General features: G+C 70.4%; 56 protein-coding genes and 1 tRNA gene (2 of these 57 cut by a window edge). 19 read left to right on the forward strand and 38 right to left on the reverse strand.

Features of this window, described 5'->3' with window-relative positions; translation table 11 throughout:
- Positions 1 to 453 carry the end of an excalibur calcium-binding domain-containing protein gene (locus AB0O28_RS02235; RefSeq protein ID WP_363635350.1) on the forward strand. The gene continues 546 nt to the left of window position 1, outside the view, so the window shows 453 of its 999 coding nt (coding positions 547-999); its start codon lies off the left edge, out of view; its stop codon occupies positions 451 to 453.
- A 9-nt stretch (positions 454 to 462) separates the two neighbouring features.
- Here AB0O28_RS02235 and AB0O28_RS02240 read toward each other — a convergent pair whose 3' ends face one another.
- Positions 463 to 963 (reverse strand): SigE family RNA polymerase sigma factor, encoded by a 501-nt coding sequence (locus AB0O28_RS02240; RefSeq protein WP_363636147.1) that lies wholly within the window; start codon positions 961 to 963, stop codon positions 463 to 465.
- A gap of 274 nt (positions 964 to 1,237) precedes the next feature.
- Here AB0O28_RS02240 and AB0O28_RS02245 point away from each other — a divergent pair, with 274 nt between their 5' ends.
- Both AB0O28_RS02245 and AB0O28_RS02250 read left to right on the forward strand, forming a co-directional pair.
- Entirely contained in the window at positions 1,238 to 2,206 is a 969-nt protein-coding gene (locus tag AB0O28_RS02245; protein WP_363635352.1) for a hypothetical protein, read from the forward strand.
- A gap of 3 nt (positions 2,207 to 2,209) precedes the next feature.
- Positions 2,210 to 3,040 carry a MauE/DoxX family redox-associated membrane protein gene (locus AB0O28_RS02250; protein WP_363635354.1) on the forward strand — a complete coding sequence of 277 codons (831 nt, stop codon included), beginning with the start codon at positions 2,210 to 2,212 and terminating at the stop codon, positions 3,038 to 3,040.
- A gap of 105 nt (positions 3,041 to 3,145) precedes the next feature.
- Here the strand turns inward: AB0O28_RS02250 and AB0O28_RS02255 are convergent, their stop codons facing one another.
- From AB0O28_RS02255 to AB0O28_RS02280, 6 genes are all read right to left on the reverse strand, one after another.
- The gene (locus AB0O28_RS02255) at positions 3,146 to 4,327 is read right to left on the reverse strand and encodes an ATP-binding protein (RefSeq protein ID WP_363635356.1); all 1,182 of its coding nucleotides are present in this window, start codon (positions 4,325 to 4,327) and stop codon (positions 3,146 to 3,148) included.
- 513 nt (positions 4,328 to 4,840) lie between these two features.
- Positions 4,841 to 5,809, reverse strand: coding sequence for an ankyrin repeat domain-containing protein (locus AB0O28_RS02260; RefSeq protein ID WP_363635358.1), 969 nt, complete (start codon positions 5,807 to 5,809; stop codon positions 4,841 to 4,843).
- A 73-nt stretch (positions 5,810 to 5,882) separates the two neighbouring features.
- A complete protein-coding gene (locus AB0O28_RS02265) occupies positions 5,883 to 6,218 on the reverse strand; it encodes a hypothetical protein (protein ID WP_363635360.1) in 336 nt (111 codons plus the stop codon).
- A complete protein-coding gene (locus tag AB0O28_RS02270; RefSeq protein WP_363635362.1) occupies positions 6,215 to 7,771 on the reverse strand; it encodes a radical SAM protein in 1,557 nt (518 codons plus the stop codon). Before AB0O28_RS02270 ends, AB0O28_RS02265 begins: the two co-directional genes overlap by 4 nt.
- Positions 7,772 to 7,779: 8 nt before the next feature.
- Positions 7,780 to 8,073 (reverse strand): hypothetical protein, encoded by a 294-nt coding sequence (locus AB0O28_RS02275; protein ID WP_363635364.1) that lies wholly within the window; start codon positions 8,071 to 8,073, stop codon positions 7,780 to 7,782.
- 419 nt (positions 8,074 to 8,492) lie between these two features.
- The gene (locus tag AB0O28_RS02280; protein WP_363635366.1) at positions 8,493 to 9,326 is read right to left on the reverse strand and encodes a prolipoprotein diacylglyceryl transferase family protein; all 834 of its coding nucleotides are present in this window, start codon (positions 9,324 to 9,326) and stop codon (positions 8,493 to 8,495) included.
- A gap of 175 nt (positions 9,327 to 9,501) precedes the next feature.
- Here AB0O28_RS02280 and AB0O28_RS02285 point away from each other — a divergent pair, with 175 nt between their 5' ends.
- Positions 9,502 to 10,344 (forward strand): M15 family metallopeptidase, encoded by an 843-nt coding sequence (locus AB0O28_RS02285; protein WP_363635368.1) that lies wholly within the window; start codon positions 9,502 to 9,504, stop codon positions 10,342 to 10,344.
- Between the two features lie 222 nt (positions 10,345 to 10,566).
- Here the strand turns inward: AB0O28_RS02285 and AB0O28_RS02290 are convergent, their stop codons facing one another.
- Complete coding sequence (locus AB0O28_RS02290) at positions 10,567 to 12,189, reverse strand: cellulose-binding domain-containing protein (RefSeq protein ID WP_363635370.1); 1,623 nt, start codon at positions 12,187 to 12,189, stop codon at positions 10,567 to 10,569.
- 872 nt (positions 12,190 to 13,061) lie between these two features.
- On the opposite strand from AB0O28_RS02290, the gene AB0O28_RS02295 reads away from it, so the two are divergent.
- The gene (locus AB0O28_RS02295; RefSeq protein ID WP_363635372.1) at positions 13,062 to 13,937 is read left to right on the forward strand and encodes an NUDIX domain-containing protein; all 876 of its coding nucleotides are present in this window, start codon (positions 13,062 to 13,064) and stop codon (positions 13,935 to 13,937) included.
- A gap of 118 nt (positions 13,938 to 14,055) precedes the next feature.
- Positions 14,056 to 15,156: a hypothetical protein gene (locus AB0O28_RS02300; protein WP_363635374.1), complete on the forward strand. Its 1,101-nt coding sequence runs from the start codon at positions 14,056 to 14,058 to the stop codon at positions 15,154 to 15,156.
- A 6-nt stretch (positions 15,157 to 15,162) separates the two neighbouring features.
- Here AB0O28_RS02300 and AB0O28_RS02305 read toward each other — a convergent pair whose 3' ends face one another.
- The 3 genes from AB0O28_RS02305 to AB0O28_RS02315 all read right to left on the reverse strand — a co-directional run bounded on the left by AB0O28_RS02305 (position 15,163) and on the right by AB0O28_RS02315 (position 19,221).
- Entirely contained in the window at positions 15,163 to 16,392 is a 1,230-nt protein-coding gene (locus AB0O28_RS02305; protein WP_363635376.1) for a family 16 glycosylhydrolase, read from the reverse strand.
- Between the two features lie 168 nt (positions 16,393 to 16,560).
- The gene (locus tag AB0O28_RS02310; RefSeq protein WP_363635378.1) at positions 16,561 to 17,406 is read right to left on the reverse strand and encodes an MBL fold metallo-hydrolase; all 846 of its coding nucleotides are present in this window, start codon (positions 17,404 to 17,406) and stop codon (positions 16,561 to 16,563) included.
- Positions 17,407 to 17,790: 384 nt separating this feature from the next.
- Entirely contained in the window at positions 17,791 to 19,221 is a 1,431-nt protein-coding gene (locus tag AB0O28_RS02315; protein ID WP_363635380.1) for an MFS transporter, read from the reverse strand.
- A gap of 128 nt (positions 19,222 to 19,349) precedes the next feature.
- Between AB0O28_RS02315 and AB0O28_RS02320 the strand changes: the two genes are divergently transcribed.
- Positions 19,350 to 20,300 carry a sigma-70 family RNA polymerase sigma factor gene (locus tag AB0O28_RS02320; RefSeq protein ID WP_363635382.1) on the forward strand — a complete coding sequence of 317 codons (951 nt, stop codon included), beginning with the start codon at positions 19,350 to 19,352 and terminating at the stop codon, positions 20,298 to 20,300.
- Here AB0O28_RS02320 and AB0O28_RS02325 read toward each other — a convergent pair.
- The gene (locus AB0O28_RS02325; protein ID WP_363636149.1) at positions 20,297 to 20,974 is read right to left on the reverse strand and encodes an alpha/beta hydrolase; all 678 of its coding nucleotides are present in this window, start codon (positions 20,972 to 20,974) and stop codon (positions 20,297 to 20,299) included. The genes AB0O28_RS02320 and AB0O28_RS02325 overlap by 4 nt on opposite strands.
- A gap of 150 nt (positions 20,975 to 21,124) precedes the next feature.
- On the opposite strand from AB0O28_RS02325, the gene AB0O28_RS02330 reads away from it, so the two are divergent.
- Both AB0O28_RS02330 and AB0O28_RS02335 read left to right on the forward strand, forming a co-directional pair.
- On the forward strand, positions 21,125 to 22,366 hold the full coding sequence (locus tag AB0O28_RS02330) for an MFS transporter (protein ID WP_363635384.1): 1,242 nt from the start codon (positions 21,125 to 21,127) through the stop codon (positions 22,364 to 22,366).
- A 10-nt stretch (positions 22,367 to 22,376) separates the two neighbouring features.
- Complete coding sequence (locus tag AB0O28_RS02335; protein WP_363635386.1) at positions 22,377 to 23,225, forward strand: PIG-L family deacetylase; 849 nt, start codon at positions 22,377 to 22,379, stop codon at positions 23,223 to 23,225.
- A 4-nt stretch (positions 23,226 to 23,229) separates the two neighbouring features.
- Here the strand turns inward: AB0O28_RS02335 and AB0O28_RS02340 are convergent, their stop codons facing one another.
- The 8 genes from AB0O28_RS02340 to AB0O28_RS02375 all read right to left on the reverse strand — a co-directional run bounded on the left by AB0O28_RS02340 (position 23,230) and on the right by AB0O28_RS02375 (position 30,302).
- Positions 23,230 to 24,099, reverse strand: a complete 870-nt coding sequence (locus AB0O28_RS02340; protein ID WP_363635388.1) for an ABC transporter ATP-binding protein — start codon at positions 24,097 to 24,099, stop codon at positions 23,230 to 23,232.
- Between the two features lie 20 nt (positions 24,100 to 24,119).
- Complete coding sequence (locus tag AB0O28_RS02345; RefSeq protein ID WP_363635390.1) at positions 24,120 to 24,911, reverse strand: hypothetical protein; 792 nt, start codon at positions 24,909 to 24,911, stop codon at positions 24,120 to 24,122.
- Complete coding sequence (locus tag AB0O28_RS02350) at positions 24,908 to 25,591, reverse strand: hypothetical protein (RefSeq protein WP_363635392.1); 684 nt, start codon at positions 25,589 to 25,591, stop codon at positions 24,908 to 24,910. Before AB0O28_RS02350 ends, AB0O28_RS02345 begins: the two co-directional genes overlap by 4 nt.
- A gap of 141 nt (positions 25,592 to 25,732) precedes the next feature.
- Positions 25,733 to 26,647 (reverse strand): hypothetical protein, encoded by a 915-nt coding sequence (locus AB0O28_RS02355; protein ID WP_363635394.1) that lies wholly within the window; start codon positions 26,645 to 26,647, stop codon positions 25,733 to 25,735.
- Positions 26,644 to 27,198, reverse strand: coding sequence for a sigma-70 family RNA polymerase sigma factor (locus AB0O28_RS02360; protein ID WP_363635396.1), 555 nt, complete (start codon positions 27,196 to 27,198; stop codon positions 26,644 to 26,646). Before AB0O28_RS02360 ends, AB0O28_RS02355 begins: the two co-directional genes overlap by 4 nt.
- A gap of 257 nt (positions 27,199 to 27,455) precedes the next feature.
- Entirely contained in the window at positions 27,456 to 28,883 is a 1,428-nt protein-coding gene (locus AB0O28_RS02365; RefSeq protein ID WP_363635398.1) for an aminobutyraldehyde dehydrogenase, read from the reverse strand.
- A gap of 128 nt (positions 28,884 to 29,011) precedes the next feature.
- Positions 29,012 to 29,947, reverse strand: coding sequence for an alpha/beta hydrolase (locus AB0O28_RS02370; RefSeq protein ID WP_363635400.1), 936 nt, complete (start codon positions 29,945 to 29,947; stop codon positions 29,012 to 29,014).
- Between the two features lie 13 nt (positions 29,948 to 29,960).
- Positions 29,961 to 30,302, reverse strand: a complete 342-nt coding sequence (locus AB0O28_RS02375; protein WP_363635402.1) for a hypothetical protein — start codon at positions 30,300 to 30,302, stop codon at positions 29,961 to 29,963.
- An 82-nt stretch (positions 30,303 to 30,384) separates the two neighbouring features.
- Between AB0O28_RS02375 and AB0O28_RS02380 the strand changes: the two genes are divergently transcribed.
- Positions 30,385 to 30,906, forward strand: a complete 522-nt coding sequence (locus tag AB0O28_RS02380) for a helix-turn-helix domain-containing protein (RefSeq protein WP_363635404.1) — start codon at positions 30,385 to 30,387, stop codon at positions 30,904 to 30,906.
- Between the two features lie 5 nt (positions 30,907 to 30,911).
- Here AB0O28_RS02380 and AB0O28_RS02385 read toward each other — a convergent pair whose 3' ends face one another.
- Positions 30,912 to 31,865: a WYL domain-containing protein gene (locus AB0O28_RS02385; protein WP_363635406.1), complete on the reverse strand. Its 954-nt coding sequence runs from the start codon at positions 31,863 to 31,865 to the stop codon at positions 30,912 to 30,914.
- 59 nt (positions 31,866 to 31,924) lie between these two features.
- Between AB0O28_RS02385 and AB0O28_RS02390 the strand changes: the two genes are divergently transcribed.
- Together AB0O28_RS02390 and AB0O28_RS02395 are read left to right on the forward strand one after the other, a co-directional pair.
- Positions 31,925 to 32,470 (forward strand): DinB family protein, encoded by a 546-nt coding sequence (locus tag AB0O28_RS02390; protein ID WP_363635408.1) that lies wholly within the window; start codon positions 31,925 to 31,927, stop codon positions 32,468 to 32,470.
- The gene (locus AB0O28_RS02395; protein ID WP_363635410.1) at positions 32,467 to 33,081 is read left to right on the forward strand and encodes a GNAT family N-acetyltransferase; all 615 of its coding nucleotides are present in this window, start codon (positions 32,467 to 32,469) and stop codon (positions 33,079 to 33,081) included. The genes AB0O28_RS02390 and AB0O28_RS02395 overlap by 4 nt, the downstream gene beginning before the upstream one ends.
- A 23-nt stretch (positions 33,082 to 33,104) precedes the next feature.
- Here AB0O28_RS02395 and AB0O28_RS02400 read toward each other — a convergent pair whose 3' ends face one another.
- The 3 genes from AB0O28_RS02400 to AB0O28_RS02410 form a co-directional block, all read right to left on the reverse strand.
- Positions 33,105 to 33,839: an alanyl-tRNA editing protein gene (locus AB0O28_RS02400; RefSeq protein ID WP_363635412.1), complete on the reverse strand. Its 735-nt coding sequence runs from the start codon at positions 33,837 to 33,839 to the stop codon at positions 33,105 to 33,107.
- Positions 33,840 to 33,849: 10 nt separating this feature from the next.
- Complete coding sequence (locus tag AB0O28_RS02405; RefSeq protein WP_363635414.1) at positions 33,850 to 35,313, reverse strand: hypothetical protein; 1,464 nt, start codon at positions 35,311 to 35,313, stop codon at positions 33,850 to 33,852.
- A gap of 124 nt (positions 35,314 to 35,437) precedes the next feature.
- A complete protein-coding gene (locus AB0O28_RS02410; protein WP_363635416.1) occupies positions 35,438 to 36,502 on the reverse strand; it encodes a serine hydrolase domain-containing protein in 1,065 nt (354 codons plus the stop codon).
- A 584-nt stretch (positions 36,503 to 37,086) separates the two neighbouring features.
- Here AB0O28_RS02410 and AB0O28_RS02415 point away from each other — a divergent pair.
- Positions 37,087 to 38,256, forward strand: coding sequence for an endo-1,4-beta-xylanase (locus tag AB0O28_RS02415; protein WP_363635418.1), 1,170 nt, complete (start codon positions 37,087 to 37,089; stop codon positions 38,254 to 38,256).
- 238 nt (positions 38,257 to 38,494) lie between these two features.
- On the opposite strand, the gene AB0O28_RS02420 is transcribed toward AB0O28_RS02415, so the two are convergent.
- The 4 genes from AB0O28_RS02420 to AB0O28_RS02435 all read right to left on the reverse strand — a co-directional run bounded on the left by AB0O28_RS02420 (position 38,495) and on the right by AB0O28_RS02435 (position 42,392).
- Positions 38,495 to 39,502, reverse strand: a complete 1,008-nt coding sequence (locus AB0O28_RS02420; protein ID WP_363635420.1) for a HEAT repeat domain-containing protein — start codon at positions 39,500 to 39,502, stop codon at positions 38,495 to 38,497.
- A gap of 6 nt (positions 39,503 to 39,508) precedes the next feature.
- Positions 39,509 to 40,177 carry a HEAT repeat domain-containing protein gene (locus AB0O28_RS02425; RefSeq protein WP_363635422.1) on the reverse strand — a complete coding sequence of 223 codons (669 nt, stop codon included), beginning with the start codon at positions 40,175 to 40,177 and terminating at the stop codon, positions 39,509 to 39,511.
- Between the two features lie 166 nt (positions 40,178 to 40,343).
- Entirely contained in the window at positions 40,344 to 41,765 is a 1,422-nt protein-coding gene (locus tag AB0O28_RS02430) for an MDR family MFS transporter (RefSeq protein WP_363635424.1), read from the reverse strand.
- 381 nt (positions 41,766 to 42,146) lie between these two features.
- Positions 42,147 to 42,392, reverse strand: a complete 246-nt coding sequence (locus tag AB0O28_RS02435) for a hypothetical protein (RefSeq protein WP_363635426.1) — start codon at positions 42,390 to 42,392, stop codon at positions 42,147 to 42,149.
- A 577-nt stretch (positions 42,393 to 42,969) separates the two neighbouring features.
- On the opposite strand from AB0O28_RS02435, the gene AB0O28_RS02440 reads away from it, so the two are divergent.
- Positions 42,970 to 43,173 carry a cold-shock protein gene (locus AB0O28_RS02440; RefSeq protein WP_139577431.1) on the forward strand — a complete coding sequence of 68 codons (204 nt, stop codon included), beginning with the start codon at positions 42,970 to 42,972 and terminating at the stop codon, positions 43,171 to 43,173.
- Between the two features lie 176 nt (positions 43,174 to 43,349).
- Here AB0O28_RS02440 and AB0O28_RS02445 read toward each other — a convergent pair whose 3' ends face one another.
- Together AB0O28_RS02445 and AB0O28_RS02450 are read right to left on the reverse strand one after the other, a co-directional pair.
- The gene (locus AB0O28_RS02445) at positions 43,350 to 43,961 is read right to left on the reverse strand and encodes a dihydrofolate reductase family protein (RefSeq protein ID WP_363635428.1); all 612 of its coding nucleotides are present in this window, start codon (positions 43,959 to 43,961) and stop codon (positions 43,350 to 43,352) included.
- A gap of 74 nt (positions 43,962 to 44,035) precedes the next feature.
- Complete coding sequence (locus AB0O28_RS02450) at positions 44,036 to 44,875, reverse strand: helix-turn-helix domain-containing protein (protein ID WP_363635430.1); 840 nt, start codon at positions 44,873 to 44,875, stop codon at positions 44,036 to 44,038.
- Positions 44,876 to 45,140: 265 nt separating this feature from the next.
- Here AB0O28_RS02450 and AB0O28_RS02455 point away from each other — a divergent pair, with 265 nt between their 5' ends.
- Complete coding sequence (locus tag AB0O28_RS02455; RefSeq protein WP_363635432.1) at positions 45,141 to 45,785, forward strand: hypothetical protein; 645 nt, start codon at positions 45,141 to 45,143, stop codon at positions 45,783 to 45,785.
- Positions 45,786 to 45,950: 165 nt separating this feature from the next.
- Here AB0O28_RS02455 and AB0O28_RS02460 read toward each other — a convergent pair whose 3' ends face one another.
- The 5 genes from AB0O28_RS02460 to AB0O28_RS02480 form a co-directional block, all read right to left on the reverse strand.
- The gene (locus AB0O28_RS02460) at positions 45,951 to 46,349 is read right to left on the reverse strand and encodes a hypothetical protein (RefSeq protein ID WP_363635434.1); all 399 of its coding nucleotides are present in this window, start codon (positions 46,347 to 46,349) and stop codon (positions 45,951 to 45,953) included.
- Positions 46,350 to 46,695: 346 nt separating this feature from the next.
- A complete protein-coding gene (locus AB0O28_RS02465; RefSeq protein WP_363635436.1) occupies positions 46,696 to 47,454 on the reverse strand; it encodes a response regulator transcription factor in 759 nt (252 codons plus the stop codon).
- Between the two features lie 6 nt (positions 47,455 to 47,460).
- Positions 47,461 to 48,561 (reverse strand): ATP-binding protein, encoded by a 1,101-nt coding sequence (locus AB0O28_RS02470; RefSeq protein WP_363635438.1) that lies wholly within the window; start codon positions 48,559 to 48,561, stop codon positions 47,461 to 47,463.
- A 374-nt stretch (positions 48,562 to 48,935) separates the two neighbouring features.
- Entirely contained in the window at positions 48,936 to 49,289 is a 354-nt protein-coding gene (locus AB0O28_RS02475) for a nitroreductase family protein (protein WP_363636151.1), read from the reverse strand.
- Entirely contained in the window at positions 49,175 to 49,507 is a 333-nt protein-coding gene (locus AB0O28_RS02480) for a hypothetical protein (protein WP_363636153.1), read from the reverse strand. The genes AB0O28_RS02475 and AB0O28_RS02480 overlap by 115 nt, the downstream gene beginning before the upstream one ends.
- Between AB0O28_RS02480 and AB0O28_RS02485 the strand changes: the two genes are divergently transcribed.
- Entirely contained in the window at positions 49,454 to 49,918 is a 465-nt protein-coding gene (locus AB0O28_RS02485; RefSeq protein WP_363636182.1) for a hypothetical protein, read from the forward strand. The two genes, AB0O28_RS02480 and AB0O28_RS02485, sit on opposite strands and share 54 nt — an antisense overlap.
- A 52-nt stretch (positions 49,919 to 49,970) precedes the next feature.
- Here AB0O28_RS02485 and AB0O28_RS02490 read toward each other — a convergent pair whose 3' ends face one another.
- Positions 49,971 to 50,537: a helix-turn-helix domain-containing protein gene (locus AB0O28_RS02490; RefSeq protein WP_363635440.1), complete on the reverse strand. Its 567-nt coding sequence runs from the start codon at positions 50,535 to 50,537 to the stop codon at positions 49,971 to 49,973.
- A 110-nt stretch (positions 50,538 to 50,647) separates the two neighbouring features.
- Here AB0O28_RS02490 and AB0O28_RS02495 point away from each other — a divergent pair, with 110 nt between their 5' ends.
- Both AB0O28_RS02495 and AB0O28_RS02500 read left to right on the forward strand, forming a co-directional pair.
- Entirely contained in the window at positions 50,648 to 51,595 is a 948-nt protein-coding gene (locus tag AB0O28_RS02495) for an NADP-dependent oxidoreductase (RefSeq protein ID WP_363635442.1), read from the forward strand.
- A 36-nt stretch (positions 51,596 to 51,631) separates the two neighbouring features.
- Entirely contained in the window at positions 51,632 to 51,898 is a 267-nt protein-coding gene (locus AB0O28_RS02500; RefSeq protein ID WP_363636155.1) for a hypothetical protein, read from the forward strand.
- 214 nt (positions 51,899 to 52,112) lie between these two features.
- Here AB0O28_RS02500 and AB0O28_RS02505 read toward each other — a convergent pair.
- Positions 52,113 to 52,201 (reverse strand) — tRNA-Ser (locus AB0O28_RS02505).
- 100 nt (positions 52,202 to 52,301) lie between these two features.
- Entirely contained in the window at positions 52,302 to 54,941 is a 2,640-nt protein-coding gene (locus AB0O28_RS02510) for an AAA family ATPase (RefSeq protein WP_363635444.1), read from the reverse strand.
- A gap of 114 nt (positions 54,942 to 55,055) precedes the next feature.
- Here AB0O28_RS02510 and AB0O28_RS02515 point away from each other — a divergent pair, with 114 nt between their 5' ends.
- Positions 55,056 to 55,551, forward strand: the 5' portion of a protein-coding gene (locus AB0O28_RS02515) for an NAD(P)H-quinone oxidoreductase (RefSeq protein WP_363635446.1). It continues 467 nt past the right edge of the window; only the first 496 of its 963 coding nucleotides appear in the window; the start codon lies at positions 55,056 to 55,058; its stop codon lies off the right edge, out of view.

Genomic DNA, 55,551 nt, shown 5'->3' on the forward strand with positions numbered 1-55,551 from the left:
TTCCCCGAGCACACCTACACCCTGTGGCAGTACAACGAGCAGGTTCGCGCGCAGATGGACAAGGTGGGCCTGTGGTCGGGGTGCTGGGCGGCCGACACCTACGACAGGCGTTCCGGCGTCCAGGTCCCTCCGGGCACCGGCGACGCCCTGACCCCGGCGCCGATCGAGCCGGCCGACGCGGCCCCCGCCCCGCCCGGCACGACGTACTCCCCTGAGCCGCTTCCGCAAGGAGGCACCACCGGATCGGTCGCCGCGGTCAGCCCCTCGCCGAGCCCCAGTCCGAGTCCGAGTCCCAGTCCGAGCCCGAGCCCGAGCGCCGGCGGCGCGACCGACACCAGGTACGGCACCTGCGAAGAGGCGATCGCCCACGGGTTGGGCCCGTACTATCGCGGATCCCTCGAGTACGAGTGGTACATCGACGCCGACAGCGACGGCGTGGTCTGCGAGAGGTGACGCGGGGCGTCAGTTGACCCTCTTGCGGGCGTCGGGCACGACCAGGTCGCCGCGCAGCTTGGCCATGCCTCGCGAGACCGAGCTCTTGACCGTGCCCACGCTGATCCCGAGGGTCCTGGCGATCTCGGGCTCGGTCATGTCCTCGTAGTAACGCAGCACGATCGCCGTACGCTGCCGCGCGGGGAGGCGGTCGAGCGCCTGCTCCAGTTCGTCGTACCGGTGCCGCGGGTCCTGCTGCACCGGTACGTCGGGGAGCTCCTCGGAGGGGTATTCCTCCAGTTTGCGCCGCCGCCACCAGGAGATGTTGATGTTCACCATCGCCCGCCGCACATAGCCGTCGAGCGACGAACGGTCGCGGATGCGGTCCCACGCGAGGTACGTGCGGGCGAGGGCGGTCTGCAGGAGGTCCTCGGCGTCGCTGGGGTTCCCGGTCAACTGGTTGGCCACGCGGAGCAGGGCCGCCCCGCGAGACTGCACGTACGTGCGGAACTCCTCATGGTTCACGATCAGGGATCACCAACCCGGCCAGAGAGGCATCTCGTGCCAGAATCGCAGCCGTGCCCTCGGATCCGGCTGAACCGAAATCCAGGTTTCGCACCCTCCTGGGCAAAGACCGGGCAAGCCGGTGGCGGCCCGTCACGCACGCCGTACGCGCTGTCGGGCAGTGGTTTGCCCGTAACAGGTGGCAACGCCTTGCACCGGGAGGAGGAATATTGATCCCGGACGCCACCAACGCCCGGAAAACCGCCTCTCCATCCCCCTCCGGCATGTGAGGCTGGAAAGCGTGGAAGGGGCGATGCCGTATCGGGCCGGAGAGCGAAGGCGGAAGCTGGCGGCGGCGGTTCTCGGCCGCGACGCCGGGCCCCCGCCGCGGTCCCCGGAGGAGACCGAGCCGTTCGACGTGGTCAGCGGCGACCTCCTCGACGTGAGCCCGCACCTGATCATCGTGGAGACCGCCGACGGCGAGCGGCGGCGTCTGGTGATCGCGCCGTGGGCGACCGCGTGGCGCGGGGGCGCGGTGGCGCCCGCCGACCTGCCCGCCGGGGCGCGGGTCGTCATCCGGGCGCTGCGATCCGGCACCGTGGCCGAGCACATCTGGGCCGACATCACCCGGATCACCGGCGTCATCCGGGAGGTTCGGGGCCGGCGGGACCTCACGATCGAGCTCGACTGCGGTCCGCATCGCCGGGAACGCTCCATCGTCGTTCCCTACCGCTCCTCCGGGCGCATCCGGGTGCGGCACCCCAAGCTGGAGCCGGGCTACCTGTTCGACGCGATCGGGCTGCTCGACCAGGGCACCACGCTCGCGCAGCTCCCGGCGACCTCGCAACCGCCGTACCGGGCCACGGCCGCGCCCTCGCCTCCGGCGGCGTACGCAGGAGGCCAGGCGGGCATCTCGGGCACGGCCGTCTGGGCCGACTTCACGGACCTCACGGAGTTCGCAGAAGAGGGCGTCACCTATCCAATGATCGAACGCGAGGACACCGGCTGCGAGGAGGGCGGCGTCTCCTGCGCCGGCCTCCCGTACCTCGCGCTGGGCTCGCTGCTGCGCGTGCGCAATGTGTGCGACGGCCGGGCGGACGCACTGCCGATCGTCGCGTGCGGGTGTCTCGCGGGGCGGTTCTGCGACCGATGCCTGGAATGCGGCACGTCCCCGCGCGGCAGGATCATGGAACTGGCCGCGTCCTCGTACGTCGCGCTCGGCGGAGACTTGACCAAGGGCTGTTTCAATGTCCGCGTCGGATTGGGGTGACCGGTGCTTTCGACCATCGCGGCTGCCGCGCTGCCGATCCTCGTGGTGACGCTGGCGCTGGGCGGCGTCGCCAAACTGGCCACGGCCGGACGCGAGGCGTCGCCGGGGGCGCTGGCCCGGCTCGGCCCGGCGGTGCTCATGCCCGAGCGCTTCGCCAGGCCCGCCACTTATGCCTGCTCCCTGGCCGAGCTCGCGCTGGCGGCCGGTCTGCTGGTCGTGGACCACCCGGCCGGCCGATGGCTGCCGGCCGCGTTCTTCGCTGTCGCGACATACGTCCTGTGGGATCTGCGCAGGCGGCGGCCGGACGTGGGGTGCGGGTGCTTCGGAGACGTGAGCGACACGCCGGTCGGGCTGCGGTCGATCGTCCGGGCCGCGGCGCTGACCGCGATGGCGGTCCTCGTCGGGGTCGAGGGCGTCACCGGGCTGCCTCGTGTCACCGCGGAGACGGCGCCCTGGATCGGCGCAGGGGTCGCCCTGCTGCTCGTCTGCTCCCCCGAGATCGACGAGATCGTCTCCCGCCTGCGGCACCGGGCGCCGTGCGAGCAGCGGCCGACGCCGCCCGGACGGGCCCTGTCACGGTTGCGGGCCAGCGCGGCGTGGCGGGCCCATGCCGGGTCGCTGCTGACGGACGAGCCGGCCGACATGTGGCGGGAGCTGTGCTGGCGCTTCTTCGTCTTTCCCGCGCAGGGCGACGCGGAGGTGGTGTTCGCCGTGCATCTCGACGGCCGGCGTCCCGACGTACGTGCCGTCGTGGTCGGGGCCGACGGCCACGTGTCCGCGGCCGGTGACCACAGCGCCGCCTCTCTGCGGGAATCTACGCCTGTATCGGCCTGACGCTATACACGCGTAGATTCCCGCATTGAGGACTTTCACTTCAGCTCTCTACGGCTCTCTAGCTTCCCCTCTAGAAAGCCGTAGAGAGGTCGATGGGCGCGCCGGTCACACCGGCTGCGCGCGGAGGAACCTCCCGAAATGCGGAACGGTGAACCCGATCACACCGCGTTCGGCGCTGTAGATCAGGCCCTTCTTGATCAGGCTGTCGCGGGCCGGGGACAGGCTCGACGGCTTGCGGCCCAGCGCCTCGGCCACCTCGGCGGTCGGCACGGGGTCGTCGCCGAGCTGGGCCATGGCGTGCATGTAGTCCCGCTCGGCGGGGGTGGCCCGCTCATACCGGCTGCCGAAGAAGCCCACCGCGAGCTCCTCCTCGGCCTCCGGGGCGGACACCTTGATGTCCTCGGCCGTGATCGGGCTGCGCGGAGCGAGATCCCAGGCGACCTTGCCGTACGCCTGGACGAAGTAGGGGTAGCCGTCGGCCGCCTCGTACAACGCGTCGAGCGCGTCGGGCGTGAACTCGACGTCTTCCCTGGCGGCCGGGGCGATGAGGGCCAGGTCGGCGGCGTCCCGGTCGAGCCGGTCGATGCGCGCGTAGCGGAACAGCCGCTCGGAGTAGCTCTTGCTCGCCGACAGCACGCTCGGCAGGTGCGGCAGGCCGGCGCCGACGACGATCAGCGGGCCGCCGTTCTGCGACAGCTCGTGACAGGCCGCGCACAGAGCCGAGACGTCCGGCGCCTGCACGTCCTGCATCTCGTCGATGAACAGTGCGATGCCGACGCCGAGATCGGTCGCGACGCCCGCGGCGTCGACGAACAGCTCGGTCAGGTCGATCTCCAGGTCGCCGGAGTCGGCCCGGCCGCGAGCGGCGGGCACGTCGATGCCGGGCGACCAGTGGGAGGTGCCCTTGGCCGCGGCGGGGTCGCGCATCGCGAACGCCTTGAGCACGCCGAGGAACTCCTCGATGCGCTCGGGGGCGCGGTGCCGGGGGGCGAGCTCCCTGATTGCCATGTGCAGCGCGGCCGCCACCGGGCGGCGGATCGACTGGTCGGGCCTGGCCTCGATCTTGCCGGTGCCCCACAGCCGTTGCATCGCCATGGACTTGAACGTGTTGAGCAGGACGGTCTTGCCCACACCGCGCAGGCCGGTGAGGACCATGCTCCGCTCCGGACGGCCCCGGGCCACCCGCTCGAGCACGATCTCGAACTGCTGCAGCTCGCGGTCGCGTCCGGCGAGCTCCGGGGGGCGCTGACCGGCGCCGGGGGCGTAGGGATTGCGCACGGGGTCCACGCTCTCGGACTTTATGACGGCATATAGCGGCCGTCGTAGATTTCCGTAGAAAGCGCTACGGCGTGTCGCCCGGCGCGGCCCCGGCACGCATCGCCCGGCGATGGGCGGTGCCTGAACCGGGACGACCGGGACGACAGCGGGCGGAGCCGGGGAGGGCACGACCGGATCGAAGGCCACGGGTCCGGCGACAGCCGGAGCGGGGGCGGCGGACACCGTGAGCACAGCCATCACACACCCCTTACCTGCCGGGACTCGACCGAACCCGTGTTCGATCCGATGGCCATGACTGTAGCGCGTCATCGAACACCTGCGCGAGCTTTCCGCGAAAGCGCCGTCAAACACCGTCGTTCAGGTGGCAGCCCAGCCCCACTGGCCCTGACCCTGCAACGGCCCCGGCAACGCCCTGCGCGCCGTAATCGGCGGCGCGACGCGGCCCACACCCGCTTGTCCGCCGGCCTGCCCGGCGACCGGTTCCTCGCGCGGCCCGCGCGTTCGCATGCCTCGTCCTGGCGTTCAGCGCCAGTGGTCGCGTTCGGGGAGCCTCACCCACGTGCTGGGCGATTCGATGGCCGCGGCATCGTCCAGTCGCAGGCCCGCGCCCGCACAGCAGTACGCCAGCGCTCGTCCACGGAACAGGTAGCTGCTGAGGATCTCCTCCGCCGAGCCGTCGGACGAAGGGTTGCCGCCACCGGGATGGGTGTCCCATGCCACGATCCCGCCGTCCCGGGTGACGCTCCCCTGGTTGCCGCTCTTGGGATTGGCGTACATCGCGAAGCAGACCGTTCCCGCCGACAGGCGCTTCGTGACACCGGTCGCGTACGGCATGTATCCCCACGGCTGACTGACGACGCAGCCGCCGGGCACGTCTGTTATCCCGACGATGGCGAGGTTCTCGTCGAAGTCCTCGAAGATGTCGTCCTCGAGAAGCTCGTCGACTTCGGCGCCGTCGACAGGGGCGGCATCCAGGCGGCGTGCCGCCTCGGCCGCGGTGACGCCGGCCACGCAGGCCACGGCCACCCCGTCATAGTAGAAGTCGCCCAACGCGTCGATGAGACGCCTGGCCTCCGCCACCGACTCCAGTTCGGCGTCGGACAGGCCGGGCCGGCCGGCGGGATCGCCGAACAGGCCGGGGGTCGGCGAGGCCAGGCTCAGCCGTCCGGGCGACCAGCCGTTCATCATCGGCCGCCACGGGTCGGCGCCGGCCTCGGCCAGGATCCGGGCGTTGTCCGGACGGCCGGCGAAGACGGCCCTCCACAGCGCCGTGCGGCCCTCGTGCTCGGCGTCGACGTCGTCGACGCGGGCGACCAACTCCGCCACCACCTCGGGAGAGCCGCATTCGGCGGCCGCGTGCAGCGGCCGTCCGTGGTAGAACACCCCCGAGTTGGGATCGGCGCCCGCGTCGAGCCGGGCCCGGATCAGCCTCAGGTTCTTCCAGGAGTCCCAGCCGATGCCGGACCAGTCCGCTTCGTGGGCGACAGCCATGACGCTCCCTCGGTGAGTAGGTAGGCCGATCATGGCGAGGCCCACCGACAAAACCGTGCCGCTTCGGAGTCCGCTAACGGGACACGTGCGGGAGCACGAGGGCCGCCGCGGCGGCCAGGGCGATCAGCCCCAGGTAGGCGAGGACGATCCGGGTGTCCCTGAGATAGCACTTGCTCCTGGTGAGCCCGGCACGGCGCGCCCGCCAGTATCCGGCGAATCCCAGGGCCGCGAACCCGAGCACGGCCCAGGCCCCGAAGAGCCAGGCGAGCAGCGCCACCGTCGCGTACACGCACAGCTTCAGCGGGTCGTACGGCTTCGCCTGCCCGCCCTCGGACGCCCGCGCCGCGAGGGCCTCCTCGTACGCGACGCCGGTCGGCCGGTCGCCGGGCTCCCCGGGCGGGAGGCTCATGTGATCTCCAACAGCGGAAGCCGTACGCCGGGGTCGGCCGCGGCGACGGCGGAAAGGCGCTGGCGCGCGAGCGCCGGCCAGGCCTGGACCGCGCAGAACGGCGCGCACTGGTCCTGGTCGGAACGGGTGCCGACATGGACGCAGCACTGGATCAGCCGCTCCTCCAGCATCGTGGACATGTCCATGAACGGCTTGATCGTGATGCGGACGACCCGTTCGCCGAGCAGCCGGCGCAGCCGCCGCTTCCGGCCGGGCAGGGCCGAGGACGCGAGCGTCAGCAACGTCGACAGCCCGAGATCGCAGTTCTCGCAGATGTCGCGCCAGATCTTGCCGATCTCGGGGTGCGACAGCGACGACTGCTCCGACAGCAGGCCGAGCAGCGACTCCTGCACGGCCATGCGGAGCTCACGGGGGATCTCCGAGTCGGCGATGCGGTTGGAGACGAGCCCGAGGTTCTCCTTGAGGCGGTCGTGCCCGATCAACGCCGTCAGGGAGCGCCACCGGTCGGCGTCGTCCTTGACCATGTAGCCGACCGAGCAGCAGTGCGGGTGCGAGCAGGGCAGGGCGGTCAGGTCGCGCCAGGTGACCAGGCCGTCCGTCTGGGGGCCGAGGCGCTTGAGCACGCCCGTGTGGGTGAGCCGGTCCATCGGGTCGATCGCGCCCGACCGTCCCGAGCCGAACTGCGGCTGGATCGAGACGCCGCCGACGTACGGCGTGTCGAGGGCCAGGCGCACGACGTCGCCGATCTCACCGTCGTTCACCCCGAGGGCGGCGGTCATGACGAGCGTGGTGAAGATCTCCCGCTCGGACAGCCGGCGCAGCGCCTCCGCCTTCTGCCGCCGCAGGTCACCGCCCCGGTGGTGCCGGGACGCCTCGGCCGACAGGCCGTCATACTGCAGGTAGACCTCGACGCGTTCGCGATGCTCGGTGAGCAGGTCGAGCAGGGCGTCGTCCCTGGCCACCAGAAGCCCGTTCGTGTTGATCAGGATGCGGGTGACGGGCCGGGCCGCCAGCTCGGTGAGCAGCTCGGGCAGGTCGGGGTGAAGGGTCGGCTCGCCGCCGCTGAGCATGAGCACGTCGAGACGGCCGTTCTCGCGGGCCAGGCGCTGGTCGACGTTGGCGAGGATCTCCCGGACCGGCACGATCCCCCGCAGGTCTGGCGAGGACTCGGTGAAGCAGGTCGGGCAGCGCAGGTTGCACGCCTCCGCCACGTCCTCGAGGAGGATGCACGTGTGCTGGGTCTGCATCTCCGGCAGCCCCCGCAGGTACGCCTCCGGGACCGGATCGAAGTTTCCGGGGACGTCGGGGAGGTGCGCCTTGGTGGGGGCGGTCCACTCCTCCAGGTAGGCGAGGATCTCCGGGTCCTCGTCGTAGAGGGTCCTGACCATGCCGTGGGTGCGGCAGCCGCGCTCCAGGTAGACGCGGCCGTCGCGGGCCACGAGCCGGCCGGACAGCCGCGGCACCTCCGCCAGCGGACGGTCGGGCCGCTCCTCGTGGCAGCGCGGGCAGAACGCGTTGACGTAGCGGAGGATGCGGTCTCCACGCAGGGGCATTCCGGTGCTCAAAACATGCCATCCGTGTAGAACGAGGGGTTGACGCCGGTGCAGAGGCCGGCGGTGAGAATCGTCAGGAGCGCCCAGCCGATCATCAGGCCCAGCCCGAGCCCGCGAGACCAGGGCTTACGGAGAAGAAGCAGGAGCGTTCCGCCGCCGAACGCGATCGCGGCCAGGATCACGGCCCCGCCGATGAGCGCGACGTTCTTGTGGTCGCTCGCGATCCCGTCCGCCACCGAAAGGGTCACGAGGAAGAGCACGAAGTTGACGACCACATAGGCCACGATCCCCACGAAGGTCATCGCGATGACCGTGCCGGTCGAGTTCGGAGCCGGGGGCGGCGGCCATGGGCGCGGCGCCCCGGGCCCCGGGCCACCCGGGCCGAAGGGTCCCCCCGGACCCTGTGGCCCGCCGGGACCGTAGGCTCCACCCGGGCCGAAGGCTCCCCCTGGGCCATGCGGCCCGCCGGGTCCCGGGGGTGATTGCGGGCCACCGGGACCGTTCGGCGCGCCCGCGCCGGGACCGTGCGGACCAGCCGGGCCGTGGTGAGCACCGGGGCCGTGATGAACACCGGGAGCAGGGGGCGCCGAGCCCTCGGACTGGTCGCCGGACGCCGCTCGGCCCTCGGGCCGGTCACCGGGAGACCCGGGCGGGCCTTCGGGCCGGTGAGGATCGCCCTGCTGCGGGTCGTGCGGCCGCTCGGGCGGCTCGGGGGGTGTGCTCATCTCTCCTCCTCGCCCACGGGCGACAGCCGGGCGGCCGGTAACAGCGGTCGCCGCTCGCCCCGCCGGGGGAGCAGTCGATCGTAGAACCCCTTGCGATATCCGAGCCAGAGACGGACGGCGAGAAGCGCGAGCCCCGGGACGAGGAACCACTGCGGGCGGGTCAGGTCGAGCCAGACCGTCTCGTTCGCTCTGGTGAACTCGACGAGGAATCGGAAGACGGCGTACGCGCCCAGATACAGAGTGAACAGTTCCCCCGGCCTGTCGACCCGGCTTCGCGCCCACAGCAACGCGCCGAAGGCGGCGAGCTGGAAGACGGTCTCGTACAGGTATGACGGGTGCATGGCCTGCCCGGCCAGGCAGCCGGGGCACTCCGGGACGGTGGCCGGGGCGTGGACTCCCCAGGGAAGGCTCGTGGGCCGGCCGGGGGCCTCGGTGAGGAAGCAGCCGACGCGGCCGACGGCCATGCCGAGCGCGACCGCGGGCGCGAACAGGTCGCCGGTCCGTTCCCGGTAACCGATCAGCCGTTTCGCGACCAGCACCCCGACGTACGCGCCGGTCAGGCCTCCGAGAATGCTCCGGGCACCGAACATCCACGCCTCGAGGAGGCCGGGGTTGAGCGCGGGATCGAGATGCTCGGCCCAGCCGGACAGCCGCATGCCCATCGCCCCGCCGACCAGCGCGCCGGTGACGGCGACGAGGGACTCCTCTTGCAGGGCCCCCCGGCGGCGCGCCTCCAGGACGAACACCACGCTCGCGAGGATCACGCCGAGGCCCACGAAGAACGCGTGGGTCGGCACGCTCACCCCGCCGAAACGCAGCTCCTCAAGCACGACGCCACCCTAGCGACGGCCCATAACGAATCCGACTGCCAATTCGTACGGCTTGCGCCCCTTCTGTACGGCGATTCCAGCCGAATAGCCGACGCTTTATCCACAGGAATCCCGCTGTCCACAGGAAACGTGCGCGACCGCCGGCGCACGCCTTGTCCGCAGGTAACCTGCGCCTATGACCTCCTTGTGGAACCGCAGGTCAGCGGTAGTGGTAGCGGCTCTCGTCGGGATGACCGGCTGTGCCGGGGTCGGTGACGCGGGTGCGTCCGGCACCGCCCGGACCCGGGTGTCCGCGCCCGCCGCGGCGTCGTCGCCGTCCAGCATGGCCGGCGCCGGCCCCTCGGCCGCGCAGGCCTCAGCCGCGTCCGTCACGCCTTCGCTCGTCACGCCCTCGGCCGCGCCGATCTCGCCCGCGCCCGGCAGCGGTCCCACGCCGAGCCCGAGCGGGCCGCCGCCCTTCTCGGCGAAGATCGAGAAGGTGTCCCGCGACGACGTCCGGCACTCGTGGCGGCCCGGCTGCCCGGTTCCGCTGAGCGGGCTGCGCAAGATCACCATGACCTACTGGGGCTTCGACGACCAGGCGCACACCGGCACGCTCGTGGTGAACAAGAAGGTGGCCGAAGACGTGGCCTCCGTCTTCGGGAAGCTCTACGACATGCGCTATCCCATCCGCCGGATGGAGCCCGTCGACGTCTACAAGGGCAGTGACTACGACTCCATCGACGCCGACAACACCTCGGCCTTCAACTGCCGCAACGCCACCGGTTCCGGCAGCTGGTCCAACCACGCGTACGGCCTCGCCGTGGATCTCAACCCCCGGGAGAACCCGTACGTCTACGCGAACGGGTCCAACGCCCACCGCAACGCCGACGCGTTCGTCGACCGGCCGCTCAAGAAGCCCGGCGTGATCAACGACGGGGATCGCGTGGTGCGGGCCTTCAGGCAGATCGGCTGGGGCTGGGGCGGCTCGTGGTCGGGCGCCAAGGACTACCAGCACTTCTCGGTGAACGGCCGCTGACGCCGGTGCCGCGCAAGCCGCACCGCGGGCCCCGCCCACCGCGTACGGCGCGTGGGCGGGTCGCCCGCCGGTGACCCGGTGATGGTTGTCCCGCCCACGGGTTGTCCCGCCCCGCCGGTGACCCGGTGACGGATTGCCCCGCCCGCCGGTGACCCTGTGAGAGGCCGGCAGGGCCGAGCCGTGATCCACCGGGGAGCGCTTGCCGGGTGACGAGACGACCGGTTACGGCGTGACCGGCCTGCCGCCGAAGGTCACGACGAGGTGGCCGTCCGAGGCGAAGGACCAGCCCATGGCGCCGGTGTAGGAGGAGCACCGGGACCCGTTCGAGCCGGACCAGAACTGGTTGGAGCTGTCGGCGTTACCGACCGTCTTGTCGTTGGACCCGCTGCCGCTGCGGCACGAGGTGTTGTTGCGGAACACCGAGGTGCCCGTGTCGAAGGAGAAGTTGCGCTCGGCGTTGTCGATGCCGACGTTGTTCGAGATCGACATCGTGCCCGGGTTGCTGTTGTAGGTGAACCCGTGGTGGCCGTTGCGGTAGGCGATGCTGCGCCGGACGATGTGGTTGACGGAGATCTTGTCGCCGCCCAGTTTGTAGCCGTTGCGGTCGCCGTCGCCGGCCTGGCTGCCGTCGGTGAGGGTGCCGTTGTTGTAGGACAGGGAATCCTCGATGGTCACCGGCCCGATGGCTCCGGTGTCCGTCTTGGTGTAGAGGTCCCAGCCGTCGTCGATGTTGTTGTGAGACACGTCGTAGCGGAAGACGTTGCCGGTGCCGGTGGTGAGCTTCGCGGCGAAGCCGTCGGCGTCCTCGCCGTCGGAGTCGGCGTTGTCGTGCGACTCCGCGCTGAGGATGAGGTTGTTGGACGGCCACTGGTCGCGGGGGGTGTCGGAGGCGATCCGCCCGAGCTGCAGCCCGGTGTCGCGATTGAACCGGGTCACCGTACGCTCGATGATGTTGTTACTGCCGCCGACGTAGATTCCGTTGTCACCGGCCCGCTCGACGACGATGCCGTACACATGCCAGTACGAGCCGTTCACGGCGAGTCCGCGGTTCGACGAGGACTCGCTCTGGGCCGAGAAGTTCAGCACCGGAGTCTCACCGGGGTAGGCGGACAGGGTCTTGCGGGCGTTCGAGGTGCCGTTGTTGCCCGGTGCGATGGTGATCGTCTGCGTGAAGGCGTACCGCCCGCCGCGCAGATAGATCGTCCCGCCGGGGGCGACGCGCGTGATCGCCGAAGTGAGGGTCGTCGGGTCGGACTGCGTCCCCGCCGCGCCGTCCCTGCCGTTCGGCGACACGTACACCGCGCCACTCGACGGCGTGGTCGAGGGCGAGGGGGTGGGTGACGGCGAGGGCGAGCGTGTCGGGGAGGGCGACGGGGTGGGCGACAGGGCGGGCGACAGGCTGGGCGAGGGTGTGGGCGATGAGGTGGTGGTGGAACCGGTGCACGTGACGCCGTTCAAGGTGAACGCGGCGGGCTTGGGGTTGGACCCCGACCAGCTGCCGTTGAAGCCGATGGACAACGACGCGCCGGTCGCGATGGCGGCGTTGTAGTCCACGTTCGTGGCCGTGACGTCCTGCCCGCTCTGGCTGTAGGTGGCCGACCAGCCGGTGCCCACCTTCTGACCGCTGTCGGGGAAGGCGAACCCGAGGGTCCAGCCGTTGATCGCGCTGCCCAGGTTCTGGATCGTGATGCCGGCGGTGAACCCACCCGGCCAGTCGTTGGTCGTGTAGGTCACGGCGCACCCGGTGGCGGCCTGTGCCGTTCCGGCGGTGGTCACGCCGGCCAGGGCGACGGCTCCGGCGAGGGCGCCGATCACCGCGGCGCCCGTTCTGGTTCTGCTTTTCACAACAGAGCTCCTTGCAAGGTCGCGCAGGGCCCCTGACCGAGGAATGACTCCTGACCCCACAAGGGGTTTCGTGCACCTGAACTACATCCATCCACAGGAACACCGCGCATCAAGCTACGATCCCGTCGATCGCCGGTCAACGCCGCGCCGAGGCGGCTTTCCGCCCAGGACGGCCCTCACTTGCGCAGGGATCGCTGGAGACGGGGAACGAAATCCGGGACCGGCTGAAACGTTCAGGCGAGAACTCGGAAAACAAAGGGGCGACCGCCGGCGATCATCGGGCCACTGCCGGCGATGTCCTCGCCCGGCCGGCCTGCCGTCGCCTCACCACACCCCTGACGGCGGCGACCCTGCCGGTACGGATGTACCGGCAGGGTAACGAGCCGAGCCCGTCGGAAACGGTGATCGGATAAGAGCCACCACCACCCGCACCGGCGACGGCGCGAGAAGGAGGAGAGAAAAGGGAGGACAACGCCCGCTCCTCCGGCCGCAGGAAGCGGGCGTCTCTCCAGATATGACATCTCCTGATTCTCCGGACAAAGGGGAATCACGAGTGAGGGCTCACACGTTAACGGGCTCCGGACACCGGGTCGGAAAGGATCGCTCACCGGTTAATAACGATCGGCCTACGACACCGTCACACTGGCGATCAGCCAGGTTCCACAGGTCGACTCCCTGCCGATCGCCACCGCTTCCCGCGAACCGCCCACGAGGCCGCCACGCGCCTTCGGGACGTACGTCTCGCGACGCGGATCCAGGTCGTCCGCATCGCGGATGGAGTGACCCTCGTCGATTTGGTCGCCGGGCTGGAGGTGCCCCTCGAACGCTGGTGACCGTCAAAGCGATTCGGCAGGCTGCGGCAAGATGGGTGCATGGCGGCGAAGGACGGCGACGGCTGGGCCCTGTGCGAGCTGGGGCATCAGCACTGGGGGCTGTACGGCGCCGCCGGCCTGCTCACCGTGCACCACACGCTCGACGGCATGCCGTACGTGCTGATGCAGAAGCGGGCCTGGTGGAGCCATCACGGCGGGACGTGGGGGCTGCCGGGCGGCGCGTGCGACAGCCATGAGGACGCCATCACCGGCGCGCTGCGCGAGGCGCGGGAGGAGGCCGCGCTGGACGCCGATCTCGTCCGGGTGCGCGGGCTCTACGTCGACGACCACGGCGGCTGGTCGTTCCAGACGGTGATCGCGGAGGCCGGGGGGCTGCTCGACGCCGCGCCCGCCAACGGCGAGAGCGCCGACATGCGCTGGGTGGCGGCCGACGAGGTGGCCGCGAAGGAACTGCATCCCGGTTTCGCCGACTCGTGGCCGAGGATCCGGCCGGCGCTGAGCCCGGTGGTCGTCGTCCTCGACATGGCCAACATCATCGGCGCGCGGGCCGAGCACGGGTGGTGGAAGGATCGCGCGGGGGCCGCGAACCGCCTGCTCAACGAGCTGGTCCCCCGTTCCGCACAGGGCTTCGACGAGATGCCGGAAGGGGTTCCCGCCCTGGCCCGGTGGTTCCCGCGCGTGGTCGCGGTGCTCGAAGGGGCGGCGGCCGGCGCCGCCGATCCGGGGCCGGTGACCGGGGACCTGACGGTCGTGGTGGCCGGGGGCAGCGGGGACGACGCGATCGTGGAAGCGGTGCGCGGCGCGCGGTCATGGGAGACGGCCCTCGTCGTCACCGCCGACCGGGGGCTGCGCGAGCGGGTGACGGCCCTCGGCGCCCTGGTCACCGGTCCTCGCTGGCTGCTCAAGCAGCTCTGAGCCACACCCATCCCGCCATCGAGCCCGGCACGCCCACCTGCACCCGGCACAGTCCGCCCCCGAGCCGGGGCAGTCGAGGGCTTTATGCCTATTCGCCCTATTTGGGCAGGATGAGGATGTGACCCTGCGCTACCGCCGGCTGGCCGCCACCTGGACCGTCACCGTTCCGATCCTCGCCGTGGCAGTGCTCGCTCTGGCGTGGGGACGGACCATCCCTCCCGTCGTCGTGGTGATCGCGGCGGTCTTCCTCGCGGTCTCGGTGCTCGCGGCCGTGCACCACGCCGAGGTCATCGCCCACCGCGTGGGCGAGCCGTTCGGGTCGCTCGTGCTCGCCGTCGCGGTCACGGTGATCGAGGTGGCACTGATCATCAGCCTCACCGCGTCGGGCGGGCCGGCCGCGTCGTCGCTCGCCCGCGACACGGTGTTCGCCGCCGTGATGATCACTTGTAACGGGATCGTCGGCCTGTCTCTGCTCGTCGCGGCGCTACGGCGGCGGGTGGCGGTGTTCAACGCGGAGGGGACCGGAGGCGCGCTGGCCACCGTCGCCACCCTGTCCACGCTGAGTCTCGTCCTGCCGACGTTCACCACCGGCCAGCCGGGGCCGATCTTCACCCCGGCCCAGCTCGCGTTCGCCGCGCTCGCCTCGATCGCGTTGTACGGCCTGTTCGTGCTCACGCAGACCTTCCGGCACCGCGAATACTTCCTCTCGGTGGAGCCCGGGACCGAGGGACCGGATGCCGCCGGCCACGCCGGTCCGCCGACCACACGGGCTGCCACTGCCAGCCTGGCGCTGCTGCTGACCGCGCTGATCGCGGTGGTGGGCCTGGCGAAGGTCGAGTCGCCCGCCATCGAGGCGACCGTACGCGCGGCCAGCCTGCCGCAGTCCGCGGTGGGCGTCGTGATCGCGCTGCTGGTGCTGCTGCCGGAGACCCTCGCCGCCGCGCGGGCGGCCCGGCGCGCCCGGGTCCAGGTCAGCCTGAACCTCGCCTTCGGCTCGGCCATGGCCAGCATCGGGCTCACCATTCCGACGATCGCCGCCGCCTCGCTGTGGCTGAAGGGGCCGCTGCTGCTCGGACTCGGCCCGACGCACATCGTGCTGCTCGTGCTGACGGTCGTCGTGGCGACCTTGACCGTGGTGCCCGGCCGGGCCACCCTCCTGCAGGCGGGCGTGCACCTCACGCTGTTCGCCGCCTTCCTGCTCCTCGCCGTGAGCCCGTGAGCGCGGTCAGCCGCGGGTCCACTTCTGGTTGGCTCCGCCGGTGCAGTCCCACAGTTGCAGGCGTGCGCCGCTGGCGGGATTCACGTCCACGATGTCCACGCATCGGTTCGCGGGGACGTTGACGAGGTCACCGGCCGGGGTGAGCGTGAAGCGCTGGGCGCCGGTGCCGTTGCACGTGTAGAGCTGAATGGGCGTGCCGTTGGCGGTGCCGGCCGCGGCGGCGTCCATGCATTTGCCCATCGCGCGGACCGTGCCGTCACCGTTGATCATCCACTGCTGTGCGGCGGTGCCGTTGCAGTCGTACATCTGCAGCCGGGCGCCGTCGACGGGGTTCGCGCTCGGGATGTCGACGCAGCGGCCGTTCAGGTTGGACTTCAGCGCGGTACCGGTCCCGCTTCCGCCGTCGCTCGTCCAGGCGGAGACGCGGACCCAGTCGATCAGCATCGTCTGCGGGAACGACGTGGTGGAGTCGGGGTTGCCCGGCCAGTAGCCGCCGACCGCGACGTTCAGGATCATGAAGAACGGGTGGTCGAACACCCACTGGTTGCCGCGGATGTCGGCCGGTGTGACGCGGAAGTACTCCGAGCCGTCCAGGTACCAGACGATGAGGTTGGGCGACCAGTCGACGCGGTAGGTGTGGAAGGCGTCGCCGAGTGGCGCGCCGATCGTCCGGTTGCCGCCGACGCCGCTGCCACCGGAGTAGCCGGGGCCGTGCACGGTGCCGTAGACGGTGCCGGGCGTGTTGCCGACGTTCTCCATGACGTCGATCTCACCGGTGTTGGGCCAGTTGCCGCCGCCGAGCATCCAGAACGCCGGCCAGATGCCCTGACCCTTGGGGATCTTGATGCTCGCCTCGAAGCGTCCGTACGCCTGGCTGAACTTGTCGGCGGTCAGGATGCGGCCGGAGGTGTACTGGCAGGTGCCGTAGTGGCACTGATAGTTCGACGGGTTCTCCCGCCGGGCGGTGATGGCGAGGTGTCCCTGCCCGTCGTGGTACACGTTGCGGGTCGAGTTGGTGTAGTACTCCAGCTCGTTGTTGCCCCAGCCGCCGCCGCCGATGTCGAACTTCCACTTGGAGCCGTCGACGGGCGTTCCCGCCGCGGCGTTGAACTCGTCCGACCAGGTGACGGGGCCGATGGCGGCTTCGGCTCGGTCGGCGCCCGTGCCGGCGACCAGGCCGCCGGTCAGGCTGACGACCATGGCCGCGGCCATGATGAGGAGCCGGGGTTTGCGCATGGAGATCTCCGGTTGGTGGGGGGATGCCAGCAGGATCTCCGGCCCGCGCCCCTACGCGGAGGAAGGGCGCGCACCGGTGCGTCCAGCGCTTCAGTAAAGTTTTAATTCTTGAATTAAGATGCAACACCCCTACCGCGTGGACTGTCAATAGACCTTGACTGTGTTGTGTCAGCCGGGTCCGGCGACGGGACGGCGCGGGCGTACGCCGGCCTGCCGTACGGGCAGCCGGTAGGTCTCGCCGCGCATGAGGTAGTGGACCAGGTGCGACAGTCCCGCGCTCCGAACGTGCCGCTGGAAGTCCTTCAGCGGGGAGGCGAACGCCGCGTAGTCGTCGTAATGCACAGGCAAAGCGGAGTCCGGCTGTATCAGCCTGAGCCACTCCGCTCCCTGGGCGCCGTCCATGGTCACCGTGAGGCCGAGGATCCGCGTGCCGCCGAGGTGCACGATGCCGACGTCGATGTCGGGGAAGCGCCGCGGGATCTCCGACAGGCACTCGTCCATGACCGTGTCACCGCTGATGTGCAGGCGCAGGTCCACCTCGCCCGCGTGGGCGAAGTCGAGCACGCTCCCCATGACCGGCGGCATCAGGCCGTTCGCCGGACCCGGCGCGTGCCGCGCGGGCGTGGCCGTCACCGTCAGCGTGCTGTCCCCGTGGCGCTGGTGGTAGTACTCCCAGGGTTCCAGGCCGATGGCGTGGTCGAATCCCTGGCGGCGTACCCGGGCCGCCGCGTGGCGGGTGGTGACGATCGGCAGGTCCTTGTCGAGTCCGTTCCTGGCGATCCTGTCCCAGTGGTCGCCGTGCATGTGCGACAGCACGACCAGGTCCAGGGGCGGAAGCTGCGCGATCTCCATCGCCGGCTCGGTGCGGCGGCGAGTGCTCAACCCCCAGCCGAGATGGGCCCGCTGCCCCTTGTGCAGGAAGTTCGGATCCGTCAGCAGGGTGAACCCGTGAGAACGGATGATCATGGTGGCGTTTCCCACGAAGAACACGGTCGCGTCCGCTGGATCGGGCATGACGCCTCCCCTCTCCCAGACTTTCAGGCTACGTAAACCACTACAAATCACCCCAAACCGGGGGGCGGTTACCGCTGCCGCGCCCGACAAGATGCGCCGGAGGGTTCAGCCGGAGACGAGTGAGAACCCGAGCTGGGAGTACAGCTCGAGCAGGTCGAAATAGTCCCGATGGGCGGCCACGAGACCGTTCTCCGCGTGGCAGGCTCCGCAGCCGCGCACGGTGATCCGCCGGATGCGACGCGCGAGGCGCCTTCGGCGTCCCCGGGGACGACACCTTCGGCGATTCGTCCGGGCGCGCGGCTCGGCCCTGCGGCGATCCCGGAGGAGTGAGCCACCTGGGACCCCGGGGAGCCCGGGGTCCGCTCGGTGTGTGCGCCGGGGTGCTCAGGCGGGCCGGGGCCGTGCGGCACGGGCCAGGGTGACCGCGGCCACCACGCCGAGGGCCGTGACGATCGACAGCCACCGGGCGGTCGTGCCCATCGCCTCCGGCCTCGGCGGATCGGCCAGGCTCAGGAAGACGGTGCCGAACACCGCCACGCCGGTCAGCTGGCCGAACTGCATGGCCGTCGTGAGCAGGCCGCTCGCGTCGGCGGCGCGGGCGGGTGGCACGTTGACCAGGGCGTGGTTGAGCAGGCTGATCGAGATCCCCAGCCCGGCGCCGTAGACCACCAGCGCGGCCCACATCATCGGGCCGCCGGTCGCCGAGACCGCGAGACCGGCCGTGCCGAGGGCGCACAAGACCAGCCCGGACGCCGGGAGCAGCCGGTGGATCCGGCCCGGCAGCCTGCGCCAGTAGAAACTGGCCAGTCCGAACGCCGTCGCCATGGGCAGGAACGTGAGCCCGGCCCGCATCGGGCTCTCCCCGAGGCCGCTCTGCAGGTGCATGGCGAAGGTGAACAGGAACCCGCCGTAGGCGACCATCACCGCGATCAGCGTCGCCAGGCCCGAGGGCATGCCGGTCGCGCGCAGCACGTCCAGGTTGAGCAGCGGGTCGCCGCCCCTGGCCGCCGTACGGCGCTGCGCCACAACGAACACGGCGGCGAGCACGACCCCCGCGGCGATCGAGACGTACGCCCACACGGGCCAACCGGCCTCCCGGCCCAGCACGAGCGGAAGCACGATCAGGAGCGTCGCGGGCAGCGCGAGCGCGAGGCCCCGCAGGTCGAGCCCACGCGCCCCGCGCGGCCCGGACGGCGCGTCCGGAGGCAACAGCCGGGGCACCGCGACCGTCAGCAGGACGCCCGCGGGGACGTTCACCAGGAACACCGGCCGCCAGCCGGTCCCGGCGAGGTCGGCGCCGGTCAGCACCCCGCCCAGCGTCAGCCCGGCGACCGAACCGGCCGAGAGTACCGAGGCGTACGCGCTGAGCGCCGTGGCCCTGGCCCTGCCGGTGAACCGGGTCTGGATCACGCTCATGATCTGCGGGACCATCACCGCCGCCGCGGCCCCCTGGACGAACCTGAAGGCGATCAGCGTCCCGATGTCCGGAGCGAGCCCGCACAGCAGCGAGCCCGCGGTGAAGGCGGCGACCCCGATCACGTACATGCGGCGCCTGCCGTACAGCTCGCCGAGCCGGGCGCCGGTGATCAGCAGGGTCGCGTACGCGATGATGTAGCCGCCGACGACCAGTTGCAGGGCGGCCCCCGAGGCCTCCAGGTCGGCGCCGATCCGGGGAATCGCCACGTTGACGATGTAGAGGTCGAGCAGCCCCATGAACTGGCCGGCGAGCAGCACCGCCAGCATCGGCCAGGGCCGCCCGGCACGGGCCGGGGCCGGCCGGGCAGAGGCGGGGCGGGTGGTGTGGGTGGGGATCATCCTCGTCCTTTCCGTGAGCGGTTTCGCCGGTACGTACCGGGAGCGTGCGGACAACTCATCGGTCACCGATGAGTCGGCGGCGGCGAGCCGGTAGATACCGGTGACGGCGACGCGACGCGGGAGAGCGCATGTGGAGTGACGAGGAGTTCGAGCGGATCACCGGGCCCCACCGGCGTGAGCTGATGACGCACTGCTACCGGATGCTGGGCTCGGTGCACGACGCGGAGGACCTGCTGCAGGAGGTCATGCTGCGGGCATGGCGGGCGTCGGGCGACTACGACGAGCGGCGGGCCTCCCCGCGCACCTGGCTCTACCGGATCGCGACGAACGCCTGCCTCACGGCACTCGAACAACGTGGCCGCCGGGCACTGCCCTCGGGCCTGACCGGCCCCGGCGACGACCCGGAGACGGGGCCGCAACGGAGGCTGCCGGAGGTGACCTGGCTGGAGCCGATCCCCGACGCGCTGGTGGACCCCGCCGCGATCGTCGCGTCCCGGGGCGGGATCCGGCTGGCGTTCGTCGCGGCCCTGCAGCATCTGCCGCCGCGGCAGCGGGCGGTGCTCATCCTGCGCGAGGTGCTGGCCTGGCGGGCGAGCGAGGTCGCCGACCTGCTGGAGACGTCGGCCGCCGCCGTCAACAGCGCACTGCAGCGCGCCCGCGCCCGGCTCGCCACGGTCGCCCCGGCCGAGGACGACCTCGTGGAGCCGGACGACCCCGCCGGCCGCGACCTGCTCGACCGGTACGTCACGGCGTTCGAGAAGGCCGACGTCGACGCCCTCGAACGGCTGCTGCGGGAGGACGCGATCCTGGAGATGCCGCCGTTCCTGTCGTGGTTCTCCGGCCGGGAGGAGTTCGGCCGTTTCATCCGCTGGGTCTGCACCCGGCGCGGCCCCTGGCGGATGGTGCCGACGCGGGCCAACGGGCAGCCGGCGCTCGCCGCCTATGTCGACGGCGGCGACGGCGTCCCGCGGGCCCACTCGGTGCAGGTCTTCACCGTCACCCGATCCGGCGTCGCGCGGAACGTCGTGTTCGGCGATCCCGCCCTGTTCACCGTCTTCGGGCTGCCGTCCACGCTCTAGGGAAGGAAGGCGAGCACCTCGCGGACGAACGCCTCCGGGGCGTTCTCGTGCACCAGGTGCCCGGCGGGAATCGTGACGAGCGTCGCGCCGGGGATGCGGCGGGCCATCTCGGCGACCCGCTCCTGCGGGATGTGGCTGTCCGGCCCGCCGCCGATCACGAGCGTGCGCGCGGTGATCAGGCCCAGCCGCTCCAGCCACGCCGGGTCGGGCCGGTCGACCTCGGGCCTGATCGCCTCCACCATGGCCCAGTCGAACGTCAGCGGCCCCTCCGGCCGTACGAGAGGAGGCGGGACGCGCGGCACGGGGAGCGGGACGTCCTCCAGGATCAAGGTCCGCACCCGGCCCGGCCGCTCCGCGGCGAGCAGGTAGGCCACGACGCCGCCCATCGAGTGCCCGATCAGGTCCACCGTGCCGAGCGACAGCGTGTCGAGGAAGGCGAGGACGTCGTCGCGCATGAGTTCCAGGCCATAGTCGCCCGGCCAGTCGCCGGCGCCGTGGCCGCGCAGGTCCAGGGCGTACACGCGCCGACCGGCGGCCAGCACGCCGGCCACGCCGTCCCAGGAGACCATGCCCTCGCCCAGCCCGTGCAGCAGGACCAGGGGCGGGCCGCCCTCCGGGCCGTACGCCCGGTAGGCGATGCGGATGCCGTTCGCCCGGACCGTCGCGTGATCCATCACATGGCGACGATAACCCCCTGAAAACCCCTATGGGAGCAACAGGGACACCAAGTAGCATGACGCCGAAAACGGGATCACCGTTGATCACGGATACGGCCGGTCCCGCACGCGGGTGGCCGGAAGGCTGCTCGTACCGCGGGAGGTCAGGTGTCCGGACTGGGGCGTCGGTTGTGGGCGCCGGTCGCGCTCTCCTACGTCACCTTCGTCCTGGTCGGCCTGAGCTCCGGCGTGGGCGGGGTGCTGCTGCCGGCGCAGATCGACGACTACGGCCTCGACAAGGCCACGATCGGCACCCAGTTCTTCGCCTTCTCCGCCGGGTTCATGCTGTCCGGCTCGACCGCCGGTCCGCTGATCAACCGCCTCGGGATCCGGGCCTCGCTCATCCTCGGCGGCGGCACGTTCGCGCTGGCCGGCCTCTTCACGGCCGTGCGCCCGCCGTTCCTGGCCTTCCTGGTGGGCCAGATCGTGGCCGGGTACGGCACGGGCATCTTCGAATCGGTGCTGAACGCCTACCTCACCGACCTGCCCGGGGCGACGACGCTGCTCAACCGCCTGCACGCGTTCTTCGGCGTCGGCGCGCTTCTCGGGCCGCTGCTGGCCACCTGGATCTTGACCTTCCTGCCCTGGACGGCCGTGTGGCTGGTCCTGGCCCTGGTCTGCCTGCCGCTGCTGATCGGCTTCTACCTGACCCTGCCCGCCCGCGAGGCCCCGCCCCCGGGGGAACACACGGGAGAACACGCCGGGCCCGCCACCGGCGGGCTGCTGGCCACCGCCTCGCGGCAGCCCGCCGTCCTGCTGGGCGCGGTGTTCCTCGCCGTGTACGTCGGCCTGGAGATCAGCGTGGGGAACTGGGGGTTCAGTTTCCTGGTCGACGAGCACGGGCAGAGCGACCTGCTGGCCGGCTACACCGTCTCCGGTTACTGGCTCGGGCTCACCCTGGGCCGCTTCCTGATCAGCCCGATCGCCACCAGGCTCGGCCTGACCGCGACCGGGATGACCTTCGTCTGCCTGGCCGGAGTCACGCTCAGCACGATGCTGGCCTGGCTCGCGCCGGGCGCCGCCGTGGCCACCGTGAGCTTCGTGCTGCTCGGCTTCTGGCTCGGGCCGATCTTCCCCACGACGATGGCCGTCGCGCCGCGGCTGACCGTGGCCCGGCTGGTGCCGACGGCGATCGGGCTGCTGAACGGCGTGTCGGTGGTCGGCGGCGCCGTGTTCCCGTGGCTCGCCGGTGCGATCGCGCAGGGCGTCGGGCTCTGGACCCTGCCGCCCTTCGCCGTGGTGCTGGCCCTGCTGCAGCTGGTCGTCTGGTGGCTGCTGGCCGGCCGCATGGCCCCGGCCCCGACGCCGCCGGTCAGCGGTGTCCCCACGCGAGATCAAGGGGCGATATAGGGTCGTCCGGGTGACGGTAAACGACACTGCGGGGGACGGAATGGACCGAGAGCTCACCCTGATGGCTGTGCACGCCCACCCGGACGACGAGGTGATGGGCACCGGCGGGGTCTTCGCGAAGTACGCCGCCGAGGGTGTCCGTACGGTCCTGGTGACGTGCACCAACGGGGAGCAGGGAGACGGTCCCGGAGGGGTGAAGCCGGGCGAGCCCGGCCACGACGACGCCGCGGTCGCCGAGCGGCGCCTGGCCGAGCTGCGCGAGTCGGTCGGCCACCTCGGCATCGGCCACCTGGAACTGCTCGGCTACCGCGACTCCGGCATGGTCGGCTGGGAGGGCAACGGCCACCCGGACGCGTTCGCCAACGTCCCGGTCGAGTCGGCCGCCGCCCGGCTCGCCGAGCTGATGGAGCGCTACCGGCCCCAGGTGATCGTCACCTACGACGAGAACGGCAACTACGGACACCCCGACCACATCCAGGCCCACCGCATCGCGGTCGCGGCGGCCGAGATGACCGGCATCCCCGACAAGCTCTACTACGTCGCCGTGCCGCGCGAGCGGATCCGGGAGATGTTCGAGTTTCTGCGCAGCAGCGGCATGGCCCCGGACGACTTCGAGCTTCCCGACGACTTCGGCACCCCCGAGGAGCTCGTCACCAGCGTCGTCGACGTGTCGGCGTACGTGGAGAACAAGTTGAAGGCCCTGCAGGCCCACGCGAGCCAGGGCGAGAACATCCCCATGCTGCAGATGCCGCCCGAGGCCCAGCACCGGGCCTTCTCGCACGAGTTCTTCACCAGGAAGACCTCCCGCGTGGACGCCCCGGACCACGAGGACGACCTCTTCGCCGGCCTCCGCGACTGAGCGCTCAGCTGGGGACGGCCTCGCGCATGAGCGCGACGTAGCCCTCCTCCAGCGACGGCTGCACCGGGACCGCCGCCGGATCCGGCTTGGCCGGGCTGACCACGCGATAGTGCGTGCCGTCCGGCCCGCCGACCGCCGACACGACCACGCCTGTGGCCGGGGGCGGCCCCTGGGTGACGACCTCCCACGTCGCGCCCCGGGCGCGGCCGATGATGCCGGTCACCGGACCGGTGAAGATCACCCGGCCCGCCGCCATGACGGCGGCCTCCTGGCAGGTCTGTGCCACGTCCTCCACGATGTGGGTGCTCAGCAGCACGGTCCGGTGCCCCGCGATCTGGGCCAGAAGCGTGCGGAAGCGGATACGTTCCTCGGGGTCGAGCCCGGCCGTCGGCTCGTCCACCACGACCAGCGCGGGGTCGCCGAGCAGGGCCTGCGCGATGCCGACCCGCCGCCGCATGCCGCCGGAGAAGCCCTTGAGCCTGCGTCCGGCGACGTCGGCGAGCCCCACCATGTCGAGCAGCTCGCCGATCTGGCGGCGCCGGGCCGAGTCGTCGTCGAGGCCCTTGAGCAGCCCTATGTAGTCGAGGAACTCGCGGGTCGTGAGATCGGGATAGAGGCCGAGGTCCTGCGGCAGGTAGCCCAGCCGCCGCTGCACGGCCAGCCGTCCCGCCCGGGTGGTGAGGTCGTGGCCGCCCACCAGCACCCGCCCGCCGGTCGGGGACAGCACCCCGGCCAGGATGCGCATCAGAGTGGTCTTGCCCGCGCCGTTCGTGCCCAGCAGGCCGAACATCCCTCCGGGGACCTCGAGGTCGACGCCGCGCAGCGCCTCGACGCGTCCGAACCGCCTGCGCAGCCCGCTGATCGTGATGTCCATGGTCTACTTCGGTCTCTCTTTCAGGACGAGGTACGGCGGGTCATCAGGGAGCCCGCGAACGCGAGGGGCAGGGACGCGAGCACGGTCAGCAGGACGACGCTGAGGAGCGCCGCGCCGCCGCCCGGCTCGGGACGCAGGAACGGGAGCCAGCCGGAGTCGCCCGCGTAGAGGGCCTTCCCGCCCATGAGCCAGCTCGCCGGATAGTCGCCGATCGGTGTCAGCAGCGTCCCCGTCAGCGAGGGCAGATAGTTCGGGCCGAGCATGTTCCCCCAGAACCAGTAGCCCGCGAACAGCACCCGGAACAGCGGCGCCGAGATCACCATCGGGCAGACGAGCGCGAACGCGGCCACGAACGCCAGGCCCGGCAGCAGCACCACGGCGAACGCCACGAAGGCCCAGCCGAACAGCGCGACATCACCCCGGTGGGCGAACTCGCCGCCGGCGGTGACGAGGAGCACCAGCAGGCCGGGGACCGCGGTCGCCGCGACGGACCCCGCGTACTTTCCGGCCACCAGCGCGCCCGGGCGGGTCGGCAGGCTGGCGAGCAGCGGCGCGGCGCCGATCCTGTGGTCGCGGACCAGCCGGTCGGCCAGCACCATGCCGAACCCGATCGGCAGCAGCATGGAGAACAGCAGCGCCCACGACGCCATCACCTCGGCGGCGCTCGTGCCTGCCGGCAGGTAGCGCGGCCCCCGGTCGCCCTGGGCGACGGCGATCAGCATGGCCAGGCCGGCGGTGCTCACCCACAGGGACCGCTTGCGGATCTGCATCCGGAACTCGTACCGGCACACGGCGGACAGACGCGACCTCATACCTCTTCCTCCGTCAGGAGACGCTCCGGCCGGCGCAGCAGCAGGAGCGCGGCCGTGATGAACAGGACGCCGCAGGCCGCGAGCACCGCACGGTTCGTCCCCCAGCCGTCGGCGACGCCCGCGCGGCTGGTCATGAACAGGAAGAACGGGCGCGACCACGTCCCGGCGGCCAGCGCCGGGGCGAACAGTTGCTGGCACAGCCACATCACGGCGACCGTCGTGGTCGCGAGCACGACGCTGCGGCCCAGGACGGCCACGAGCAGGGCCAGGCCGGTGAGCCCCAGCAGCGGCGACGCCCAGACCAGGACCGACGCGAGGGGTGACTGCGGTCCGGTCCACGAGCCGGTGAGCCGCAGCACGGCCGAGAAGAGCACCGACAGCGCGGCGCCGATCCCCGCGACGACGCCGAGCCTGCGGCCGAGCGTGCCCGCATAGGCGGCCGGGAGCGCGAGCTGCAGCTCACGACAGCGGTCCACGCTGACCACCGTGACCGCCGCCATCGCCGCGGCCAGGGGGACGAGCGCCTCGACGCCCGAGAGGAGCACTCCGTGGACGGACGGCGGGGGCGCGCCGAAGCCGAGACTCGCCACCGCGAGGGCGAGGGTCACCAGCAGCGACGCCGGGGCAGCCAGGCATGCCGGCCATCCCGCACGCCGGGCCTCGTACCGCCACAAGGACATTGATTTCACGCTAGTGGGTACCGGCCGGGCCGGGCCGGTTCACCAGAATCTTGTTCTAATCGAAATCCGGCCCGGATCATAAGGCAACCCGGACCACAAGCGGCCCGGATCAGAAGCGGCCCGGATCAGAAGCGGCCCGGTTCAGAAGCCGATCCGGTGCGCCCGCCCATGGGGCAGGCGCGGCGACAGCAGCACCGCCACCGCGACGAGTACGGCCGCGCCGGTCAGGACGCCGGCGCCGGGGGTGCACAGCCGCTCGACCACGGCCGCCAGGGCCCGGTCGATCGCGCCCGTCATGGCGAGGAGCCGCAGCAGCCACAGCGCCATGGCCGCCCCCACGCCCACGGACGGCCGCCACAGCACCGACAGCGTGAAGCTCAGCGCGGACAGCGGCACCAGCGGGCCGAACCACGCCGCCGCGAGGCCGAGGAGCCCGGCGACCGGCTCCAGCGGCACGAGCGCCAGCGTGACGAGCAGGCTCAGTGAGCCGATCACGCCGAGCACCAGCGTGAGCCGGGCCAGCAGCACCACCCTGGGCGACGTGGGGGTCGCCGCGACCAGCTCGCCGACCGGTTCCCGATCCGTTCCGCACGCCCCCGCCACCGCGAGCGCCGCGGCGAGCGGAATCACGGTGGCGAGCACCTGAGGTGCCAGCCCCGCCGACGAGACCCGGGCGGCGACCACGCCGCCGACCACGAGCGCGGCCACGGCCAGCGCCCAGACCGGCCACCTGACCAGGGTCCACTGGCGGGTCAGCAGGCCGAGGGCCCGCCGCCACGGCCGCCGCCCCACCTCACCGGCGTACCTGGGGACCGGGTGCGTACGAACCCGCACCCGCGGCTCGGCCGCGCCGATGCGCTCCCGGATCGCGGCGAAGATCGACGGCGCGGGCGCGGCCACCGCGGCGGCGCGCCCGGCGACGGCCGAGCGGACCTTTCTCCACGACTCGGCCTCGGCGGCGCATTCGGCACACGCCCGCACATGGGCGTCCACGGCGGCCGGGTCCGGGAGGACACCGGCGGCGTAGTCGGGCAGCAGCTCGGTGGGGTGGTTCATCGGCCGGCCTCCTCGATCTCGACAGGCAGGGCGCGGGCCAGCGCGGCCCGGGCGTTGAACAGGCGGCTTTTCACCGTCCCGGCCGGGACGCCCAGCACCTGGGCGATCTCCGCATGGGACATCTCGGCGGCGAACGCGAGGTCGAGGACCTCGCGGTGGAGCGGGGCCAGCGTCCGCAACGCGGCCGCGACCGCGGCCGTGTCCGCCCGTGCCAGCGTCACCGCCTGCGGCCCGGGCTCCGGCGACGGCAGGTCGAGCGCGTCGTCGAGAGGCCGCGACGCCGGCAGATGACCGCGCATCCGCTTGAGCGCCTGGCGGCGGCAGATGCCGAACAGCCAGGTGCGCACCAGCGACCGCTCTTCGAACGCGCCGGCGCCGCGCCACACGGCGATGAACGTCTCCTGGAGCGCCTCCTCGGCCGGTCCGCGCTCGCCGAGGAGTCCTTCCGCGTACGCCAGCAGCGCCCGTGCGTGCCGGGCGTACAACTGCTCGAAGGCGTGCTCGTCACCCCTCGTGACCTGCCGCAACAGCTCCAGATCCGTCGTGTCCATCGTGATGGGTACTGTTCCGGACGCCCGGGTTCACCGCAAAACAGCCGCTTCCCGAGTGATTCACATCACACTGGCCTCGTCACAGTGGACCCGCGTCACCGGGCCCGGCACCCGACGGCATGCGGAAACCCCGCACCACCGCGTTCCGGGTCCGAAGCGGCCGGGCGTCGCCCGCTGGTCCGCCGTGACGGCGGCCGTGACTCACCTGACCGGCCTCGCCCGGCCCGCGTCCACGGCCTGCCCGGCGGCCGGAGACGTCACGCGTGGCTGATCATCACGTGCTTGACGCGGGTGTAGGCGTCCAGGCCATACCGGGACAGGTCCTTTCCGGCGGTGCCGGAGTGCTTGAAGCCGCCGTGCGGCATCTCCGGGATGATCACCTGATGGCAGTTGACCCACACCGCGCCGAAGTCGAGCGCGGCCGACAGCCGCATCGCCCGGCCGACGTCCCTGGTCCACACGCTTGAGGCGAGGGCGTACTCGACCCCGTTGGCCTGGGCGACGGCCTCGTCCTCGTCCGCGAACGGCTGCACGGTGAGGACCGGGCCGAAGACCTCCTGCTGCACGATCTCGTCGTCCTGCCGGACGTCCGCGACGACGGTCGGCGGGAAGAAGTAACCGGGGCGGCCGAGCCGGGCGCCCCCGGTGACGACGCGGGCGTGCGCGGGCAGCCGCTCGAGGAAACCCGCGACCCGCTCGGCCTGCGCCGCGTTATTGGACGGGCCGAGAAAGACGCCTTCCTCGTCCGGGCCGCCGACGGTCAGCGCCCGCGCCGCGTCGGCGAGCGCGGCGACGAAGGCGTCGTACGCGCTCTCCTCGACGAGCACCCGGGTCACGGCCGTGCAGTCCTGGCCGGTGTTGAAGAACGCGGCCGCGGCGACGCCGGCGGCGGTCGCCTCCAGGTCGGCGTCGGCGAAGACCAGCGCGGGAGCCTTCCCGCCCAGCTCCAGGTGGACGTCCTTGAGGTCCGGCGCCGCGGCCGCCATCACCTCGGCCCCGGCCCGGGTCGACCCGGTGATCGCCACCATCTCCGCGCCGGAGTGCGCCACCAGCGCGCGGCCGGTGTCCCGGTCGCCGCACACGACGTTGACCACTCCGGGCGGCAGCACCCGGGCACACAGCTCACCGAGCAGCACGGCCGAGCCCGGCGTGGTGTCGGACGGCTTCAGCACCAGGGTGTTTCCCGCCGCCAGGGCCGGGCCGATCTTCCAGGCGGCCATCATCAGCGGGTAGTTCCACGGCGTCACCTGGGCCACGACGCCGATCGGCTCACGGCGGACGAACGAGGTGTGCCCCTCGGCGTACTCGGTGGCGCCGAGGCCCTCCAGCACCCGCGCCGCTCCGGCGAAATAGCGGATGACGTCGATGGCCCCGTCCACGTCGACCCGCAGCGCGGTGCCGCGGGGCTTGCCGGTCGCCCGCACCTCGGCCTCGGCCAGCGCGTCCCGGTTGCTGGCCATCAGATCGGCCAGCTCGACGAGCAGCCGCTGACGCTCGGCCGGGGTGGTCCGGCGCCAGGCCCGGGCGGCCTCCGTGGCCGCCTCCACCGCGCTCGCCACGTCCCGCTCGCCCGAGCGGGCCGCCCTGCCGTACACCTGCTCGGTGGAGGGATCGATCAGGTCCATCCACGCGCCGGAGGCCGGCTCGCGGCTCTCCCCGGCGATCACATTGCGTACGGTGTCCACGACGGTCTCCCCTCCGGCACCCCGAGGTCGTCATCCCCCGAAACGGGCGTGCCGAACGACTGGAGACGCGGGTCGTACCGGTCGCTCCGCAGGGTCCGCGGCTCCGCCTCGTCCGGGGTCTTCGACTGTCAGCGCCCGTCCCGCACCGGCACCGCGAGCGTGCGCGCGAGCCAGCCGGTGACGAGGTCTCTCACCTGCGCGTCGATCGGCTCGCGCGCCTCACGCTTGTACGCGCGAAGCGACGGCGGCCCCGGCTGCCTGCGCAGGATGTGGTCGAGATCGGGGATCAGGCGGGTCTCGATCGGTCCCGGCACCAGCTCCGCCATGCGGGCCAGGTCCCCGGGGTCCACCTGGAGGTCCTTGTCCCCCGTGACGGCCAGCACCGGCGCCTGGATCAGGGCGAGATCGGCTGTGGGGTCGTAGTCGAGGAACTCGCGGGTCCAGCGGGCGTTCACCCGGACTCCGCCGATGCGGGCGACGTCGGTCGTCGTACGGCGGATGCGCTCGTGGTTCTTCGTCACCTTGGTGACCAGGTCGGTGCGGGTGAGGCGCAGCAGGGCCCGGACGACCGCCGGCATGGTGGGCGCGAGGCGCGCGGCCTGCCACCGCAACAGCTCCGACCCGATCTTCGCGGCGCCGGCCAGCAGCACGACGGCCGCCACCGTGTGGTCGTGGGCGGCGAGGTTCGCCGCGATCATCGCTCCCTCGCTGTGCCCAGCCGGCGCCACGCGGGCGGTATCGATCTCCGGACGCTCGCGCAGCGCGGCCAGCGCGGCTCCGGCGTCGTCCATGTTGTCGCGGAGCCCGGCCGCCAGGAAACTCCCGGTGCTGGCGCCCACGCCCCGCTTGTCGTAGCGGAGGGACGCGATCCCGGCGGCCGCGAACGCCTCCGCCAGCTGACGGGTCACCCCGAGGGGGAGGCGCCGATGGTCGGAGTCGCGGTCGATCGGTCCCGAGCCGGGGACCAGCAGCGCGGCGGGAAAGAGGCCGTCGCCGTCGGGCAGGGTCAGCGTGCCGGCGAGCCGCTCGCCGCCCGAGGCGAAGGTGAGGTCGATGTCGCGCATGCGCCGATCCCTTTCAGGCGCCGGTGAGGGTGGCGACCACGGCACGCGGGTCGTCCACGCCCAGCAGCAGGGAGGCGTAGCCGTGCCCGTCGAGGTGGATGCGCACCGCCGGCTGGCCGTCGCGCACGTCGACGAACTCCTTGCCCGCCCGGCTGTGCCAGGTGCCGAGCTTGCGCAGACCAGGCACGCCGAGCCCGGTGCGCACGCCCCGGGCCGCGCCGAGCGCGTCGTCCACGATCTCGGCGGACCTGACCGCCGAGCGCGGGACGCGCAGGTCGGATCGCAGGGCGGCGGCCTTCTCCACGGCGGTGAGGCGGACTTCGACGGCGTCGGCGGTGATGGTCACGGTGCTCATGGCATTCCTTGCAGGTTGTCGCTTCGGTGAGGCTGATTGTTCTCGATTGTGAGAATGATGTCAAATGTGAGAACGTAGGCCCATGACGACGGCCGAGTTGCTGCTGCACCCGATCCGGCTGCGCATCGTCCAGGCGCTCCTGGGCGAGCGGATGCTGACGACGGCCGACCTGCGCGCGGAGCTCCCCGACGTGCCGCCCGCGACCCTCTACCGGCAGGTCGCGGCGCTGGTCGAGGGCGAGCTCCTGGAGGTCGCGGCGGAGCGCAAGGTGCGGGGCACCTTCGAACGGACCTACCGGCTGCGTACGGCCAGCCCGCACGTCAGCGCCGACGAGGCGGCCGGGATGAGCACGGAGGAGCACCGTCAGGCGTTCATGACGTTCGTCGCGTCGCTGCTGGCCGACTTCGACCGCTACCTCACCCGGGACGACGTCGACCTCGGCCGCGACGGCGTGGGATACCGTAAGGCGGCCCTGTACCTCAGCGACGAGGAGTTCCAGGACTTCCTGCGGGACCTGAGAGCGGTGATCACCTCGAGGCTCGCCAACCAGCCCGCGCCCGGCCGCACCCGGCGCCTCCTGTCCACCATCGTCATGCCGGACTGAGACGGTCAGGCGCCGGCCTGGAGAAGACGGCGTCCGAGGGCTTCGACGGCCTCCCGCAGTTCGGGCGGCCCGACGATGCGGAAGGGCGCCCTGATCGCCGTGAGCTGCCGGGCGTACCACTCCGGTTCGTCCGTGCTGCCGACGAGGCGCGTACGATGCGCGTCGATCGGCTCGGGACGGCCGAGACTACGCGGGACCCACTCGGCCACGGCCTCGGCGGGCGCGTCGACGACGACCTCCACCTCGTGCCGCCACCCCGCCGACAGATGGTCTTCCAGCACCCGCGCCGGATCGAGATCGGCCGGAGGGACGGCCGGAACGTCGAGAACCTCGGCACCGGCCACCTTGTCCACCCGCAGCACCCGGCGGGCGTTCTTCGTGTGCGACCAGCACAGCAGATACCACCGGCCGCGGCGTACGACGACGGCCCACGGATCGACTTCCATGTCGCGCTCGTCTCCGGGCCGGATGCGATATCCGAGCCGAAGCCGGCGATGTGCCGCACAGGCCTGGACGAGGACGGCGACGGTCTCGGGCCCGGGAGCCCTGGCGCCGGGCTCGGGGTGTCTCGCGCTCAGGCTCCGCACCGCCTCGGCCGGCCCGGCGACCGCTTCTGGCAGTACGCGCAGGATCTTGCCGAGCGCGCCGCCCACGGGATCGGCCGGATCCGCCGAATCGTGCCGGCCGTCCAGCACGGCCATCACCAGCCCGAGCGCCTCGGCCTGCGTGAACATCAGGGGAGGCAGCCGGAGCCCCCGGCCGATGCGGTATCCCCCGTAGGGGCCGCGTTCGGACTCGACCGGGATGCCGGCCTCACGCAGGATGCCGACGTAGCGCCGGGCCGCCCGTTCGGAGACGCCGAGCCGGCCGGCCAGCCGTTCGGCCGTGATCCCCGGACTGTTCTGGACCAGTTCGAGGAGCAGGAGCGCCCGGGCGGTGGGGCTCTCGTCGCGTTTCATTCGGCAACCCGTCGGATTCCGGAAGGGGATCGTCCGGAATGCACCGTAGCCTGTCCACCATGCCCGAAAACATCCTTCGTGAGCCGCCAGTCGCAGGCGACGAGATCGACACCTTGCTGGGCTCGCTGGAACGCCAGCGCCGGATCTTCGCCTGGAAGTGCGGCGGGCTCGACGCGGCCGGTCTGCGGGCGACCGCCGCCGCGTCGTCCATGACCCTGGGCGGGCTGCTCAAGCACCTCGCTCTGGTGGAGGACGACATGTTCTCCCAGAAGCTGTTCGGGCGACCGCCTGCGCCGCCGTGGGACACGGTGGACTTCGACGCCGACCCCGACTGGGAGTGGCGCACGGCCGCCGAGGACACACCCGAGCAACTGACGACCTTGTGGCAGGACGCGGTGGCCCGGTCCCGGGCCGGCGTACGGCAGGCCCTGGCGGAGGACGGTCTCGGACGGCTCGCGGCGTACACCAACTCACGCGGTGAGACGCCCAGCCTCCGCCGCCTGCTGATCGACATGATCGAGGAGTACGCCCGGCACATCGGGCACGCCGACCTCATCCGCGAGTCCGTCGACGGCCTGGTCGGAGAGGACCAGCCGGCGGAATGAGGCAGGACATCCCCGAGCCGATCCCCGCCGACCGGCTCGTCATCGTCCCCGCCAACCGGGCGTCGTGGGACGACGTGCAGGCGATCCTCGGCACGATCGACTGCCATTGCCAGCGCTACAAGATCTTCACCTACCGGTGGAACTCGGTCTCCGCCATGGAACGGGCCGCGCGCCTGCGCGAGCAGACCGGCTGCGAGACCCCCGAAGCCCGGTCGACCACCGGTCTCGTGGCCTACCTTGACGGTGAGCCGATCGGGTGGTGCGCGGTCGAGCCCCGGACGGCCTATCCCCAGCTGACCCGCACCCGCGTCCCCTGGACCGGCCGGCAGGAGGACGAGACCGACGACAGCGTCTGGGCCGTGACCTGCTTCGTCACCCGCAAGGGCTTCCGCCGGCGTGGGGTGACGTACGCGCTCGCACGCGCCACGATCGACTTCGCGCGGGAGCGGGGAGCCCGGGCGCTGGAGGCCTACCCGATGATCACCCGGCCGGGCGTCGAGATCACCTGGGGGGAGCTCCACGTCGGCAGCCGTGACGTCTTCCTGGACGCGGGGTTCACCGAGGTGAGCAGGCCGACCCTCAGGCGAGCCGTCGTACGGATCGACTTCTGACCGGCCCGCGGCATGCGGTGCGGTCAGTCGGAGATCGCGATGCGGAGGCGGCGGAAGCCCCGCCCCTTGCTCTCGATCTTGGCGACCTTGATCCTGCCGATCTGCCTGGTCGAGGCGACGTGCGTGCCCCCGTCGGCCTGGGTGTCCAGGCCCACGATGTCGATGATTCGCACCTCGGGGATGTCCTCCGGCACCAGGTTCGTCGCGGTGCGGATGATGTCGGGGATCGCGAAGGCCTCCGCGCGGGGCAGCACGCGTACGTCGATCCGCCGGTCCGCGGCGATCTCGGCGTTGCACGCGTCCTCGACCGCCTCCTTGAAGCCGGGCGGCACCTCGGGGAGGTTGAAATCCATCCGCGCGCTCATCGGCTCCATGTTGCCGCCCGTGACCAGGGCACCGTAGTCGCGGAACACCACGCCGCACAGCACGTGCAGGCCCGAGTGGGTGCGCATGAGCGCCGAGCGCCGCTCGTCGGCGACCGCCGCCCGCACGACCGTGCCGGCGGGCGGGATCGGATCGTCCGGCGCCGGGACGAGGTAGAGGTCGTCGCCCTTGCGTACGCCCTCGATACGGGTCTCGACGCCCTGCCACAGCAGCACGCCCTGGTCCGGCGGCTGGCCTCCGCCGCCCGGGTAGAAGGCCGACCGGTCCAGGACGATCCCGTCCGGCGTGGCCTCCAGCACGACGGCCTCGAAGGACCGTAGATCCTGGTCGGTCAGCTCCAGCCGCCTCGTCCGCCCGTGGAGATCGAACGTCATTCCACGGAGTCTAGTCACGGCCCCCCGTGTCATCCTTCCGCGCGGGCCGATGGACGGTGAGATCACCGTACGGGCGCAGGAGCGTGGCCAGGTCGCCCGGTTTGTCACGCAAGGTGGCGTCGAGGAAGGCACTGGTGGCCGCCGTGGTGACGGACAGGCCCCCGGTGCGGCCCAGGGAACCGACAACGGACGGCACCGGCGGCAGGTAGAGCGGCGCGTCGGCGAAGGTGAGGTGCGCCGCGCCGGGGACCGTGATGCGGTAGCTCTCCGACGTGCTCAGCGAGAGGATCCGGGTGAGACGAGGGATGTACGACGGGTTGCCGGCCGGGTCGACGGGATGGGTGAGCGCGAGCACCGGCTGGTGGTAGGGCCGGGGCGCGGGGTCGTACGGATAGCCGTCTAGATCGATCACCGCCGCGAACCGGGGGTCCTGGCGGGCGGCCCGCAGGGCGGCGCCTCCGCCGATGGAGTGGCCGGTCGCCTCCGCCCGCGTGGTGTCGAGCCGCCCGGTCAGCGAGCCGGTCAGCGGGCCGGGGATCTCGCCCCTGTCGAGGCGGCCGAGCTGGGTGAGGACGAAGCTGAGATCGGCGGCCCTGACCGCCGTCCAGCCGGTCGCGAGCCGTCTGTCCTTCTCGTCGTCGCCGGTGGACACGACCCGCGTGCGGATCGTCCGTCCGTCGTCGAGCACGACGGCGGCGGAGTCGTACGGATGGTCGAGGGCCGCGACGACGTAGCCGCGGCCGGCCAGTTCCTCCGCCCACGCGGTGTTCTGGGTGCGTACGCCGCCCAGCCCAGGAGAAAACAGCACGACGGGGAACCGCCCGGCCGCCGCCGGCGCGTCGTACACGGCGCCGGTGCGGGCACGGACCGCGTCGTCCAGCAGGAAGGCGGGCACGCCGATGTAGCCGGTCAGGCCGTCGGCGACCGTACGCGCCTCCTGCTCGGTGCGGCCGAGATACCGGGCACGGGGACCGGCCGTGCCCGCGGGTGCGGGGTACCACACCTGCACCACGACCGTGCGGTGGTCGCCGGGCTCTTCGGTGGCGGGCTCGGGGCGAGATGCGTCGATCCACTGCATGACCGCGGTGCCCACCGCGTACGGACCGGACGGCCCGGAGAACACGGGCACGGGCACCGCCCAGGCGGCGGCCGTGCTCGCACAGACCAGGCCGAGGCCGGCCACGACTCCCGGCAGGACGAGCCACCGTCTCACCCTCCGGGCCGGGCGTCCGGCGAGCACCGGCACGGCGAACGCGAGCGCGACCAGGACGCCGGCGAGCGCGGGCGCCATCTGCCAGCGCAACCCTCGCACGCTCAGCACGATCCCGGACAGGACGACGACCGCCGCCGCGGCGAGCGCGACCGGCCGCCGGGCCCGGAGCGGGCACCACCGCGACGACATCAGGCCGACGACGCCCAGCAGAAGCAGGATCTCCAGGGGAGACATGCCGATCGCCGTGATGATCTCGGTCATGCGACCATCGTCGATCCCGCGCGGGGGCGCGTACCTCCCCCTGAGGTGCCTGCTTTCGTGCGACCGCAGTCGCATCATCGCGCCGACGGTGATCCCGGAGTCTGAATCACGTCACGGACACGTCTCAACCCGCCGACCCGCAGAAGACCTTCACAGCGATTCCCATGACCTCCGCGGTGGACGGGTTGCGGGTCGAGGGGTTGATCGACAGGATCAACGATCTGCCCGAGTCCGCGCGGAACGCGAACGTCATGTATCCGATCAGCTCACCGCTGTGCCCCCACACCGTGCCGCACGGCAACGCGTAGGCCTGCAGCCCGAGCCCGTAGCCGAACCCAGCTCCCGTCTCCACCGTCGTGCGCATGGCCTTCAAGGACGCCCCGCTGATCAGCTTGCCGCCGAGCAGCGCCGACATGAACCGCTCCAGGTCGGCCGCGGTCGAGATCATCTCCCCGGCGGCCCAGTCCAGCGAGGGGTTCATCCGCGTCGCGTCCACCAGGCCGGGCAGCGGCTCGTACCCCTTGGCGTGCGGTGACGGCAGTCCTGCCCGGTCGCCCGGCACCACCGTGTGGCGCAGCCGCAGCGGGCGCAGGATACGGCGCCCGATCTCCTCGCCGTACGGGCGGCCGGTCAGCTTCTCCACCAGCAGCCCGAGGACCACGTAGTCGGTGTTGGAGTAGTGCCACTTCCCGTCGTCGGGGAGCTTCTTGGCGAAGGCCACCTTGAGCAGCTCGCGCGGCTGGTAGGAGCGGAACCTGGCGTCGCCGCGCCAGCGGTTGGTCGAGTATCCCGGCTCGCTCATGTAGTCGTACAGGTGGCTGGCGTGGTTGAGAAGCTGCCGGACGGTGATCCGGTCGCCGCCCGGCACCAGGCCGGGCAGGTACGCGTCGACGGGGTCGTCGAGCCGCACCTTGCCCTCGTCCACGAGCTGGAGCACCACGGTCGCGACGAAGGTCTTGGTGACGCTGCCGATCCGGAAGTATCCGTTCGGCGACGGCCGTCCCCCGCGCTCGACATCGCGCACACCGACGGCGCCCGACCAGGTGCGGCCGCCGCCGGAGATCCGCGCCAGGGCGGCCGTCGCCCCGCCGCCGGCCACGATCTTCTCCATGTCGGGGCGTACGTCGACGGTCTGGCCGCCCGCCGCCACGACCGCCGCCACCAGCACGTTCATCATCGTCTGCATCATGTGATCGACGCTATGGAGATCGGTTTCACGGCGGAATGCGGTGCTCCGCCCGCTTCACCTGCGGAAAACCACAGCGGCTCAGGAGCCGGGGTGACGCAGCACGGCCAGGACCCGGCGGCTGTAGCCGGTGGTGTGCGACAGGGCGAGCTTGTCGAACAGCGCGTTGACGTGCTTTCCACGGCGCTCCGCGACACGTGCGGGGATTGGGCGATCGAGGCGCTGGTCAGGCCCTGGGCCGTGAGCTCCAGCACCTCGCTGGCGGCGCCGCCACCGCGGAGGTCTCACGCGATGAAGCAAACGCCGAAAAGTTTCGGCAGAGCTGTCGCTTGCGTCACAGCAGTACAGGAGCTGACTCTCGCGCTCTCCGCCCCGAAAGCCGTTGTTCCTACGAACTGACTGGTGATCGGGACCCTTGACGTACAACAACCGGGTTTCTATGGTCGGCATTACTTTCGTAATATCACCGAAACTTTCGGACATCCTCATGGCCGAAGAGGAGCCATCGTGGTCAACCGAAGCGGCCCGGGTGAGGCTGACCTGACCGCAGCACCCGTCAACCCCCACTTTCCCCCCGAGGAGTTAGTGTGCTTCGTTCCGCACTGTCCATCGGCCTCGTGAGCGCCACGGTCCTGTTGGGCGGGGTCGCTCTCACCGGCTCGGCCTCGGCCGAACCCGGTGCCGGCCCTGCACAGTCCCAGCCCGGCCGCTACCCCGCGGACTCGCTGCGCGCGCTCGGCGACCGGATCGGCCTGCGTATCGGTACCGCCGTGAACACGGACGAACTCGGCAGCAACGCCGACTACACCCGGATCACGGCCGAGCAGTTCTCCAGCGTCACCCCCGAGAACGTGATGAAGTGGCAGCTCGTCGAGCCCACCCGAGGCACGTACGACTGGGCCGCGGCCGACCGGCTGGTCGCCTTCGCGAAGAAGAACAAGCAGCTGGTGCGCGGTCACACGCTGGTGTGGCACAGCCAGCTGCCCGAGTGGCTCTCCTCCGACGGCTCCACCACCACCCTGTCCGACAACGAGCTGAAGGCCCTGCTGAAGAAGCACGTCCAGGACCAGGCGAGGCACTTCAAGGGCGACATCTGGCAGTGGGACGTGGTCAACGAGGCGTTCGATGACGACGGGAAGCCCCGCCAGACCATCTGGTACAAGGCGTGGGGCGGACTCGGCTACATCGCCGACGCCTTCCGGTGGGCGCACGAGGCCGACCCCAAGGCCCTGCTGTTCTACAACGACTACAACCTCGAGTTCACCGGGCCGAAGAGCAACGCCGTCTACGACTTCGTCAAGACCCTGAAGGCCCAGCGCGTGCCCATCGACGGCGTCGGCTTCCAGGGCCACCTCGACACCCAGTACGACTTCCCCGACCTGCAGAACAACCTGCAGCGCTTCGCGGATCTCGGCCTGAAGGTGGCCGAGACCGAGGTGGACGTCCGCACGTTCACGGAGGCGTCGCCGAACGTGAACACCCCGACCAGCCCGCTGGCCAAGTACGCCCAGGAGAGCTACTGGTCCCGCGCCCTGAAGGCCTGCCTCGCGGTGCGCGAGTGCATCTCGTTCACCCCGTGGGGCTTCGGCGACACGTATTCCTGGATCCCCGGCTGGTTCGACGACCCGCAGGAGGGTGCCGCCCTGTTCTACGACGCGGACCTGAAGCCCAAGTCGCAGTACTACGTGCTCCAGCAGGACCTGGCACTCGCCGCCGGTGCGCCGCGTCGTGCCGACGGGGGCCCGGGCCGCCACTGACCCATCGCGCCTGACACGACGCCACTGGCCGTACCACCACTGGCCGTACCGCCGGGCACGGGGCCGCACTCCACCGCGCGGCCCCGTGCGCCGTATCGCGCCGTACTGTGCCACCCTTGCGCCGTACTATGCCGCCCTTGCGCCGCCCTTGCGCCGTACTGTGCCGCCCTTACGCCGCCCTTGCGCCGCGATCCGCGGTACGGCCCGGGGCGGCGTGATCGGCGGCAGGACGGCTCCGTTATCGCGCGTCGCCGCGGAGCCCGAGAATGTACGTCGCCGTGAGCGCGACGGCACGGTCGTCGTCATGGGACAGATCCGCGAGGGCCCGTGACGCGGTGGGCCCGGGGATGTCCGCGAGCGCCTGTGTCAGCCGTCGGCGCGCGGACGGCTGAACGGCGCTCTGGGCGAGACGGTCGACGAGCCCGGTGGCGATCCGATCCGCCAGCACGGGATCACTCGCCAGCGCGCTCAGCGCGTCGGCCGCATCGGTGTCGTTCACCCCCTCGACGATCATGTCGACGAGCGTCGGGACGGCGTCGGCTCCGCCACGTGTACCGAGCGCCAGAGCGGCACACCTGCGGACCACGATGTCGGGGTTCATGAGAGCGTCCCGCAGCAGTGCGGTGGCCGCACCGTACGGAATCTCGGCGATGGACTGGACGGCACGTTCGCGCACCTCGGCCACCGGTGAGCCGAGACCCTCCGCCAGCAGTGCCAGTCCGTCGTCTCCCGATCGCGCCAGAGCCCACCGAAGGGCTCCGGCGACGTTCGTGTCCGTCTCGCTCAGCACCGCCTCGACCAGGGCTTCCACCGGCAGTGGCGCCTCCGTGACCGACGACAGGGCCGCGCGCTGGCGCTTTCCGGCGCTCTCCGACCCCAAGGCCTGGAGGAGTTCGACGATCCGCAGGACGTCCTCCCAGTCGGCGGGTTCCGCGGCGTCGATCCGGACAAGCCGCGTGAGCAGCTCCGTCTCACGCGCGATGCGTTCGCGCGTCTGGCGGATGAGGTCGTCGACGAGCTCCGAGGGCGTGAAGCCGGGATCGTCCAGCGCGCGCCCGACTTCACGAAGCGACAGCCCCAACGACCGCAGGCTCTCGATGTGGAAGATCCGCCGGATGTCCTCGCTGGAATACTCCCGATAGCCGGCCTCGCTACGACCCGTCGGCCGCACCAGGCCGAGCGACTCGTAGTGCCTGAGCATGCGGGCGCTGACCCCGGACCGCCGTGCCACATCCCCGATCAACACCGCCTGTCACGCCTCCTGGCCGGTCGTGCCGAGAGCGACGATGCGCTTCGCCTCCTCGACCGCGAACTCGAATCCCGCATCCGGGTCGCGCGACAGGCGGTCCGTGGCGATCGCGTGCTGACGCACGCGAGGGTCGCGATCGGTCGTCGCGGCGCGCAGGATCGGCGTGATCGCCTCGCCGAGCGCGATCAGCGCCCGGCTGAGGCTCAGCTGCGTCTCACGCTCCCCGCGCCCGAACTGTGTCGCCAGCACCGCGGCCAGCTCGCCTTCCTCACCTTCGGGCACGAGTACGACCGCCGCCCGCCAGGCGGTCCGCGCCACCTCGTCGTCGGCGTCGGTCAGCAGCGCCCGGGTGATCGCCGGCCACGCCCGCCGATCCCCGATCTTGGACAGCGTGTGCAACGCCTGGCTGCGCGCCTGCGTGCGCTCCGAACGCAGTTCGGCGACGAGCGTGGGGACCGTCAGCGACGACGGGTGGCGAGTGAGCGCCCACGTGAGCATGTCGCGCACGAAGAAATCGGGCTCGATCGCGCATCGTTCGACGAGCTTGCCGACGAACAGCGGGTCCGGGCTCGTGCCGGCCGCCAGCGCCGCCCGCAGCCGCACCGACGAGCTGCCGTTCTCCAGCTCCTGAAGAGCCCGCATCGTGTTCGTGTCCTCTTTCGGTACGGCCATCGGGACCACCTCCGTGGCCACAGTGAAGACCTTGTCACCGTGTCAAGGTCAAGCGGAGCAACACCGTGAGGCGGCGCTCACTCCTCGGCCTGCTGCTTGTCGGGTGGGCACAACCCGCCGGACAGGAGAGCTCAGAGCGTGCCGCTCCATCGACATCACGCCCGTTTCATAGGCCGGACTCCTCGGGCTCGGCGACGCCGTTCGCCCGGGCCGGCAGGAGCACGGCGCTGATGACCACAGCCAAGGACAGCACCGCGCCGATGATGAAGGCCAGCCGCATGCCGCCGAGATCGGCCAGCACCTCCGAGACTCCCGCGGATCTCAGGGCGTCGGCTCGCGCGCTCATCACGGTGATCACGAGCGCGGTGCCGAAGGCCGCCGCGACCTGCTGCAGGGTGCTGAGGATCGAGCTGCCATGCGAGTAGAGCTTCGGGGGAACCGCTCCGAGCCCAAGGGTGAACACCGGGGTGAACGTCGCGGCCAGACTTACCATCAACAGCGCGTGCAGCCCAAGGAGCTGCCAGAACGGCATGGTCATGGTGACCTGTGTGAAGCCGGCGAGCGCGAGGGCGATTCCGATCGCGCCGGGGATGACCAGCACCCGGCCACCGAACCGGTCGAACAGGCGGCCGACGGTCGGCCCGAGGAGCCCCATCGCGAGGCCGCCCGGCATCACGAGGAGTCCGGTCTCCAGAGGGCTGAGCTCGCGGACGTTCTGCAGATACAGCGGCAGCAGGATCATCGCACCGAGCATCGCCATGAAGGAGACCGCCATAAGGATCAGCGCGATCGTGTAGGTGCGGTGGCGAAGAGTGCGCAGGTCCATCAGGGGCACATCGCGCTTCTGCAGCGCCAACTGGCGGACGACGAAGACCGCGATGGCGACCAGGCCCGCCGCCACGATCGAAGCGGCCACGCGGACGTCGCCGCCCTCGAAACGGCTGAGCCCGTACACCAGGCCGCCGAAGCCGGCGGCGGCGGTCGTCACGCTCAGCCAGTCGATGGCGCTGGCCTGGGGCTCCCCGACGTTCTTGAGCTGCCGCAGACCGCTCCACGTGATCACCGCGGCGATGGGGAGCACCACGGCGAACAGCAGCCGCCAGGATCCGAGCTGGAGGATCACCCCCGAGACCGCCGGGCCCATCGCGGGCGCGACCGAGATGGCCAGGGAGACGTTGCCCATCACACGGCCGCGATCCGCCTCCGGCACGACCTGCATCAACGTCGTCATCAGCAACGGCATCATCACGGCCGTCCCGGACGCCTGGATGATGCGAGCGCCCAGCAGCACCTCGAACGACGGCGCGACGGCGGCCAACGCCGTGCCGAACAGGAACAGTCCCATCGCGGTGGCGTACGCACGACGGGTGGTGACCCGTTGCAGGAACCATCCGGTGGTCGGGATGACAGCAGCCATGGTCAGCATGAAGGCGGTCGAGAGCCACTGCGCGGTCTGCTCCGAGATGTGCAGTGCGCCCATCAACCGCGGAATAGCGTTGATCAGGAGCGTCTCATTGAGAATGACCACGAACGTGGCGAGCACCAGCAACCGGATCACGGGCGGAGTGCGGCCCGAAACCTTGGTCACGGGTGTGGTAGGCGGATCAAGTTGTGCGATTGACACGGTGCCTCAATCAGGGTTGTGGGTGAATGATATGGCCATGGCTGGCGCCCCAGCCTGGGGACCCAGTCCCACAGGAGTTCGTGGTCATGGCAAGCCTGACAGTCGCCACCGACAAAACTCATCGCCGTGCCCAGGGTCCCGGCGAGTGACGCGAAATGTCATCCGGTTTTCCACCGGCGGACAGCGGACTCCGGCGCGTCCACGGAGGCGCCGGACGTGTGAGCTTCCGCCCGAGCTGAGACCGCCCGCCGCACCGGCTGCTTCTCCCTCGAGCAGGAGAGGCCGTGGACGGGGTGGGACCTGTGGAGAACCCCCCGCCCCGGCAACGGAGTGGGACGCGTGTGGCTAACCGCCCGGACACTCGTCGCCGCCCCCGCTGTGCTCGATGCAGTGGTGGGCGGGCGACCATTCGGGTGTGGGCTCCCCGCGGTGCCTGTAGCCGATCAGGATCACGACGAGCACGAGAGCCACCATCGTGAGGACGGTCGCCGCGATGGCGTAAAGCGCGGCGCCCACCCTCCACCGCTGGCCGAGGCAGATGAACAGACAGATCAAGGGAGCGCCCACCCCGAGGACCGCCGCCGCGATCAAATACGGATCCCCGATTTCCGCACGAACAGGGTCACCGAAAAGGGGCGCCCCCATCATGATTCCGTCGATGGCCAGACGGGGGGTTCCGCACAGCCAGGCAAAAGTCAGAAAGGAAAGGCATACGGCGGCCCATGTTCGAGTGCGGTGCCGGTCCATACCGAGGCTCTCCCCTCACCACCGACTCGAACCTCAGACGGAAGAAGCATCAAATCCTGATCGAAGACATCGTAGATTTTCAGACACACTGCTGCGATCCGTCGATCGTCTGCGATGCACGCATTCGTGTGCCCGCCCGGCCGCTCCCGGGCGAGGAGCGGCCCCCTGCCGGGGGACGGGCACGGAGTCTGTGGAGGCGCCGTACGGGGTTTTGCGTGAGAGTGGCGCGGGGACGGCCCTGCGGCGTGTAGTGTCGCAAGCAGAGGTTGTGTCGAAGTACCAGTATGCGTTGAAGCGCCTGCTGAGTTATGACAGCGGGCGTTACCGTATGGAGCCGAGGCTTTCCCAAGGCGGTCGGTCGCAGCAGCCCGAGGATCACGTCCGTGGCTCTCGAGATCGTTTCATCAGAGGAGAAAGCATCATGGCTCAGGGAACCGTCAAGTGGTTCAACGCCGAGAAGGGCTTCGGCTTCATCGCCCCCGACGACGGCACTCCGGACGTCTTCGTCCACTACTCGGCCATCGACGCCGGCGGCTACCGCTCGCTGGAGGAGAACCAGCGAGTCGAGTACACCGCGGGCCAGGGCGCCAAGGGCCCCCAGGCCGAGCAGGTTCGGCCGCTCTAAGCAGCCACGGTCGCTGCCGGGCCCACTGAGATGTGGCCCGTCACCGACGGCACCCGGGCCCCGGGGCTTCTCACGAAGCTCCCGGGGCTTCGTCGTACGGACGCACAATCGTCAGCGGCGGAGGCCACGCTTCTCCCAGCGTTGGCCGCACGACGCCTCCAGACCGCCCGGCCGCGTCAGCGGCGTACCCCGAACTTCAGGTGCAGCACTCCGTCGCCCTGGATGACCACGTGGGGATCCTCCAGCAGGTGCTGCCCATGGATGCCGCCGAAGTAGCGTTTGCCCGACCCGAACACCACCGGCACCACATCCATCGCCACCTCGTCCACGAGACCGGCCGCGAGGATCTGGCCGCCCACGTCGCCGGCGTTCACAGCGACGGTTCGCTCCCCGGCGAGCTTCTGCGCCTTGTCGATCGCTGCCGTCACGCCGTCGACGAAGTGGTACGACGCCTCGGGGTGCCAGCCCTCGGGCTTGGGCCGGTGGGACACCACGACCACGTGGTCACCCGCGGGCGGTCGGCCCTCCCAGCCGTTCACCAGGTCGAACAGATGGCGGCCCATCACGATCGTGCCGATCGACTCCCACATCGTCCGGACATACTCCGCCGACGTACTTGAGACCCTGAAGTCACTGCCCGAACCGGAATGGTCGTACTGCTGGTCGCCGCCTTGGACGATCGGGGTGTCCCCGTTGAAGTACCAATCGTGGAGTGGCCCGACGTCGTCGTTCTCGTCGGCGATGAAACCGTCCACCGACACCACGTTGTGCATGATCACTGTGCCCACGGGTTCTCCTCGATCCTCTTCGCGCGTTCGCCCACGATCCTGTCGGTCCCGGAGGCGACCGGGCTTGTAGAAAATCAATCAGCAGGCATCGGACCGTGGTCCGGCGGGAACCCCCGCTCGACGGGGAATCGGCGCCGCAGGGCCAGGTACTCCGTCGGGGTGTGACCGGTGAAGTCCTTGAACTCCCTGCTGAAGTGGGCCTGGTCGAAGTAGCCCGCCGTATGGGCGAGTTCCGACCAGTCGACCGGGCGGAGAGCGTCGACGGCCAGGATCAGCCGCGCGAAGCGGTAGATTCGCGCCACCCGCTTCGGGGTGATCCCGACATGAGACTTGAACTGCGTGGCCAGGTGATTGCCGCTCACCCCGGCGGCATCGGCCAGCACGCCGACCGGGATCGCGCCGTGAGAAGTCTCCAGACGCCCGCCTGTGTGCCGCACCAGGTCGAGACCGCGCGACGCCTCCGCGAACCGCGACCGTAGCTCCTCCTCCAGCACCCGCAGTGTCTCGGTGGCCGATGCGCTGTCGCCGACCCGGTTGCGAATCCGGTCCACCGATCGTCGCCAGACGGCGTCGACCGGCACCCAGCGGTCCCGCAGCTCGATCGCGGGCATCTCGACGAACGGCGACATCCCCCAAGGTTTGAAGTGCACCCCGACGAGCCGCACCCTTGCGGGGTACTCGAAGAGGAAACGCCTGGTCCACACACCCATGAACCACCCGTCGGTGAACACCACAGGCGGCACCGCAGGGTCGGAATCCCACAGGCGGGCCGGTCCGTCCAGGTTCACGAACAGGTGTGCCGACGGCATCGGCGGGACGTTCATCCGGCGGTGTCGCGGCACCCCGGTCAGGCAGTAGATGTCGTCGATGAACTGGTCAAGCGGCGGCGCGGGCACCCGGCCGACGTATTCCATGGAGTCAGTGTGGCCGACGCGAGCTCGATTCGCGAAGGGAGGTCGGCGGCCCTCAACTCTGCGGCCTGCCGAGGTGTCGATTTCGGCGTTACTACAAACCCGCCGTTTACCACGACTACCGAGCCGGTATCCGCGTCGCCGGGCCGCGAAAAACTGCGGTCGACTTCGGCCACGTTCGAGGATGGCGACGGCAATCGCCGTAGGGGAAAGTCATCCCACCAGGTCTGGGGTATCGAAAAGAGCGCCGGATCAATAGCATTGATCGGTGGTCACTCCCTCTCTGCGGCTCCGCGTAGGCCCGTCCGCCCTGGCGAAGACCGCTATTCCGGCGACCACGCTTCTCATCCTCCTCTACCTGGCCATATCCGCGCTCACGCTCATGCGGTCATCCACATCTCAGGAAGCCGCACATGGCCCGGCCCTCTGCGCGTACATCCCAGATGCTCCGCCAAGCCGGCAGGAGGAAATAAGGGACCAGTTGGGCTGCGGGCCTTCGTCCGCGTCGGTCCTGTTCGCGGGTGTCGCGTTGATCGGCCTCGTTCCCGCGATCGCGATGACCTATCTGAGCGTGCGGGTATTGCGCTTTCGCGCCGACCTCTTCGGCACAGTGCTGGTCATTCAAGGCGCCGTGAAGGCCAAGCGCTTCGACCTGTCCACGGCGCACGTGCGCCTGGATGCCACAAGCGGCAGGCGCATCCCCTATCTGCAGATAGTGGAGTCCGCCTCTGCCGGCGGGCGGCTGTACCTTCGCGATGCACGCACCCCGCTGATGCCCTCCGATGATCTTCTCGCCGTCGCCGAAGCGATCGAGTCCGGTAGACGGCCCGAGCCGTTCGCCGGCCAGGCGACCGAGACGGCCACGGCCCTCCGTCGCCTCGCCTCTGATCCAGTCATCCGCTCAGTCGTCTGAGACCGGCGGAACGACGGAAAAGCCCCACCCGCGACTACCGGCCCCGGTGCACAGGAAACCCCCGAACCCGTAGGTTCGGGGGCAGGCACGGCGGTGACCCGAGGTCGAAGCACCTCTTGAGAACGACCTCAAGAGGTGCTTCGCGGGGTCATTCCGAAAGACCGATCATCCTCGGCACTTCCAGCCGAAGGCGTTCCAGGTCACGATCACCGCCTTGGTGCCACGGTGCGTGACATTGCAGTACTTCTGCATGTCAACGCCCCCGAGTGTGGTGACCGTCACCCCCACTCCCGCAGGGACCGACGCGGAATACGAGTTGACCCGGCAGACCCACGAGAAGGGGTTGCCGTAATTGACGTAGTCCGCCCATGCCGAGTAGTTGTTGTACGTGTAGCGGCAGGCCTGGGTGACGTTGATCTTGTAGTCGGTCGCCGCCGAAGCAGAGCCGGCAGCAGCGAGAACGGTGACGAGCGAGCTCACAGACGCAAGGACCGAGAGTCCAATGCGCTTACGCCATTTGACGGCGGCGTTCATGGTCACTCCCTTTTCGTACGCGGATTTCATGATCGTCCTCATCTGAAGGCGCTGGACGGCAGGACGCCGTACGCGTGACGACAACGGGCGGGGCGAACCAGGTCAGCCGACAGTCGCAGCCATTCGGCCATGTGGTTCCGGCCCGATTCCTCCCTCCGATCCCGCGCGCTTCGTCCGAGGACACCACGGTCTCCCGTGCGAACGTCCGTGTCAGCCGGGAAAACCCGGTACTTGAGCCACACGCCTCCCGATCGTCGCCCAACGCCGCGGATTCAGCGTGTTCCAGTCCCTTGAGCGGCCTCGCCCCCTCCGGGGCCACGGCTTCGCTCGAGCTCGCGAAGAAGGGACCACCCCGTTGATTGGGAACTCCCGTGCTTCAGCGCCGGCTGCGGCCACGACTCCAGGGCATGCGTCTCGCGATGCGACCGAATACGGGACGCTGACCGGCCTCATCGTTCACCAGATCGCCGGGGCCGATCCCGAGATCGTGCACCAGCTCGGCGTATCCCTTCTCCCGGCTCACGAGTTCGGCCGCGAAAATCTGCTTGATCTTTTCCTTGTGGTCTTCAATGGTGCGGACGGATCGCTGACGCCGTTCGGCGATTTCCGCATTGCTCAGGTTGCTTCGGAGCAGGATGAGGGTCTCTTCGAGAGTCCCGGACAGTCGTATGTCGGGGCAACTGCGGATCAGGCACCTGAGTTCGTCGTGAAGTGATTGCGTGACGATCCGGCCGTTCCTGCCGATCTCCTCGATGGCCTGGACGACTTTGGAGGTGTCTGGGCCGTACTTGCTCACGTAACCGGCCGCCCCCGCAGCGACGCATCGGCCCACAGGTTCGGGTCGCTCCTCGGCGGAGTACACCAGAACCCGCTGATTGAACTCTTCGACGAGTTGCCGGATCGCTCTGACGCCCTGCAGCACGGCCTTGTCTCCGGTCTGCCTGTTCAGGCAGAGATCGAGCACCACGACATGGCATGGTTCGCGCTGCAGGGCAAGAAAGTCCTCGACTGATCGATATCCGCCCACCTGACGAATTTCGCCAGCGGTGCCGACACCGAATCCCTGGCGGTATAGGGGTTCGTCGTCGATGACGACATAGCGGACCGGCTCGTGTGCCGTTGCCAGCGTATTCATCCCGTCCTACCTTGGTACGACGATTTCGACTGCCGTTCCTCGTCCCGGAATCGAGTGGACGGAGGCTCTGCCACCAACAGCAGCTAAATGCCTACCGAGAATCTCGGTCATGCCGAACCCGGGTCGGTGCAGCGGGGCGCTGAAGCCTGGACCGTCGTCCAAAACCCTGACGGTCAACCTGTGCGGATCGGTTGCGGCCGACACGACGACGTGCGCGCCCATCGCATGCTGCTCGACGTTCGCAAGAGCCGTATCCAATGCCCTCTCGAGCCGCTCGGCCACGTCCTCCGGCAGCTCGACCGGCTCGCCGATGTCCATCGCGATCCGTGCCGAGAGCACCTGATGAATCCCGACCACCCGTCGGACCAGCGCCTCGATGTTCGTAGGACCAAGGTTTCCGTCCACATACGAGCGCATCTGTTCGTACTTCGCCCGCCGCTGGCCGGCGATGTCGGGACGCGCCCTCTCGTCCATAGTGGCGGGGTCGTCCAGCTTCAGATACGGCAGCAGGTCGTGCACGATCGCCCTGCTGCGCTCACTCTCCAGTTCGGCGATGCGCAGCCGAGCGTCGTCCGCGCTTTTGGCTAGTCTCCTGACGAACCGGGTGAAAAAGAAGGCGACCGTCGCAAATCCCGGATACGCGACCGAGTTCGCCAGTGCGGTCGCGAGATCGGAGCGGTTTTCCGTCAGGGGAAGCGCCGTCACGGCCAGGTAAGTGGCCGCGAGGACTCCCGAAGAGATCAATACGTTCCTCCCCCGGCGACAGACGCCTCCCACAATCACCGCCGTCGAGAGAGTCACGGGAAAGGCCCACATGGTCCAGACCATGAGGCGCTGTTGAGGTGCTATATAGAGGGCAGCCGAAGCGAGCGCGGCAAAAGAGAGCAGAAAGTCGACGACATAGGGCCAGGCGAAGGGCAGGACGGACCGCCGCTTGATCAGCCAGAGCCCCAGCCCCAGTGACTCGAGTGAGACGAGAGTCAGCAGCCCACCATCGAGTAGGGGGCTCGTGGACTCGCCGATACTCCCGGTAAGAACGGAGATTAGGGACTGAATTAGGTCAAATGCCCTAATTCCGACACCTATCGTTACCAGACTGAACTCCACACCTTCTGCTGTAGCTGGGGCCTGGCGTTCTGAGCGCATTCAGCCTCCCATATGGGCAGAGCGCTCAAGATACTACGATGTGAACCACCATGGCGAGGTTCGCGGCATGTGCGAGCCACCATCGAGACAGCGATGACTGGCGAGAGATAAGAGCAGCATGCCCGCAATGTAACTAATGCACTATTCGGCATCTATACGACCATTTGTATGGCTTCAAAAGTCCAAGCCGGCAAGCCGCTGTCAAAGACGTTCGGGTTATAGGGCGCCTTCGGCGTGAGCCGGCAGACGGCCAGTGCGGTGCCATTGATCTTTGACGCCACCACCAGCGGCGGCATACCGTGACGGATCGCCAGGAGGTGCCGGAGGGCGTTCGGTCAGCGATGGAAGGGCGTTGTCTCCTCCAGAGGCTCGCGGCCGACGGTGACCGCGTTGATCGCGGCCGCGGGGTCCGCGTAGCCGAACGAGATACCGAACAACAGCCTTCCGCCCGTGATGCCGAGCGTCTCGCGCACCGTTTCGGCGTAGAAGCTCAGCAGCCCTTGAAGGCAACTGGACACCCCATAAGCGGCCATGGCAAGCAGCAGGGTCTGCGCGTACATGCCGACATCGGCGGTCAGTCGCGGGTCGCCCGGGTCCGGCGCGTACAGGAGCGCGACGTGAGGCGCGTCATAGAAGCGGAGACTCTTGGCGTCGTAGGCGGCACGCAGATCGTAGGAGTCGCGGCCGATACCGAGCGCGGCGTAGATCGCGGCGGCGCCGCACGCCGGCGTTGGTGCGCCGGTGTGTAGATGTCCTCGCTGTAAGGGAAGTCGACTGTTCGCCGACCGGCTCGGCCGGCGGACACGAGCGCCTCTGCGAGATTGTCCCGTGCGACCCCGCTGACCACCTCGACGTGCCAGGGCTGGGCGTTGGCGTTCGACGGCGCGGCACCGGCCAGGTCGAAGATGGCCCGAAGCGTCGCCTGCTCACCCGTGAGATCCCCGCCGTGCCGAACATCGGATGGAACATCGTCGATGTCCGTGACATCGCCGAACTGCACATACTCGCCATGACCAGCCCAACCGCCGCAGGCCGGCGCTTCCTCGGGTCGGGCAGCTTCTGGTGGTATCGGATCCTGCGCGAAAAGCTCCCGGACGAAGCCGCCAAAGTGCCCACGCGCACCATGCCCGACATCGTCGTCAAGCTCCTCGCCCGCCTGAACCCGCAGATGGCGATGCTGCGCCCCGAGCTGGGCCGCACAAGGCTCGTCGACAGCAGCAAGGCCCGCACCCAGCTCGGCTGGCATCTCCGCCCCACTGAGGAGACCATCATCGACACCGCCACCGCGCTCATCGCCAACAACGCACTCGGCAGGTAGCCGCCGCCATCGCGATCCGGAAGCCGGCCCGCAACGCCGCCTCGATCCGGGCTCAGGCCGGCCGGGCGGCGGGCCGGAGGCCGTCCATCAGGAGGTCCAGCAGGCGACCTGCCTTGGCTTCATGCTCGCGCCGGGGGGCCACGGTGAAGATGCCGATGAGGGAGGCGGCGATGTCTTCGGCGGTGACGTCGGAGCGGAGGTCGCCCGCCGCGCGACCGGCGTCGAGAATCGTGGTGATGGCCGCCAGCAGCTCGCTCCGGGTCTGCGCATGGGCGATCTCGCCCGACTCGATCATCACAAGCAGCGTGTCGAGCATGCCGTTCTTGGTCGCGATCCAGTCCCCGAACAAGTCCATCCAGCGCCGCATCGCCGCGGCCGGGGGCAGCCGGCCGAGCAGCTCGCGGGCGCCGCTCGTCAGCCGTACGACCTGGTCCCGGTAGACCGCGTCGACCAGCGATTCGCGGGTCGGGAAGTGCCGGTAGAGCGTGGCGATGCCGACTCCGGCCTCGCGGGCGATCGCACGCATCGACGGCTCGGCATCAGCGGACGCGAACACGCGGGTCGCCACCGCGAGCAACTGGTCGCGGTTACGGGTCGCGTCCGCCCGTGGCGCGCGCATCTCCGCCTCAGTAGAAACGGAACGCGCTCCGGTTGTGTTAGGGTCATCCATGGAAACGGAGCATAGTCCGTTTCCACACGTTCCCTCGGTCCCCAAGGAGACAGGCCTACATGCAGGAACAACCGCCGACGGGCAGGAGCAGGGCGGTCAGGCTCGATTCATTCGGCGGCCCCGAAGTCCTGGACATCCGTGAGGTTCCCGCTCCGCACGCCGGCCCGGGACAGATCCGCGTGCGGGTCACCGCGGCCGGTCTGAACCCGATGGACTGGATCATGACCGCCGACGCGGACACCGCCGCCCGGTTCGGCTTGAGCCTCCCGGCCGGGTTCGGGACCGACTACGCGGGGCTGGTCGACCAGGTCGGCGAAGGGGTGACCGGCTTCGCGCCCGGCGACCGGGTGTTCGGGGGCGCCCTGTCCCGCGCGGTCGCCGACTTCGTGGTGATCGACCCGGCCGGGGGAATCGCGGCGAACGAGGCGCATCACACTCCCGACGGCGTCGACGACCGCACCGCCGCCGCCCTCACCATCGCCGGCCGTACGGCATCCGCCGCCCTCGCCGTGGTCGACCCCGGCCCGGACGACACAGTGCTGATCGGCGGCGCGGCGGGCGGGGTCGGGGTGTTCGCCGTCCAGCTGGCCCGGATCGCAGGAGCCCGCGTGATCGGGACGGGATCGGCGACATCATCCGATTTCCTGCGCGATCTCGGAGCCGAGCCGGTCGCCTACGGCGACGGCCTGGCCGACCGGGTCCGAGCCCTCGCTCCCGGCGGTGTCACCGCCGCCATCGACCTGCACGGGACGGAGACAGTGCGCGCCGCGAGGGAACTCGGCGTCCCGGACGGCCGCATCTGCACCATCGCCGCGCAAGTCGACGGCGTGCCGGCGGCCAACGGCGCGAACGCCGCCCCCGGCGCCCTGGAAGAGGTCGCCCGCATGGTCGCGGCGGGCCGACTTCGAGTGCCTATCGCGGCGACCTTCCCGGTCGAGCAGATCCGCCGCGCGGCCGAGCTCCAGGCCGGCCGGCACGTGCATGGCAAGGTCGTCATCGACCTTTAGATCACCGGGCCGAGCGACGCTACCCTCGGCGAGGTGATGGAGAGAGAGTTCACAATCAGTCTGACGCAGGATCAGGCCCTGGTGCTCTCTGACTGGCTCGACCGAATGATCGGCACCGCGGAGTTCGACGACTTGGTCGGCGAGGACCGCGCGGTCTGGTCACCGCTACACCTGATCGCCGGGACACTGGAGACCGCGCTGGTTGACATCTTCATGCCGGACTACAGCGGACGCCTGAATGCTGCCCGGAAGCGGCTCACGCAGTCCCTCGGGGAGCTGGGTCAGCCCGTGGACAGATCGTAGCGAGCCTGGAGAACGCCTGCCGGCATGGTTCTTTCCGTAAGCCCGGTAAACGCTTGTGATCACCCCACCAGTCGATCGGGGCGGCCTCGGCCAAAGCTGTACTGGTGTCGGCCGAGGGCTGCTCAGGGTGGCGTACGGCTGCGCACGGCCGGAACGAGCGACGGCGTCCGACCGGTGCGAAACCGCTGGTCAGACGCCGTTTTGGCTGGTTGAGCGGAGAGCGTGGGATTCGAACCCACGAGACCGGTCACCCGGCCTAGCGGTTTTCAAGACCGCCGCCATCGTCCACTAGGCGAGCTCTCCCCGGCGCCCCGCGGCTGGAGGCGCCACGCAGCAGCCTAGTCTGTCACTCCCCGGCACGTGACCGCGACCGCGAAAGAGATCATTCCCGGCCCGCGATCGGCTACAGGTGATCGGGAATTTCGGAGAACCTGCGCTCGGTCAGTGCCTGCGGCCCGGCGAAGCCATCGCCCACGGAGGCGGCCAGACGGAGGTAGGCGTCCCTGGTGGCCTGCTGAAGGCGGTCGAGATCGATCTCCGCCCCCTCCTCCAGGTGGGCGTCGTACGGCACGCGGACCACGGTGCGGCAACGGGCGGCGAAATGAGCCTCCAGCTTGTCGAGGTCCACCGTGGACTTCGAGCGCTGCCGTACGCTGCACAGCACCACGGTGGCGGCCCGGACGAGATCGCCGTAGTGGTGCGCCTCCAGCCAGTCCAGCGTGGCCGAGGCCGCCCGCGCGCCGTCCACGGACGGCGAGCTGACCAGCACGATCTGGTCGGCCATACCGAGCACACCTGACATGGCGGAGTGCAGGAGGCCGGTGCCGCAGTCGGTGATGCAGATGGAGTAGAAGTTCTCCAGCACCTGCGCCACCGCGTGGTAGTCCTTGGCGCTGAACGCCTCCGACACCGACGGGTCGCGGTCCGACGCCAGGATCTCCAGCCGCGACGGCGTCTGCGACGTGAAAGCCCTGATGTCCACATACCGCTTGATCTGCGCGCGCTCGTTCAGCAGGTCGCGTACGGTGGCCGCGGTCTCCAACTCGACCTTGTCGGAGAGCGTCCCGCGGTCGGGGTTGGCGTCGACGGCGATGACACGGTCGCCGCGCACCTGCGCGAGCGTGGCGCCGAGGCCGACGGTCGTCGTGGTCTTGCCCACACCACCCTTGAGGCTGAGCACGGCGACCCGGTGATGGCCGGTGGCGACGGGCGTGCGGGCGCGTTGCACCAGTTCACGACGCCGCCGCACCTCCGGGGCCTCGCCCGGCTTGATCAGTCCGGCGGACGCCTTGTAGACCAGCCGCCGCCAGCCCGTCGCGGGAACGTTCCTCCGTCCCCTCAGCAGCGTGACCGGGTCGAGGCTGTCGGCGGTCGGCTTGGATCCTGCCGCTTTCGACCCTGCCGTCTTCGACCCTGTCGTACGCGCCGGCGAGGCGAAGGCGTGGGCAGGGGGAGCCGGTCGGCGGGGAGATTGGTACGCCTCCCGCTCTGCCACCGCGTCCCGTTCCGCGACGAGCGCCTGCTCGGGTGCGAGGCTCGGCGTACGCTCGGGCGCGGGCTCCGGCATGGCCTCCGGCATTGGCGAACGCGCGGGTGCGGGCGCGGGCGCCGCGACAGGACCCGGCTCGTACGGCTTTCGCTCCTCGGCGGCCAGATCCTCCCGCAGCGAACCGGTGAAGCGGTCGTCCTTGATGTCCGGAGGGGCCTCGGCGCGCGGGGCGGCGAAGGGAGACGGGATCTCCGGCGGCGCGGGCTGCTCTTCCGGCTCGGGGGCGGTGGCGGGTTCCTGCTGGGCGGCCGGCACCGGCACGGCCGGCTCCAGCCAGCCCCGCAACGGCTCCTGGGACGCGGACGGCGTGCCGGGCTCCGACGAGGAGAAGGGCTCACGCGTCTCGCTGTCGGAGAAGGCTCCGACGTTGTAGCCGTCGGTGTCCGCGGGCGAGCCGGAAAAGGCGCCGAAGGCCCGTTCGCCGAACAGAGGGGTGGTGAAGGACGAGGAACCGTCCAGGCCCCCCTGCGACGAGGTGGGGCGGCCGTCGTCCTCCGGCTCCTGGTCACCGCTCGGCGACTCCGACATCGTGCCCGAGGACGTCGCAGAGGGCTCCGATGCCGCACCGAAAGACGCGCCGAAAGAGGGCGCGAAGGACGACTCGGACGCCGCGCCGAAAGACGGCTCGGGCGACGGAGGGCTTACGGGTCCGGTCGACGACGCGGACGTCTCCGCGGGCTCACCGAAAGCCGTACCACGGCCGGACGTCTCCCCAGGGTCACCGAAAGCCGTACCACGGCCGGACGTCTCCCCAGGGTCACCGAAAGCCGTACCACGGCCGGACGTCTCCGCATGCTCGCCGAAGGCGTCGCCTCGGGCCGCCGTCTCCCCAGGGTCACCGAAGGCGCCGCCCCGGCGAGATGTCTCCGGATGTTCACCGAAACCGCCGCCCCGGGTGGTCGTCTCCGTAGATTCGCCGAGAGCGCCGCCCCGGAGGGACGTCTCCGGGGACAGACCGAAAGCGCCGGAGGACTCGGTCGGCGGCGCGTCCTCACACTCGTCCGCAGGCGAGGAGCCGGGCCTGGTCACGAAGGCCGTCGTGTCGCCGAAGGCCGATTCGCCATACCCCGAATCGACTCCATAGCCCGACCCAAACCCGGACTTTTCCACACTTTCGTACCCAAAGCCGCCCGAATAGCCGGAGTCGCCGCCGAAGTGGGACTCGCGGATGGGACTGGTGGACGACGCCTCGGAGGCCTCCGCGGTCTCCTCGTCCTCCTGCCGCGGGGCACCGTACGCGGAGCCGGTCGCGCTGTCGGCGGCGCCGCGGATCAGACCGCCGGACGCGGGCTCGGCCGGGACGAGACTCCAGGGGTCGGCGGGGTACGGGGAGACGGGCTCGGGTTCGGCGGACGACGGCGGTGGAGAGGCGACGGTGGCGGAGGTGACCGCGCTGACGGCTATCTCGACCTCGTCGGGCATCTCCTTGATCGCGTCAAGCCACGCGAGCTGGTCCTCGAGAGAATGGGGATCCTCACGATCATGTCTCGCCACCGTGTACCCCCTCGGGCTGGGCTAATGGGGTAGCAAACACATTGCAGATTAGCGCCCCGTAATGCGGTGAATACGGGCAACCGCCTACTTCCCCGCCACGCTACTTTAGGTCACATGCGTGCGATCGTGATTTCCGAACCCGGCGGACCTGAGGTTTTGGCTTGGGAGGAAGTGCCGGACCCGCATCCCGCCCCAGGTGAGGTGGTCATCGACGTCGCCGCCTCGGCCGTCAACCGGGCGGATCTGCTGCAGCGCCGCGGCTTCTATCCGCCCCCGCCCGGCGCCTCCGAGATCCCCGGACTCGAATGTTCGGGAATGATCATTGAAGTCGGCGGGAATGTCCCTCATCTCGCGCCCGGCGATAGGGTCTGCGCCCTCCTTGCCGGCGGCGGATACGCCGAACGGGTGGCGGTTCCCTGGCAGCAGGTGATGCCGGTGCCGGAGGGCATTCCCCTGGACGAGGCCGCCGGTCTCCCCGAGGTCGCCTGCACGGTGTGGTCGAACGTCTTCATGACGGCCCGCCTGAGGAAGGGCGAGACTCTGCTCGTCCACGGTGGCGCGAGCGGCATCGGCACCATGGCCATCCAGCTCGCCAAGGCGTACGGCTCGC

Origin of the sequence: Microbispora sp. NPDC088329 (assembly GCF_040685655.1) — a bacterium.
Classification (GTDB): Bacteria; Actinomycetota; Actinomycetes; order Streptosporangiales; family Streptosporangiaceae; genus Microbispora.

What these genes read in the sequence shown, in the direction of transcription:
- AB0O28_RS02285 (WP_363635368.1), top strand. Translation starts at nt 9,502, where the DNA reads ATGACCTCCTTGTGGAACCGCAGGTCAGCGGTAGTGGTAGCGGCTCTC.
- AB0O28_RS02310 (WP_363635378.1), bottom strand. Translation starts at nt 17,406, where the DNA reads ATGCCCGATCCAGCGGACGCGACCGTGTTCTTCGTGGGAAACGCCACC.
- AB0O28_RS02295 (WP_363635372.1), top strand. Translation starts at nt 13,062, where the DNA reads ATGGCGGCGAAGGACGGCGACGGCTGGGCCCTGTGCGAGCTGGGGCAT.
- AB0O28_RS02275 (WP_363635364.1), bottom strand. Translation starts at nt 8,073, where the DNA reads ATGACCTTCGTGGGGATCGTGGCCTATGTGGTCGTCAACTTCGTGCTC.
- AB0O28_RS02400 (WP_363635412.1), bottom strand. Translation starts at nt 33,839, where the DNA reads ATGACGTTCGATCTCCACGGGCGGACGAGGCGGCTGGAGCTGACCGAC.
- AB0O28_RS02440 (WP_139577431.1), top strand. Translation starts at nt 42,970, where the DNA reads ATGGCTCAGGGAACCGTCAAGTGGTTCAACGCCGAGAAGGGCTTCGGC.
- AB0O28_RS02345 (WP_363635390.1), bottom strand. Translation starts at nt 24,911, where the DNA reads ATGAGGTCGCGTCTGTCCGCCGTGTGCCGGTACGAGTTCCGGATGCAG.
- AB0O28_RS02390 (WP_363635408.1), top strand. Translation starts at nt 31,925, where the DNA reads ATGCCCGAAAACATCCTTCGTGAGCCGCCAGTCGCAGGCGACGAGATC.
- AB0O28_RS02495 (WP_363635442.1), top strand. Translation starts at nt 50,648, where the DNA reads ATGCAGGAACAACCGCCGACGGGCAGGAGCAGGGCGGTCAGGCTCGAT.
- AB0O28_RS02340 (WP_363635388.1), bottom strand. Translation starts at nt 24,099, where the DNA reads ATGGACATCACGATCAGCGGGCTGCGCAGGCGGTTCGGACGCGTCGAG.
- AB0O28_RS02325 (WP_363636149.1), bottom strand. Translation starts at nt 20,974, where the DNA reads ATGGATCACGCGACGGTCCGGGCGAACGGCATCCGCATCGCCTACCGG.
- AB0O28_RS02355 (WP_363635394.1), bottom strand. Translation starts at nt 26,647, where the DNA reads ATGAACCACCCCACCGAGCTGCTGCCCGACTACGCCGCCGGTGTCCTC.
- AB0O28_RS02460 (WP_363635434.1), bottom strand. Translation starts at nt 46,349, where the DNA reads ATGAAATCCGCGTACGAAAAGGGAGTGACCATGAACGCCGCCGTCAAA.
- AB0O28_RS02265 (WP_363635360.1), bottom strand. Translation starts at nt 6,218, where the DNA reads ATGAGCCTCCCGCCCGGGGAGCCCGGCGACCGGCCGACCGGCGTCGCG.
- AB0O28_RS02425 (WP_363635422.1), bottom strand. Translation starts at nt 40,177, where the DNA reads ATGGCCGTACCGAAAGAGGACACGAACACGATGCGGGCTCTTCAGGAG.
- AB0O28_RS02395 (WP_363635410.1), top strand. Translation starts at nt 32,467, where the DNA reads ATGAGGCAGGACATCCCCGAGCCGATCCCCGCCGACCGGCTCGTCATC.
- AB0O28_RS02465 (WP_363635436.1), bottom strand. Translation starts at nt 47,454, where the DNA reads ATGAATACGCTGGCAACGGCACACGAGCCGGTCCGCTATGTCGTCATC.
- AB0O28_RS02380 (WP_363635404.1), top strand. Translation starts at nt 30,385, where the DNA reads ATGACGACGGCCGAGTTGCTGCTGCACCCGATCCGGCTGCGCATCGTC.
- AB0O28_RS02385 (WP_363635406.1), bottom strand. Translation starts at nt 31,865, where the DNA reads ATGAAACGCGACGAGAGCCCCACCGCCCGGGCGCTCCTGCTCCTCGAA.
- AB0O28_RS02320 (WP_363635382.1), top strand. Translation starts at nt 19,350, where the DNA reads ATGTGGAGTGACGAGGAGTTCGAGCGGATCACCGGGCCCCACCGGCGT.
- AB0O28_RS02370 (WP_363635400.1), bottom strand. Translation starts at nt 29,947, where the DNA reads ATGCGCGACATCGACCTCACCTTCGCCTCGGGCGGCGAGCGGCTCGCC.
- AB0O28_RS02450 (WP_363635430.1), bottom strand. Translation starts at nt 44,875, where the DNA reads ATGGAATACGTCGGCCGGGTGCCCGCGCCGCCGCTTGACCAGTTCATC.
- AB0O28_RS02350 (WP_363635392.1), bottom strand. Translation starts at nt 25,591, where the DNA reads ATGTCCTTGTGGCGGTACGAGGCCCGGCGTGCGGGATGGCCGGCATGC.
- AB0O28_RS02260 (WP_363635358.1), bottom strand. Translation starts at nt 5,809, where the DNA reads ATGGCTGTCGCCCACGAAGCGGACTGGTCCGGCATCGGCTGGGACTCC.
- AB0O28_RS02375 (WP_363635402.1), bottom strand. Translation starts at nt 30,302, where the DNA reads ATGAGCACCGTGACCATCACCGCCGACGCCGTCGAAGTCCGCCTCACC.
- AB0O28_RS02410 (WP_363635416.1), bottom strand. Translation starts at nt 36,502, where the DNA reads ATGATGCAGACGATGATGAACGTGCTGGTGGCGGCGGTCGTGGCGGCG.
- AB0O28_RS02360 (WP_363635396.1), bottom strand. Translation starts at nt 27,198, where the DNA reads ATGGACACGACGGATCTGGAGCTGTTGCGGCAGGTCACGAGGGGTGAC.
- AB0O28_RS02405 (WP_363635414.1), bottom strand. Translation starts at nt 35,313, where the DNA reads ATGACCGAGATCATCACGGCGATCGGCATGTCTCCCCTGGAGATCCTG.
- AB0O28_RS02270 (WP_363635362.1), bottom strand. Translation starts at nt 7,771, where the DNA reads ATGCCCCTGCGTGGAGACCGCATCCTCCGCTACGTCAACGCGTTCTGC.
- AB0O28_RS02305 (WP_363635376.1), bottom strand. Translation starts at nt 16,392, where the DNA reads ATGCGCAAACCCCGGCTCCTCATCATGGCCGCGGCCATGGTCGTCAGC.
- AB0O28_RS02490 (WP_363635440.1), bottom strand. Translation starts at nt 50,537, where the DNA reads ATGCGCGCGCCACGGGCGGACGCGACCCGTAACCGCGACCAGTTGCTC.
- AB0O28_RS02315 (WP_363635380.1), bottom strand. Translation starts at nt 19,221, where the DNA reads ATGATCCCCACCCACACCACCCGCCCCGCCTCTGCCCGGCCGGCCCCG.
- AB0O28_RS02500 (WP_363636155.1), top strand. Translation starts at nt 51,632, where the DNA reads ATGGAGAGAGAGTTCACAATCAGTCTGACGCAGGATCAGGCCCTGGTG.